This window comes from Candidatus Bathyarchaeota archaeon (assembly GCA_030739585.1).
Classification (GTDB): domain Archaea; phylum Thermoproteota; class Bathyarchaeia; order TCS64; family TCS64.
The window spans coordinates 1-57,671 of record JASLYX010000007.1; the positions used below are offsets into that span (position 1 = coordinate 1).

Here is a 57,671-nt window from a genome sequence, read left to right on the forward strand (position 1 = left end):
GATTATGGGTAATTCCGTAGTTGGTGAGGACCTCCCTGGGCTCGTTTAGAGCCTTCAGTGTGACTCTGATGTCCATGTGCTCCATGCCCGGTCGGAGATCTACTATCTTTACCATAGTATCATTTCCACGTAGGATGGAGGGAATAAAAAAGTTGATGGGCGTAACAAATGAGATTCATTCACCTTCACGCGCGATTAACGGTTTTTAAGCTCTGAACCGCATTTAACCTCTTTTTGTCCCATAATTATAGGACTAAACTACGGAATATTATAGTTAATACTAGAATTGTTAAATACATTAGTTGTGTCTTTAACATAACACAAGTAAAGAGAGATCGATATGAGTATAACTAAGTTAACAACGAAAGAGATAGCCGCTATTGCAGTGATGGGTGCTCTAGCCACCATTGCCACGAGCATGTTCGCGTACCCCATACCTGCTACCTCAGGGTACTTTAACTTCGGGGATGCCATCGTCATGACCACAGCCCTCATCTTTGGGCCTGTCGTTGGTGCCCTTGCAGGGGGGCTAGGTTCCGGCTTAGCAGACTTTTTGGGAGGCTGGTATAACTGGGTGATCTTCACTACTGTAATTAAAGGGGCAGAAGGGTATGTCGCTGGGAAAATAGCCGGGGACTCCAAGGATAGGACTCTCAACAAGACTATTATAGCATGGGTCGTGGGGGCCCTTGTTATGGTCACTGGTTACTTCATCGTCCAAGTATTCATGTACGGTTTCGGGGCAGCCTTATTAGAGGTCCCATTCAACCTAGTCCAGATGACTGTCGCGGGCGTAGTTGGAGTCCCAATCTCTATCGCAGTGAAAGATCGCCTGAGCCTCTAGTAACAAGCCACCATATTTTCTATATCTCAGGCGCGATGAAAATGGATGAATACCCGTTTTTTTATGCATTTTCCATCTATTCCAGACTACCCTAGTTGAGGTAGAAATGATATTACAAGATCAGCTAGAGTATTTGTAATCGGTCAAGGAGTTCGCTATATTACTATGGTTCTAGGTTAATCAGTATCCGAGGTTTTAGCTATCAGTGAGTCATATCTTCATGCGCGATGGCGTGATCCATCGCGCTCGCGATTCATATTCTTATCGTCTAAACTGAAATCTGCGTGAACGTATTCATGAAAGTAGAGGGTTCCTATTTTTTGACTCATAATTATGTGACAAAAAAGGGAGGTTTTGATTCATAAGAGACCAGAAAACGTCCAGTAGATTCTTCAAAATCAAATGAGGATTTATTCTCTAAAGCTATCTAAAAATTAAATCTTGTTTCACGTATTTTTGCTCATTTGAGCTGATGTTCTCGTTGGGCGCATCTGAATAATTTTCTGAGAAACCCTTTTAGAGAACTCCGTTTCACCTAGCCCCATGGGTTCTGCAATTATAGAGGAAGTTCTATCTCAATCCGGGTCGTCTAATACACGGGCTAGGAGTTCTAAGGTCTTTGACGGGGTAGAGAGAAGTGTACATCGAAGCCTTCTAAAGGGGATGGGACTGACTGACAGTGATATAGCTAAGCCCCTTATAGCCGTGGTGAACTCGTGGAATGAGATCGTCCCCGGCCATATACATCTGGCCAGCCTCGCTGAGCACGTAAAAAAGGGAATAATTGAGGCCGGCGGGACACCCCTCGAGTTCAACACCATTGGCGTCTGCGATGGCATTGCAATGGGCCATGAGGGTATGAGGATGAGCCTTCCTAGCCGAGAGATCATCGCTGACTCAGTGGAAATCATGGTGGAGAGCCATGGCTTTGACGCGATGGTCTGCTTGACCACCTGTGATAAGATCGACCCCGGGATGATGATGGCCGCAGCAAGGATTAATATCCCCACCATTTTTGTCCTCGGGGGCCCAATGGAACCGGGATGTCCCACGTGGGGCAAGTTTGAGGGGCAGACCATCACTGTTCAGGAAATGTTCAAAGTGCCTGCACTAGTGATGTCGGGAGAAATTTCCAAGGAGGAAGCTAAGTACCTGGAGGACATCTGCTGTTCTGGAGCAGGAGCATGCGGTGGCATGTTTACTGCCAATTCTATGCAGTGCCTCATCGAGGCCATTGGTATGACACTCCCCTACATGGCCTCGGCCCCCTCAATGGGAGCCCATAGAATTAGGCTCGCCCACGAATCTGGCAAGAGGATCATGAAACTCCTCGAGGACGGGCTGAAGCCTAGTGACATCCTCACAGAAGCTGCCTTCAAAAACGCAATAGCCGTGGATATGGCCATGGGTGGCTCCACTAATACTGTTCTCCACCTCACAGCTATTGCCCACGAGGTCGGGATAGAACTGGACTTGGACCTCTTCGACGAAATAAGCAGGGGCACTCCCCATCTTTGCAATATGGCCCCGGCTGGCCCTCATAAAATCTGTGATCTACACGATGCCGGTGGGATCCCTGCCGTTATCAAAGAGCTGAGGGAAAGAGTTGATAGGAACGCCATTACAGTTCAGGGCCCTCTGTCTGAGCGACTCGTGCAGGCCAAAACCATTAATTCCGCAATAATTCACTCTGTCACTGATCCCGTGCACCCTGAAGGGGGAATAGCAGTTCTCAAAGGCACTCTCGCCCCAGACGCTTCCGTTGCTAAAGTTGTGGCCATGAGCCCTAAAATGATGGAGTTCCAAGGGACCGCCAAGGTTTACGATAGGGAAGAAGACGCAGTGGAGGCGATCCACAGGAGGGATGTTGGTCCAGGGAGCGTCGTGGTAATCCGCTATGAAGGACCCAAAGGAGGCCCTGGAATGCGGGAAATGCTCGTCGCTACCAGCACCATTGTAGGATACGGCCTTGAGGAGAGCGTTGCACTACTCACAGATGGCCGATTCTCTGGGGCTACGGCTGGTCCGTGCATCGGTCACGTCTCCCCAGAGGCGTCTGCCGGGGGACCCATTGCGCTCGTCGAGGACGGAGACAGGATAACCATCAACGTCCCCCTGCGAAGGATAGATCTTAACGTCCCAGCGGATGAGCTGGAAGCCCGGAGGAAAAACTGGACGCCGAAACAACCCGTGGTGAAAAAAGGCTATCTCGCGAGATATGCGAAAATGGTCTCATCGGCAGATAAGGGAGCTATCCTTAGTTAGATGGCCTTTAAAATTAATTCTTTTCTCCTTGGATGATCTCAAATAGGATCAATGTAACAGAGAGATGCGACTGCTGCTAGACACATGAGGCGTTTAATGTCAGACATTTCAGGAAAGAGGAGCCTTCGGGGAGTAATTGCTGTATGTTTTACAATATTCTTCATCGATGCCGCGAACGGCTTCAATGTTCCTCTTTACCCTTTCTTCGCCCGGAGCCTCGGCGCTTCAATGGCGCTAATCGGGGCGCTGGCATCAACAACAGGACTCACCACGGTCCTGCTCTCGATCCCGTTAGGCTCAATATCCGACCGCCTAGGGAGGAAGAGACTTATGTTGTTTGGTATAGCATGCACAATAATTGCGCCTCTCCTTTATAGTCTCGCATTGGAGCCCCTCCACTTGCTCCCAGCAAGGGTGATACTGGGAATCGCGCGAGGCTCGACGTTCACCATAGGCTTTGTCTACGTCACTGAGATTGCCCCTCGGGGCAAGAGGGGCTTGGCTCAAGGGCTATACCTCACGTCGATGGGTTCCGGGTTCACCGTAGGCCCCCTGCTTGGGGGCATGGCCGCCAAGACGATTGGTTACTCCCAAGCGTTCTTCATTAGCGCAGGATTAGCAATATGTGGTTTCGTTGCTCTTCTCTTTGCCCCAGAAAAGAAAGGTGTTTCCGCGAACGAGACGGGTAACCTTTTCTCTGGATTCATGGGGCTTATTAGAAATCCCAGTCTCCTCGCTGCGGGGATCGCAAATTTCTTCAACTCCACAATATTCAACACAATTATGGTCTTTTTCCCCCTTTACGGAATATCTATCGGGCTTGATGAGTCCCAAGTAGGCATGGCACTCACAGTGCGGGGACTCGCTTCAACTGCTACAAGAATCCCGACGGGGTTGGCGATTTCACGGCTGGGGGCGCTAAGAATGATGACTCTGGGGCTAGGAGCTTCAGCACTCATGATCCTAGCCCTCCCAGAATTCAACACCTTGGTAATACTGAGCGCTCTTCTCGGGATGCAGGGGATAGCATATGGTATCTATCTAACATCAGCAAACACGTATGTCACAGAGGAGGCCCCCTCGGGTATGGCGGGAGCCTCAATGGGGGTCTTCTCGACATTCTCAAACATCAGTGGGATCGTCAGCCCAATAATATTGGGGTCAGTGGCCGAGGCTTTTGGGATTGGAGCTACCTTTAAGCTCTCCTTTATCCTATCTATGGTGGGGTTTGTTATACTAACCTTCTTCTCAAGGAGGAGAGCACGATCTCCTTAAAACCACTCAAGAAGGGATATTCGTCGGAGCTTTCGTTTATGAATTTCAAGTTAGGAAGGGAATTTGCGCTCCAGCTTGACGCCGAAGACCCCCTCTCAACATTCAAAGAGAGATTCTACCATCTCCCAGGGAAAATCTACATGGATGGCAATTCCTTAGGGCTCATTTCCAAAGATGCTGAGGCGAGTCTAATGTCGATCATTGATGAATGGAAGACCCTTGGGATCGGGGGCTGGGGCGGAGGTGAGATACCTTGGATTAATTACGCCAAGAGACTGGGAGAGATGCAGGCGACAATGGTTGGTGCAAATCCCGGAGAGATTGTTGTTTGTGGTGGGACAACGGTGAATCTTCACGCCTTGGTGGCCACATTCTACGAGCCTAAGGGTGAGAGGCGAAAGATCCTAGCGGACGAACTTAACTTTCCCAGCGACCTCTATGCTTTGGCCTCCCAGATCAAACTAAGAAGAGGTGACCCTTCCAAGGACCTTATACTTGTAGAGAGCCGAGATGGGCGGATCATTGAAGAAGATGATATAGTTGATGCGATGACTGATGAAGTCGCTCTTATTCTCTTACCCGGCGTCTATTATAAGAGCGGCCAGCTCCTTGACATGGAAAGGCTCACCAGGGAAGCTAATATTCGGGGAATACCCATTGGCTTTGACTGCAGCCATTCCGTCGGAGTAGTCCCGCATAAATTCAACGAGTGGGGTGTCGACTTTGCATTTTATTGTAACTACAAGTATATGAACGGAGGCCCTGGCTCCACTGGGAGTATATATGTTAACAGCCGCCATTTCGGAAAGACCCCGGGACTAGCGGGCTGGTTTGGGAACAACCAGGCTACCATGTTTAATATGTCTAACAAATTTGATCCCGCCGAGGACGCGAGCGCCTGGCAGATCGGGACCACAACAATGTTAAGCACTGCCCCCCTGATGGGTGCGATTAGTATGATCAACGAGGCGGGGATCAATAGAATACGAAGGAAATCCACGAAGATAACCTCCTACTTGATTCATCTAATTGACGAGACCCTTAGCCAGATTCCCTACGGCTTCTCCGTCGGGACACCTAGGAAACACGATAGGCGGGGCGGCCACGTCGGTGTGGAACACTCAGATGCGTGGAGGGTTTCAGAGGCCCTAAAGGCTCGAGGTGTGATACCAGACTTCAGACCTCCTAACGTGATACGGCTTGCCCCTATCCCACTATACACAAGCTATCTGGAGGTATGGAACGTGGTTCAGCATCTTAAGGACGTCATCGATAATGGAGAACAAGAAGCTTTCTCTCACGAAAAGAGCATGGTCACCTAAGAGAGGATTCTATGGTTTTAAGAGACCGGCGCTCCCAAACAATAATTTAAAAGACATTTATTCTAGTCATGAATTATTAACCTGATACTCATCAATATGATTCAAAACCCCCTTTTAGTCTCAAAAGTATGGGACAAAAATAACTCCAAGGGTCTTTTGAGAAATAGTTTTTATTTGGCACCTATAGATAAGACTGGCTGGGCTCATATTTGACCGAGAAAAACGCCTTCTCGATACTCTGCAGACCGGTTCGGAGGCTTCTTGAAAAAAAGGGATTCCAGAAGCCCACGGAGCCTCAAAAACTCCTAATTCCCAAGATCCTCAAGGGTGGTCATGTCCTCCTCATTAGCCCTACCGCTACAGGGAAAACCGAGGCGGCAATGCTCCCCGTCCTCCATAAATATCTGATGGCGGAGCGCAAGCCAGGCATCAGCATCATTTATGTCACCCCTCTCAGGGCCCTCAACAGGGACATATTAAACCGCATGACATACTGGTGCAGCAGTCTTGACATCCGCCTCGCGGTCCGTCATGGGGACACCTCCACTAGGGAACGGAATTACCAACGACAAAGTCCACCAGAGATGCTCATTACCACCCCTGAGACCCTCCAGGCCATCCTCAGTGGTCGCATCCTCAGGAAATACCTAAAAGCTGTCCGATGGGTTGTAATCGACGAAATCCACGAACTCGCCGATAATAAGCGGGGCAGCCAACTCAGTATCGCGCTGGAGCGCATCAGGGAGCTCGCCGATGAAGAATTCCAGATGATAGGCCTGAGTGCCACCATCGGGAGCCCAGACAAAGTGGCCCAGTTCCTTGTAGGCAACGACCGTGAGGTGGAGACCATCCAGGTCTCTGCGTTCAGAAATACCCAACTTGAGATTGTCTACCCCGAGCCTGGGCCAAAAGACTATGATCTTGCTAGAGACCTATTCACCCATCCCGAGGTCGCCGCCCGTTTAAAGATTATGAGGGACCTCATCGAAGGCCACGAAACTACGCTTGTATTCACAAACACCCGGAGCACCTCGGAGCTCATAACAAGCCGATTCAACGTCTGGGACATGGACTTCCCCCTCAGCATTCACCACGGCAGCCTTGCCAAAACTACTCGTATCGCAGCCGAGACAGGGCTCAGACAAGGGGATCTCAAGACTGTGGTCTGCACATCTAGCCTCGAGTTGGGCATTGACATAGGTCATATCGACCTCGTTATCCAGTACAACAGCCCCCGTCAGGTCACCCGCCTTCTCCAACGGGTCGGGCGGAGTGGCCACAGCATCGGAGATCTGGCCAAGGGCGTTATAATTGCTATGAACAGCGAGGACTGCCTCGAGTCCATGGTAATCTGCCGTAGGGGACTCCAGGAGATCATGGAGCCCCTAATTGTCCCCGATAAACCTTATGACGTTGTGGTAAACCAGATCGTTGCAGAGTTTATGTCTCGAAGCCGAATTTACTTCTTGCAAGCCAAGAATCTTTTCAGCAAGGCCTACCCATTCAAAGACATTACTGAAAAGGAGATCCAGTTCGTCGCCCAATACATGCACAACCGATTCCCCCGGATGGCATGGGTCAGCGAGGTGGATGAAGTTATAATCCGGCCCAAGGGTAAACGGAAGACAATTTACCGCTACTTTTTTGATAACCTCAGTATGATACCCGACGAGAAAACATACCTCGTAATCGACACCGCTGAAGAAGCTCCAGTTGGCATTCTCCAAGAAGCCTTCGTTGCAGAGTACGCTAAGCCCGGGGTGAAATTCGTGATCAGGGGGCGCCCCTGGAAGATACTTAACATTCAAAATGACAAGATCTACGTCCGTGCTGAAGAAGACCCTACTGGCGCCATCCCCAGCTGGGTAGGTGAAGAGATTCCTGTCCCCCTAGAAATAGCTCTAGAAGTGGGAAAGATTAAAGCAAGAGTCGAGGAGAGACTCCTCAGAGGCAGTTCTACAAAACAAATCGCAGATGAGCTAAATATAGAGTATCCAGCCAAATCAGATACCATAGAAAAGGCTATCTCAGAGATTGTTGAGCAGGTAGAACTTGACTACCCCGTTCCTACCAACAAAAGGATCGTTGTAGAGGACTGGGGGGACAATGTCATAGTTCACGCTAACTTCGGCACTCTCGTTAATAGGACACTTGCCCGGCTTCTCGGCCACATCATTTCTGAGAAGACGGGCTATCCTGTAGGAGTCCAGCAGGAGACCTACACTGTAGTCATCCAGACGGTAGGAGCCGTGGACTCAAACTACGTCGCGAAGATTCTCACCAGCCTGTATGAGGTCGACCTTGAGAAGATTATGAAGAACGCCGTAGCCAAGACAGGCGTCTTCAAGCGCCGCCTCATTAACGTCGCCCGGAAATCCGGCGCCCTTAGTAAGTACGCCAACTTTAGCAACATCACTCTAGACCGTCTCATGAAAAGCTTCGAGAGTACATGTATCTATGAGGAGGCTATGAAGGACACTGCGCGGAAGGATCTTGACCTCCAAGCCACTATCACGATCATCAATGAGATCGGTGAGGGGAAGATTGAGGTAGCTCTTATTGATAACGGGGGGCAGATAACTCCCATGGCCGAGATGGTTGTGGATGGAATGAGTATGAGGGCTGACATTGTGCCGCCAGACAAGATCACCCGAATTATAGTCGAGTCTGCCAAAGCACGTATCCTCAACGAGACGAGGACTTTCGCATGTCTCACCAAGAGGGACCATGTTAAGACCCACAGGATCAAAGAACTCCCGAAATCGATCGAGTGTCCACAATGTGGCTCCACTGAGCTCGGAGTTTTTGATCGGAATATCGACGAGGTCTATCAAGAACTCGGGAAAGATAAGTTCGTTGAAAAAAGAGCCGGGGAACGATGGTGGGAGAGGGGAAAAGACGCCTCCAAGCTTGTATCAATGTATGGTAGGAGGGGCGCGATAGTAGCTACTGCGAAACGGGTTGACTTATCCGAAGCTTGGGATCTCCTAGCCGAGATCGATGATGAATCCGATGAGTTCTACGAAAGAGTTGTTGATGCCGAAAGAAATGCCCTAAAGAGGGGCTTCCATTAGATATTACTGGAACCAAGGGTAAAGTCCCAAATCCCCCCGATTACATTAAGAGGATCAAAATCGGGAAGATCACCTGGTATATCTCCTTGGGAAATATTTTATCCGCATCAAAGGAGATTTGGCGAAATCACTGAAATTGAAGCCTCAACGCGCGACTATGAGGACAGGAGGGAACTCGGTGAATTGGCAGAAGGAAAAAAGCAGGATCCCTCTCAGATCACTCATCTATTTTGGACTATCCGAAATTAAGCAGATAGTCCAGAAAATAGGGAAACCTGTGATCCATTTTAAAGTGGTCATAGAGATGGTCCAAAGGCGGCTAGGGATCTAACACTCCTCTTTCTTGCGGTAACCCTCGGGCAACCTTCTAAACGGTTTGAGTCGGTGAGCCACCAGATATATTTCGGCGCTATGCTTCCTTGAGGCCTTTGGCTTCACAATTTTCACAAGTTCAAACATTTTCCTAACATCATTCACATACTTATCATGCTCTGATCCTTGAAACGTTTTTACCACAAGCCAGCCATCACCTCTGAGAAGCTCATTGGCGATAACAAGAACTATTCGAGCAAGATGGATCTGCCGAAAATGGTCCAGATCCCAATTTCCACTGACATCCGGAGCCATATCTGAGAGAATAACATCCACTCTACATTGAAAAAAATCATGGATTTCCTTGATAGTACCTTCGGAGGTAACATCTCCTACTAGACTGTTAACACCTAGAAGGCCACGATGATTGATCTCCTGGGGATCAACCCCCATTATCAAGCCTTTGTCCCCTATTGCTTCACTTGCAACCTGAAGCCATCCACCGGGTGCTGCACCTAAATCTAAGACATTTCTAGCATCTTTGAGGAATCCAAACCGCTCTTCAAGTTGGATCAGTTTGAAAGCCGCCCTCGAGAGATATCCCTCTTCTTTTGCCCTGAGGTGATAATATTCGTTCTTCCTCTCGCTAAGCCATCTCTTAGACATTAGTGCTCTAAACTCCCTTAACATTGAGCTCTAAAACGATTCTCTTCACTGCCTCCACAGACGCGTCAGTTTTCAATCCCCTGTTATTTGCATGACTAACTGCCGCCTTGAACCCGGCGTTTCTCAGCCCATCAATGACTGGATTAAGACGCCTTGATGCAACCCCTAAATTAGAACTCAACTCGTCTAAAACGAAAAAACCGGGAGGCATATCTATTTCTCCTCTGACCTTTCTGATTATATTTATGAGTCTCCTATTGCTGCCAATAAATGAATCCTTAGAACACTCGATCATATCCAAGCAGAAATCATCATCGGCAAGGTTCCCGAGCCAGAGAGGTCCCGCAGCTTTCATCTCTGATCCACAGACTTCGCAGATACGCATTCTGTCGTCTAGCCCGCTTTTCTCTGAGCGAATACTCTTACACGCAGAACAATTAAGGAGATATCCTATCTCCCTGAGGCTTTTATCCACTCTCATCTTCCCTCTATCCAAGAGCATATAGAGCCGGATATAATGGTCTGCGAAAAAACTGAAAACAGGTTTAGATGCTACTTCGTGAATTGCGGCACCTCTAATGAAGGACCCGATCAGAATCCTTAACGCTGATTCGTGACTGTATCCTGTCCTCAGTGATGTGCTCCCGTATTTACGGATGCACGCCCGCACATTGACACCACAGAGAGGAGCCATATCAGTCGCCGTTAAGGCTACCATTCCGTCTCTTTTGGTAGCCCGCGCAACTGTATCGATAAAAGGGGCAGGGGTACCGAAAGGGTCGATATCAGTGTAATCAAATCGAGCAAGGGGTCGGGCGTGCAGCGATAATAGGAGATTTGCCTCCATCCTTCTCACACGTACCCTTTCACTCATTCCGTTCAATCCGATATTTTTCTCGGTGAGTCTTACTGCATGGGGGCTCATATCCCCTAGCACAATTTCTCGTACTTTCGGCACTTCAAGGGCCATCCTGATTCCCCTAATTCCAGTCCCGCACATAGGTTCACATATCGTTAGTGGCCTTGACAAACGTCTCTGGAGAGCGCCAAGAGCCAGAATCGCAGAATCCCTGTTCATATTCATTATAGGGTTGTAAAAAACTGGCGCTCGAGACCGTGCCCTCTCGAGAGTTTCGCCCTCTGATGAGACGACTTTGTAGATAATTATCTGAGCCATCCCTTCGGAAATAAAAGTCTTGGAATATTCCATCTAGACTATCTAGAGAGAACCGAGTTATTACATTAAGCCATCAGAGCGTAAATTTCGGTAGAATTGGTAAATATATTTGAATATTTTGTACCAAAAAATCCATGACCTAAGTCGTTTATTTGATACATAGAAGAAAAAAGATTACCATATTCAGATTTCGTAGTGCGTGGGTGTTCCCTGTGGAAGTCAGGACAACCAGTTCCACTTGTCCTATTATATAACGTAGCCTCCCATCATGCTCTCTGATGCATATCCACCAGACCTTCTTACCACTTCCTGGAGCAACCTGAGCTGGCGTCAAATCCCCATTCTGGGTTGGGTGCCCCTCCTTGACTAGTTCAGATTTACTCCTTCCAGCCCGCCCTTTCCAGATAGTCTTCCCGGGCCAGCGGCTACGGCTCAAAGGAACGACCCTGATGGGTGAGTAATAGAGTTACCCGAGGATCTTTTTTCTAATCCTCCACGGAGACCAGCTGCATCTCGCAGAGCCTCCTGTAGAGCGGGCTGCCCTCTAGGAGCTCCTCGTGGGAGCCCTCGGCCTCTATCCTCCCCTCGTTCAATAAGAGAATCCTGTCGGCCTCCCTCACCGTGGAGACCCTATGGGTCACCAGAAGCACGGTCCTACTCGCCATCTCCTCCCTGATCGCGTCCTGTATCAGCGCCTCTGTATGGGGATCGACGCTGCTCGTCGCCTCGTCGAAGACCAATATCTTCGGATCGGAGAGCAGCGCCCTCCCGAGACAGACAAGTTGCCGCTCACCGTAGGAGAGGTTTGTCCCCCTCTCCTGGATCACTGTATCATAGCCCTCCGGGAGCCTCGAGATGGCATCGTGGATCCCAACAAGTCTCGCGATCCTCATCATCTCTTCGTCCGGGGCTTCGGAGCGCCCGAACTTTAGGTTGTACTCGAGGGTTCCCGAGAAGAGGTAGGGTTCCTGCAGGACGATGGATACGGTTCTCCTCAGGGACTCGAAGTCCGCCTCCTTAATGTCCACTCCGTCGATCTCTACGACCCCCTCGTCGGGATCGTAGAACCGCCCGAGGAGGTTGATGATCGACGACTTGCCGGCTCCTGTGGGCCCGAAGATAGCGAGGCTCTCCCCGGGGCAGGCCTCGAAGGATATGTCTCTGAGGACCGGGAAGTCCTCAACGTAGCTGAATGTGACCCCATCGAAGACGAGGCGCCCCTGGACATCATCCATTTCTACGGCGTCGGGGGCTTCCCGGATCTCTGGTTCAAGGTCGAGGATGGTGAATATTCTCTCGGCGCCGGCCAGCGCGCTCTGGATCTCGCCGTAGAACATCGCGAGGTTCTGGATAGGGTTGAAGAAAGATGCCGCGTACTCCGAGAATGCAATCAGCTCTCCCAGGGTGCGGGCGGCGAGCATCACCTCCTGCCCCCCCAGGTACCAGATCGCGGCGGTCATGATCGAGTTGAGGACCGTCACTGTCCCAGAGTACACCACGGAGACAGACTCGGCCCTGACCTGGGAGCGCATGTTCTGCTCGTTGACCTCGTCAAACTCCACTATGGATCGGGCCTCTTGGTTGAGGGCTTTGGTGACCCTCGCCCCGTACATCAGATCCTGGACCTTCCCGGTGAGGGAGGCCACGTTCCTCCTGGCGATTCCCCAGGCCGATTTGACCCAGCCCTGGAAGAGCCTGCTCATGAGTGCCACCACCGGGGCGATGAGGAGCGCGACCAGGGTGAGCCTCAGGTTCAGGAAGAACATCACCGCGAGGATCGCCACCGCCATCATCAGGTCGGCGAAGAGCCCCACCACCCCCGTCGACATCAGCTTCTTTAGGGACTCGGCGTCGTTCGTGACTCTCGAGACCAGCCGCCCGGTGTTTCCGTGCTCGAAGAACCTCTGAGAGAGAGCCCCGAGGTGCCCGAAAAAGTCAGCTCTGATATCGGCGATCACGATGAGCCCGAGCTTGTCGATATAATAGGTCTGAAGGGATGATGCGATCCACTGAGCCAAGGAGATCAACACGTAGAGGAATCCCGCGGAGAGAAGTATGTGGGGCGTCCCAGGATATGCGCCGCCGCCGAGGGCCGCGGCGAGGGCCTCCAGCAGCCCGGCGAGCCAGAGGCCGTCGGCGGTGGGGGTCCCGTTGATGTAGAAGTCGAGGGTGACCTTGTAGAGGTAGGGCCCCGCCAGCACGGTGGCCATCTTGAGGATTACGAGGATCATCTCGAGGGCAAATAGCCCCCTGTGCCTCAGCATGTACCCGAATATGAGACGTTTAATCAGCTCTAGGTCGGTGAACTTCCTTTCGGTGGACTCAAGGGAGCCCACGTCGTACCGGTCCACGTACTCGGCCATCAGGAGCCACCCCTCAAGTCGAGGGCCTGGGATTCGATGAGCTGCCTGTATATCGGGTTCGAGTGGAGGAGGTCGTCGTGGCTCCCCTCGGCGGCTATCCTCCCCCGGTCCATCACCACGACCCTGTCCGCAGCCTTGCAGGTGGAGGCCCTCTGGGTGATTATCAGGGCGGTGCGGCTCTCCAGGAGAGCGTCTATGGCCTTCCGGATGAGGGCCTCGGTCTCGGCGTCAACGTTGGAGGTCGAGTCGTCGAGGATCAATATACCGGGGTCCGTCAGAATCGTCCTCGCTATCGTCAACCTTTGCCTCTGCCCCCCGGAGAGGGTGAGCCCCCGTTCGCCCACCAGCGTCCCGTAGCCGTCGGGGAGGGACTCGATGAATTCGTGGATCTGCGCCGCCTTGGCGACCTCGACAACCTCTTGGTCGGTAGCGTCGGGCTTCCCGAACGCGAGGTTGGCCCTGAGGGTATCAGAGAAGATGAAGACGTCCTGGAGGACTATCCCGACCTGTTTCCGGAGGCTGCTCAGGGAGACGTCCCGGACGTCGTGGCCGTCGATCCTCACCAAGCCTGCGGTCACGTCGTAGAACCGGGGCACCAGCTCGGCGAGGGTGGTCTTCCCCGAGCCCACGAATCCCATTAGGGCTACTTTCTCGCCGGGCTGCACCTTCATTGAGATGTCTTGGAGGGTCTCCTCGGCCCCTTCGTAGGAGAAAGAGACGCCCCTGAACTCGACCTCCCCGGTCACCTGGGGAAGCTCGACAGGGTCTGGTGCCTCTGGTACGTCCTCGCCGATGTCTATCACTTCGAAGACCCGCCTGGCACTGGCTATCGCGTCCTGGTAGAACATGATGAGCCGGGCAAACATCCGCATGGGCCCCACGAGCTGGGTGAAGTAGGTCCCGAACAGGATCATGGCCCCGATGGTGAGGCGGCCGTCGATGACTCGCTGGCCCCCGTAGAAGATGACGAGGGCCATGCCCACGGCAATCATCGCGGCTGAGGAGGGCCGGTACATGGACTGTATCCGTGATGCCTTGAGGCTGGTCTCGACGTAGCCCCGGTTATCCTCCTCGAACCGCTCCATGAATGTGGCTTCCTGTCCGTAGCTCTTCACCAGCTTGTGCGCGACGATGCCCTCGACTAGAACGGAGCTCATCTCCCCGAACTGGTTCTTCGCCTTCGCAAGGTGGCCTCCGATTCGGCTCGAGTAGAGTCGGGTGGAGAGGAAGACGAGGGGCATGGGGAGGCTGCAGATGAGGGCGAGGCCAGGGTCCACGAGGTAGAGGATGTAGAGGGTGAACGTGAACTGTATGCCGTGCCTGAAGATCTCCCGCACCGTCTCCGAGTAGAAGAGGTCTATGGCCCCCATGTCGCTGGTGAGGCGGCTGATGATCTGGCCGGAAATGACCCTGTCGAGGTAGCTGAACGACTTGTGGATGAGGGCGTAGTAGAAGTCCCGGCGCATCACCCTGAGGATGTTCTGGGACAGCGAGGCCCTGAGGGTGATGTGGATGACGTGGAAGACCCCCCGCATCACGGCTAGGAGAACGATGATTCCGCAGAGCAGGACCAGGAGCTCGGTCTGCCCCTCGACTCCCGTCCATGCCTTGAGGAGCTCTAGGAACCAATGGGTCCCTCCAGGGACGGGGATCACTATGTAGTCGATGATGAGCATCACGATGAGAGGGGAGATCAGCGCGAAGAGGCCGTTCCTCCCAAAGGCTGTGAGGACTATTCCGAGGAAGATGTGGAGGAAGGGCCTCATGTAGCCCAACAGGCGTTTGGTGAGATCCCAGTTCGAGGGATCGTAGTCGATGGCCATGGTCGTCTTTGTCTCCTTTTCTGCGGGTACTACGTCGTTGATGCGTATAGGATAATCGGATCCATTCTGGGCGCGCGCCTCAGTACCCCAGCTTCTCCCCCACCAAGACCACGGTGAACGGCGTCCGCCTGGGCCTCCGGCGGATGATAGTGGTTATCCCGCAGATCCTCTCAGGCGCCACGCAGTCGCTGCACTCTCCCGTCTCGGAGCACGGAATTTTTGGGTGAAGCCTCCTCGCGTTCATGGGCGCCGCAATGTTGCTCGCCCTCCACAGCCCCTCCTCTAGATCCCCCGTGATCTTGTTCACCCCCGCTACCACGATCACCTTCTTAGGTCCGAAGATCATCGCGGCCACCCTCTGACCAGTCCCATCGATGTTAACCAGCTCCCCGGTCTCGGTGACCGCGTTGGTGCCTGTGATGAACACGTCCGAGTTGACGTGGGCGCGCCGGATCTCGATGACCTCCTCCGGGGACGCTCCCTCACGCCCCGCCTTCCAGTGATTTGCCACATCGACGCCCCGCGCTTCCAATGCGTCCACCAGCCCCATCTCCCTCAACGTCATCGAGCCCCCGAGACCCACAGACGACCTCTCAGGACCCGGGGAGAGCCTCCTCCGCCGTAGGATGGAACTATACATCGAACCCGTTTCGCTCAAGAGCACTCAAAGTGTTCTCCACACTGAGCCTCTCATGCCACTCCCTCGCCTCCATTAAACCAAACACCCCTTCCTGGAGTTACATCCGACGGTTTTAGAGTCCCGTTCATGGATGGGTGCCATTCCTTGACTAGTTCATGATTTCTGGTTACTAGGCTTCCGCTTCGTTTCAAAGCAGCCTTTCTTATTAGACCGCCTCGCTTCTCATTGAAGCAGTACGGACAACCAGTTCCACATGTTCTGTTATTGGGAGTAGCTTCCCATTCATGCCCTCGACTGCACCTCCACCAGACCTTCTTGCGACTTCCTGGAGTTAATCCTATCTGGTGTTGAATTCCCATTTTTGGTTGGGTACCATTCCTTGGCTAGCTCAGGGTGTTTAACAGCCAGATTGTGATCTGGGGAAATCTTCAACTCAGATAAATCACTGTGCTACCGCATAAAAAACCCGCCAATAAACTGCGAGATAAGGTCCACTCTGTTAGGGGACTCATGATTCTACAAGGATGCATATGAGGTTTTTCGTCATAGGTAAGGCGTTATAATATGTAAGTTCATTTCACCTGCGCGCATATAGAACAAGCTTCATAGAAACCATTTCACCATGCGCGCGTTTTAGACCTATAGGTTAATGGATATCAAACCACGTTGATACTATGAGGCTAATGGCAAATCTTCGTTTTTTTGGTGGCGTTAACGAAATCGGGGGTAATAAGATTTTACTCGAGGATGGGGACGCTCGAATTTTCCTTGATTTTGGTATGAGTTTTGGTCAGTCTGGTAAATATTTCAGCGAGTTTCTGAATGCTCGAAAATGCAATGGAATACAAGATTTTATTAAAACAGGACTATTGCCTGATTTAGAAGGGATATATAGACAGGATTATCTGCGTCACATGGGAAGGAAAAAAGAAGATCGTACCATTGATGCAGTTATTATCAGCCATGCTCACATGGACCACGTTTCTTATGTCCATCATATTAGAAGTGACATCGAGATCATCCTGAGTCCTGGAAGTCACGCGATTCTCTCCTCGCTGCAGGAATCAGGACGATCAGGTTGGCAAGATTATCTCACGGTTACTCCGAGTTTTATGATCAAAGAAAAGACAAGGGGTGATGGTTATACAAAGGTTACTTCGAGGGATGGAGTGATAAATAGGCCATTAAGAGTATTGGAGTCCGGTGAGAAACATCAAATTGGGGACCTTGAAATTATTCCTTATGCGGTCGATCATAGTCTACCTGGAGCCACGGCTTATCTAATACATACCTCAGAGGGTACAATACTATATACTGGCGACTTTAGGTTTCATGGATATTTTGGGCATAAGACTTCAGAGATGGTTGAAGCGGTATCGTCGGAACGGATTGACATAGTAATAACGGAGGGAACAAGGATAAATGAAGATACGGGCACCTCTGAACAGGACGTTTATGATCAGGCAAAAGAGATTATACGCGGCTCTAAAGGATTAGCTGTGCTTACCTTTCCACCGCGTGATTTGACAAGGCTCTTGACATTTTATCGTATTGCTAAAGAGGTCGGGCGGAGTTTAGTAATTGGGTTCAGGCAGGCGAATCTACTTGAATATTTCTCAAAGATTAGTGATGAATTTCCATCTGTTGATGACCCAAATATCCGCATTTTCGCTGATCGAAAGGGATGGGGAACTGTTGGACAGGATGACCTCCCGAGTAATATAGATGGCGTCACTATTCCTCAGAATATTTGTGATCAAGACTATGGAAAGTGGGAGAGAAAATATCTTGAGTACCCAAATACAGTCAATTTTCTTGATCTTAAGGACCAGTCCAAATACATGCTCTTCTGCAGTTATTTCCAGTTGAATGAGTTGATCGATATCAACCCAGTTCTAGGAAGTACGTATCTCCGGAGCATTACTGAACCTTTCAACGATGAAATGAAGCTTGACTCTGAACGAGTGTTTAATTGGTTAAATCTCTTCGACTTGAAGTTGTTTGGTATGGAAAAGAAGGATAAACTTCATGCATCTGGACATGCGTCAGGAACAGAGGTGTTTGATATGCTACGTATAATCCAGCCAAAGAGCGTAATCCCGATTCATACCGAGAACCCGAAGAAATTCCAAGAAAGCAAACATAACATAGTATTTGTTGAACAAGGAAAAGTTATCCAGATATGACTGAATGGTCTATTCTTTCATTTGTACTTTCTTGGTCTATTTATCGAGAGTGCATGAAGTCTAAAGTATATCTTTAATCAAATATGTGTTAATATCCAAGTGAATTTTTTGATTGATACAATATTATTAGATTGTTGGGGAACAATCATCCAGGCACCCCATTTAATGAAACAAGGAATAGTCACAACACATTTCCATAAAATATTAGCCGATCAAGGACACAAAGTTGAATATAATGCATTTAGGGCCGCATACAAAAGATCTGCAAAAGCACAAAATATTCTGGCAAACAATACATGGGAAGAGTTCGATCACGAAAAACGATTACTTGAGACTCTTAAGGGAATAAACTTTAAAGAAGCAAAACTGTCAAACATCGTGAAAGAACTTTGGAAAGAATATCTTACACTATGGCCGATCCATTCAAAACCCTATAAAGAAACAATGCCTCTTCTCAATATGCTTAAAGAAAGTTACAAAATTGGGCTTGTTACTAACTTTGTTGACGGGCCAACAGCGCGAAAAGTATTTGATAGGTATCAATTCGAAAGAATTTTTGATGTTATAGTAATTTCCGGGGAAGTTGGATACAGGAAGCCAAAACGACTTTTATTCGACCTTGCACTTTCCAAGCTACATTCGACCGTGGAAAAATCAATAATGGTAGGAGACACGGTAATAGCAGATGTGATTGGACCAAAGGAGATAGGAATGAATGCGATTCTACTTGATGAGGATGGCTCCAAGGTGAAAAGCCATTATTTAGCGGATACCGTAATTTCAAATATTTGGGAATTACCGAACGCACTCAAGCACATTTATCAGTGAATTCATTAGGACCCTATTGATTTAGAGACATCTAGGTCTACACATATTGTATTTATTAATTCCAATGCTGTGCCTCTGGATGCTAGAGATTGATAAGAAGAGTCTTAATCGCGCATGAGATAAGTTCAAGATATGATAGTATGACTATCAAAATACATGTAAAACTACTGAAAAAACAAAATAATATCGTGGAATAGTCAGACTATTACTACCGATCTGCAGCATTGTACGGTTTCTATACTTGAACTCAGTGGCTGCATAGTCCCACATAGTCCGGAACTATTTATTCGGACTGTTACGCGCGCGACGGGAAAGGACCAAGCCAACGAGCAGTGATTTTTTCCTTGGATCTACTTTGAATAATTCATGTAAGCTGCTTGACCCATCTTGAAAGCACTTAGATTGGTCTCAAGATATGTAGCCCTGATACTATTTCGCATCGCAGCGATCACGATTTCCTTATCAAAGGGCAGCTTTCCACTTTCAACAGTAGCCCCCAACATCACCATATTTGTAGAGATGGCATCGCCAGCTTTCTCTGCTATGGCTGTAGCATCAAACGTTATGATGTCCGATGTTACCTCCTTTAGGAGGGATAATAACGAATCCTCAGAGGGGTACTCCATCATCCCTGAGATTACTTCCACTGGGGGGAACTTTCGAAGGTTTACCAGAGCTAGCCCTCCATCCTTCAAGTATTGGACCCCCTGCCTGACTGCTTCACCTATCTCAAAGCCTAGGAGGACATCTGCCTCTCCAGGTCTAATCTGAGAGCTTTCGGCACCCTCTCCTATTTGAATGTGACCCATAACCGGTCCTCCTCTCTGTGCCATTCCATATGTCTCCCCTATCTTGACAGGGAGCCCGGCATCGATGGCGGATTGGGCGATGAGCCTGGACGCCAAAAGAGTACCCTGACCTCCGACACCGGCTATTACCAATCTGAAGACGCCCATCTAAGAACCCTCTGGGAGGATTGCATCGAATGGACATATCTGTGCACAGACGTCACAACCCGTACAGATTGACGAGTCTACCCAGGCCTTCTTATTCTCCGGTTTCCAGCCGAGGGCTGGACAGCCAAACTGGCTTGTGCAGATTGTGCAACCTGTGCATAGGTCTTCATCGACGTAGTATGGGACGGGCTTCTCAGGCCTCATTGCCCTTACCTCCTCCATGGAGCATGCTCTTCTAGCGATCACCATGGCGACTCCTTCTGCTTCTAGCATTCTCTCAAACGTCCCTTGAGCTGCCTCCAAGTCATAGGGGTCTACTATCTCAAGGAAGTCAACGCCAAGGCTCCTGGCGATATTTTCAATTGGGATTTTCTTAACAGGTTTTCCCATTGCCGTATTCCCGCTTTGGGGAGTAGGCTGGAAACCGGTCATGGCAACCGTTCCATTATCTGCAACAACTATCTTTATAGATGAACCATTAGCAACAGCGTTTACGAGGGAAGGTATTCCCGAGTGAAAGAAAGTGCCATCCCCTATCCAAGCTATGGTATCGATGCCTACCTTTTCCATCCCTTGGGAGACTCCGATACTTGCCCCCATACAGAAGTAGGTGTCCTCAAAGCTCATGGGGGGTGCATGGGAGAGGCCGTAGCAGCCTATATCACCATTTACTACCACATCCTTAAGATCGCCCTTTACCTTCTTTACTGCTTTCTTGAGGGCGTGGATCGATGCCCTGTGAGGACAACCGGAGCAGAGAGTCAACATTCGATCAAATAAAAGTTCGCCTGTCTTTTTCATAACTCCGGACCGATCAATTTCATCCACAGAGATTCCTAGGAGTCCCCCGAGTGCACTATCGAGAATCGAGGGGCTTAACTCACCACCTCTTGGGAGATTTCCTGTCTCTCGTCCAAGTATCGTTGTGTCCAAGGCCATATCTTTTGCGAGAGATTTGACATGCATCTCTACAAATGGATCAACCTCTTCCACAACTAGAACTGTCTTCACACCATTCAACAAACTCGCAAGTTTCCTCCGGGGAAGGGGATGCGGGGTTGCAAGCTTAAGATAAGCTATATCTGAGTCGACACCTAGATTTCTGATCGAATCTAGGACATATTTGAATGCAAAGCCTACGCCGATAACCCCTATTTTCTCGCCCCCGTTTAACTTCAACTGATTGAAATCCACTTCATCGAACTCTTCTTGAACACTATCCAGCTTATCTTGGCGCTCTGCATGTCTCCTAAACAGCTTCTCAAATCCCGCCACCCTGTAGCTAAATCCTTCCCAGTCGAACTCTGGAGTCCTTCCTAGCCTCTCGATGGAGCCCAAGTTGACATCGCTCCTCATATGGCTCAGCCGAGTAACTGTCCTAATCATGACCGGAAGTTTTACCCTTTCCGAAAGATCGAACGCGTAGCGTGTAAAATCCTTTGCTTCTTGGGGACTTGACGGCTCCAAGACGGGGACGCAGTTCTGCTTAGCTAGCCAGCGGTTATCTTGCTCGGTCCTGCTACTATGCTGGGATGGATCATCAGTTGAGACGAAGACGAACCCGCCGTTTACACCTCTTAGGCTAACGGGATTAAGAACATCAAGTGCAACGTTGAGCCCTACATGCTTCATAGAGACTAGGCATCTCTGACCGCACAATGATGCCCCATAAGCAACCTCGAAGGCTATCTTTTCATTAACAGACCACTCAAAATACAGACCTGCTGCAGTAGATACCCTACTCAGAGTATTGCCAATCTCTGAGGAGGGGGTGCCCGGATATGCTGTCGCCATTGTAGCACCTGCTTCTATTGCTCCTCTTGCAATTGCTTCATTCCCCATGAGGAGGACAGTCTTTCCTGGTTCATCGATTACTACGGGATGAGTGGACATTTCATTCCCTTATGCGTCTATGTGGCTCTAAAAAAAGGCTTCGTGCAAATTACAAGATACTTTGGAAAACCTTAAAGCTCTGCTGAGATTTGCTTAAGTTCTGGGTACCTTGACTAACGCCAGGGCATAAGGTAACCGTGCCGGGATTTCCTAGCCTGGTAAGGAGCAGGCCTGCTAAGTCTGTGACCGTAAGGTCGCGAGGGTTCAAATCCCTCTCCCGGCGCCAGATCATAACGCCAGCTGTGATCTTCACAAAAGATTCAAACAGTTTAATGAAAATCGAGTTTGTCAAAAAGAATATCAGTCTTCAAGAAACTCGCGAATCCAGGCACCCCCAATAATGCCTGGAACCCTTTGGAGAGCTGCCTTCGTCAAAATATACGCAGGGAATATGGATACGGCCGAGTGGATCATATTATACACAGCTGTGAGCAATAGCGAATAAATAACGACGTCCCCAGTCGTCTCGGCAGGGAACCTTATTGAGGCCAAAATGGGGGCAATGAAATCCACGTAATATGGTGCGATATACAAAAGCACTAGATAATTAAAGACAGACATAACAATCACCCGGAAGAGACTTCCGAAAAGAAGTCCTGTGACCAGGCTGTTGTCCATTGTGGTTTTGGCAGCCTTTTCGGAGACCCCTCTTGAGGCAACACTATTTTTTCTGGAAACTTTACGGTAAACCATAGAAGCTACCCAGAACCCAACCATCATCGAAGAGACTGCGGCGAACTTCATCGCTGGTCCAAGTGGGTCACCAGCCCGAAACCATAGCACAAGCCAGTAAATCACGGATGAAAGAAAGCCATAAACTGGCCCCATGAGCATTAGCGTCACCATAACAGGGACCTCTGAAAAATCAAATTTGAGATATGGGAGGAGTGGGAAAGGTATAGTAAGTTTAGTTAGGGTAATCGCCACAGCCATAGCACTAAAGATCGCTGTCACAGCAATTGCAGCGCTAGAGCTGCGTAGACTCCCCTCTTTGGTTTTCATGTCACTCAAAACAAATCCTCTTTAATTATCAGGTTAAAATCTCTAGGCTGATCTCATCTTCAATCAGTATCTACTAATAAAAAGGTTATTACTCATAAAAGCGTAAAATCTTATCTTAGGTCTGAATCTAAGATGACCTATGGGCCATTTTTTTCAAGGTTGAAAATGTGAGTATGTTTTATTTATCACTTATTTGACCAAGGCTTTTTTCATGATTTTATTGAGATTATGAAACTCACGGATTAAGTTTATGCCCTAATTTATCTCGATTTTGAGAACTCGAATCCACATGTAATTCTTATATCTATATATTCGCAATATGGCGCTATTCTAGGAGAAATCCTTGCACGCACTGCCGGACATTATCTAGTTTCTCAAAGTATAGGTCTTTTTTTCCGCACTAAATGTTATCATCATCAGACAGGCTCCTTTAGAGTTTTTTCATACAGAGGATAATACAAAAAATTCATAATGTCTGTACATATACGTCTTCAAAAAGTGACCAAAGGTGCGAGCGAGGAACTCGAATAAGGCTTTTTAAGGAAACTTTTAGAAACTCCAGCCTTTCAATATTCTTAGAACTGATCTCAAGGAGTTGTAAATGGGTATTCCAGTGATAACCGGGTAATATAGTGCAAAGACTGAGGCAACTATGAGGAAATATAAAATAATGTTTATTCTTTTTTTCTTCTTATTCCAAGCACTTACCATCCGCCCAGAGATCACTAGGCACAGAATAGGAACGTTTGGATAGTAATGGTACAAGAACAGAGACCTCGATATCAGGACAAACGGAAGCCATTGTAAAACAAACATGACCACTAGAAAAACTTGAGAGTAAAACCTCTCTTTCACCATCCTAAAAGTTTCGTCAATCATTACAACAAGCCCAATCCACCATACTGCAGGATTACCCATGGCCACAATAGTTGAGGCCCACGCGTTTCCTATTCTAGAAATATAGAGCCAGACGGGCCTAGACAAGAGTGGCCAGCTCCACCAGGGAGATGAGAAGTCATGCCCAACCTCCAAGCCAGAGTGGTAACTGAGCATGTAAAGCTGCCTTTCAAACACATCTTTCCACGAATGCCCCAAACTGATGTATGGCATATAGGTCAGGGAATAGACCAAAAGAAAAGTAGCAAACAATCCTAGAAGAATTAAAAAAACATTCCTATTAATCTCCCCTGCATGCTTTTTTCCATCCTCATGTCTGATGAAACCGAAGCGAATCAGTCCTAGAGTAAAAAACTGTGCTGTTAAGCCTAATGCTGCAGTCCACTTTGTGGCAAAACTCAAACTGGACAGGATTATTGCCGCAAAGAGGGGCCATAGTGAGGCGCCCCATCCCTCTTTAAGTACTTTTTTCAGGTACCTATAAAAAAATAGTAGTGATGCGATAGAGAAAAAGACAAGAAAGGTGTCAATTGTAGCCATCCTTCCCATTGTGAAACGCATGAAGTCGAACCCAAATAGTAGAGCAGAGAAAAGCCCTCCCAGCCATAACCCGCTGATCTCTTTACCCAAAAGGTAGATGACCGGTATCATTGCCGAGGAGAATAAGACTCCTGTGATTCGCCATCCAAATGGGTTATTGCCAAAAAGCGAGATCCCCGACGCGATGATAAGTTTGCCCAATGGGGGATGAGTGTCCTCATAAGGGTCCCGTCTGGAAAGATAATCCACTGCAGCCCTGACATAATAAACCTCATCAAAGATCGATTCGGACAGGTATGTTAGCGGAAATTGGACAAGGTTCTGTTCATCGGTCAAAGCTTCAAAAGAATCTGAGCAGTTATCTTCTCCCCTGACCATTGGGTCCCTGATGCGACCGTCTTCTCCCGTAATTATTATCTCCAAAATCTCGCCCTCTGATCGTTGGAAATTAATCCTCAAGAATCGCGTGAGACTATCCACACTGACCCGCCTCCATTGGTTATAACCCTCAATAGAGGCTTCAATACTTTTTTCCCAGGATCCGGGTGCTCCTGACGATATCTCTAGGTGTAGCTCATCGGTCTGAACCATAAATATGACTTCATGGACATCCATCTGAGATCGTAGATCAACTATTACTTGGGCAGTTTCAGAGGCCATCCATCCAGAGGATGGGATTTCATTGAGACCCAGTTTCCATGATGCCAACAAGAGGAATATCACAGATAAAGTGAGAACGACCGCTGTTTCTCTCTTAATAAGCATCATCATACGGGGCCTCTCACAATTTAGTGTAGTTCTTACATCATTTAGGCGGGCTTCGGATTATTTATCTAGTAGGAGCGGAGTGAAGTAGGGCTTTGGTCAAGATAGTGGCCACCCTTCCGTGTTATAATGACGTTGCTTTCCTAGAGAAAGCTTTGAATGCTTTAAAAAACAAACTCTTGAGCTATGAAGGAGATTTTGTGGTTGTAATTGCTGAGGATGGCTCAACTGATGGCTCAGCCGAGATAGCTAGGAGCTTGGCATTATCGGATTCCAATATTTTCCATTTACACAACAAAAGTAAACTCGGAAGAGGCCTAGCGTTGATGAATGCTTGGGAGAGATTCGACGGCCAGATCTACGCGTATATTGATTGTGATTTAGCTACAGATATGAGATCCTTTCCAAGGCTAATAAGATACATTGAGGAAGGTAATGATCTAGCCATAGGGTCTCGATATATCGAAGGCGCAGTTACTAAACGACCGTTTCTGCGGGGGTTCGCGAGTAAGGGGTACAACCTTATCATTCGGCTTTTGTTCAACAGCGGTATCTATGATCATCAGTGTGGGTTCAAGGCTTTCTCCAGAGACATGGTGATCCACATACTGAAAGAGAGCCGTGATAAACATTGGTTCTGGGATACCGAGGCAATTGTGCTTGCTAGGCGAGGTGGATTCAAGCTCATGGAGTTCCCGGTGATATGGAAGGAGAAAAAAAGAAGCCATACCCCCCTTAAACGATTACTAAAGGATGTCTTGATCCATGGGAAGGGTCTATTAAAACTACTTTTCCGATAATCAAAATGGTTTATCTCGGCCTAAACACGGTCTAGTTTATAATCTATAGTATAGATGGAATAATTATTTTTTAGGGGAAATCTATCTTGACTTTGATAAAAGCTGATAAAGTTCTCGTGAACGGAAAAATTCATAATTTTAGTGGGAGCTCCATCACAGCCCTCGCCATCTATGATTCACGTATTGCCCTTCTAGGCTCCGACAATGAGATACTAGAGTCTGCAGGTCCAAACACCGAGGTCATTAACCTAAGTGGACGTCTGGTAACCCCTGGTTTTATTGATACACATGTACATCCCGCTATGGCTGGGGCGACGATGACAGGGGACATCGACTTTAAGACACTGCAGCCTAAATCAATACTTGAATTCCAGGAGATCGTGAGAAAAAAAGTCTCTGAAACCCAAAAAGGGTGTTGGATTAAAGGCTGGGGATACGACGAAGAACGATTCACAGAGGCCAGACTCCCCAATCGCTGGGAGATAGACACTATTGCTCCTAATAACCCAGTTTTTCTGATCCAAACTTGTGGACACGTTGCAACAGCTAACTCCCGAGCTCTAGAAATTGGCAAGGTGTCCAAGGATATGGATGACCCGAAGCAAGGTATAATCGATAGAAACCACAACGGGGAACCCACAGGGGTCCTCAGGAATAGGGCTCAGCGTCTTATTAAGAAGCACCTTCCCAGAAATGGCCACCGGAGGATGAAAGAGGACTTAAGGATGGCTCTGGAAAGGCTAGCCTCCTATGGTGTGACGAGCATTCACGACGCCTGGGCAGGTCCCAGTCTAATCACGCTCTACCAGGAGCTTCTCTCTGAAGGAAGACTCCCCCTTAGGGTGGGTCTTATTCCTCCAATAGCCAACCAGTTTGAGGGAGACTATCTCTCGCAACTCACTTCTTTGGGGCTGAAAACAGGCTTTGGGAGCCATATGATCAGATTTGTGGGTGCGAAGGTAGCCCTAGACGGTATGCTTAGGAGCGGGACTGCGGCTCTCAGGGAAAACTATGTTGGAAAGAAGGGGGACATGGGGCTTCTCACCATTGACAAGGATGTTCTCCAGGATAAGGTACAAACTTGCCACGCTGCCGGTATCAGGGTTTGCATTCACGCAGAGGGGGATAGAGGCATCGACACAGCCCTTGATGTAATTGAGATGGCTAAAGCGGAGAATCCGGAAGTCAATCTCAGGCATCGAATTGAGCATTTCGGTCTCTGCTATGCTGAACAAATAAATAGAATGAATAAGCTTGGCGTCATTCCATCGGTCTCTATCAACTTTATCCGAGATATCGGTGAGGGCTATGAAAAAGTGCTGGGACCAAAGAGAATTGAGTGGGTATATCCCCTAAAAACACTGGAGGATTATGGCATTATAGGCTCGTGTAACTCCGATTGGCCTGTATCTGTGGGCAACCCAATGATAGGTATCCATTCAGCGGTCGCTAGGAAAACATGGAAAGAAAATGACCTCGGAGTGAGCCAGAAAGTAACTGTTGATGAGGCAGTGAAGGCTTACACCTGGAATGGAGCATATGCCTCCAACGAGGAGGAAATCAAGGGATCCATCGAGGTGGGAAAATTTGCAGACCTAGCAGTGATAGACCGGGACATCTTTACAGTTCCCGTTGATATTATCCTAGAGGCAAAGGTGGATATGACCCTCCTAGGGGGACAAATAGTCTACCAAAGAGCTATTTAATTCTTATATGTTAGCTTAAAAGCAATAAAGAAACACTATTTGCCTGTTTTGATTTAGACAGGAGTTCAGATTATGGATGTAATGGACGCTATCTTGAAGAGACGCAGCACTCGATCTTTCACAAACAAACCGGTCCCAAATGAGGTCGTGGAAAGGCTGCTGGAGGCAGCCCGTTGGGCCCCCTCTGGTGGGAATAGACAGAATTGGAGGTTTATTGAGATTAGGAATCCTAGAAGGCTCGATATGATCAAGATGTTTTCAGCAGGTCTTAAGGGCGACCCTACACTCATTATCGCGATCTGCGGTAAGATCTCTGAGCCCATGAACCTCCTCGACATCGGGATGGCATCAGAAAACATAATGCTTGAGGCAGTTGAGTTAGGGCTTGGGAGTTGCGCCATCGTCTCCTATAGTGAGGGTCCTGTGAAACAGTTTTTGGGGGTACCTGACGACTTGGAGTTGATCCTAGTTCTCTCTATAGGATATCCCGATAAGATTCCAAAACCACGACCAAAGAAGCCACTGAATGAAATCGCCTTTAGTGAAAAATTTGGGGAGGAATTTGGTTCGTGACAGACGAAAAGAGCGGGGAAGACTATATTTTCGAGCTTGCAGGATACCTTGTAACGTGTGCCGCGATGGCTTTGTCCGGTGATCGTGAGGGTTCCCCCAGTTACTCGGCAAACCGTTTCTTGATCGCGCTAAGGAAACTAGTCGATTCCGCGGTCTATGTGGAAGGCCTTAAAAATGATCCTTTCTTGCACAAGATAGTAGAGAAGCTAGACACTATCAAGCTTGAGTATGAGGAAATCCTAAGCCTCCAAATGGAGTTCGCCGTTGAGGCTGGAAAACGCCTAGACTGATTGAGGATATTTAAAAGAGGTCTGCAAAAAGCCTTTTTGCATTCTTACCCAATAGGAGCTCTCGGTAGACTGGGGCCAGAGTAAGGGTTCTTATCTCCTTCACCCCCAGTCCTGGGTGATTCTGAGGCGATTCAGAGCCGAAGCAGATACGTGTTGGCCCTATGTCTTTAACAAGACCCACCCCGCTTGTGATCCCGTTCCTGCCTCCAGTATCTATTATAATATTCCTGTGGACCTTTACCAGCTCCTTTATCCTAGGCCAAAAAGTATTGACCACCAGCCTTACCTCCGGGAACTTGTAGGCCAGCTGGTTAAGGCCATTGTAGAATGTCTCCCTTCCCATGCTCTCACTTTCCCCTGTTTCACTATTTGGGTTGTTGAAGAGGACAGGCAGTTTGTTTTCCATGCATGGGACCATGAGTTCCTCTAGTTTCGATCTACCTCTCCCGAATATATGGTGGAATTCGGGATCCAGCATTACGCCCTTTAGACCCATGCTGACTATCCTCGCGATCTCATCCCTTGCGTCATCTACGGTGGGGTTGATACAGCCGAAGCCTATGAGCTTGTCAGGATGATCTTGGACTACAGCAGAGATTTGATCATTGACCTCCTGAACCTTCATGGATGGGAATGGCATTACGATTGAAACGTCAATGCCATACTTTTCCATGTCTCTTAGGATCTCCTCTGGCTCCTGCTTGAAGTCCATTAAAGGGTGGTGACCAATATGGGTGTGAATGTCAACAATCATTTTGTCTAAATCCCCAAGAGATTCGCTGCAGAGTCTCCGAGGACCATAGCCTTCTGCTCTGGGGTGATGTCTGCAACGCGGACCGCATCTAACATGAGCTCCATATAGTCACCTGCTTTCTCAAACCTACTTCCATAGCCTCCGTTCGAGGAGTCTGAACCAAAAATTATCTTTTCAGGGCCGATGGTCTCTACCGCTTGCTTTATAGCGTATGGGTTTGAATAACAGGTTTCTAAGTAGATGTTGTCGTTCTTCTCTGCTATTTTGGTGCTGAGGAGTTCTGAGTCGAAGCAAGTCCCCCCGCCCATGTGTAATATGACTGTTGGCACATTAGGGAAGCTGTTGGCAATATCACCGATGATATAGGGATGGTTCCTAATGCTGTGATCCGAGTGTATGGCTACAAGCGAATTATAACTCTCTGCTATCTCCATCATAGGGTACATATACCGTGCAACAGTGTGTGTGTGCCCCACCTTCACCCCCTTCCACTTATGCTCCCCTAGATATTTCTCCACCAGCTCGAGGCCGACCTCTTCGTACCGTGGGTCGAAATTTACCAAGGGGATGAATCTATTTGGGTGCTCCCTGGCTGACTTTGCCACGAAAGCATTGTCCTCGGCATCACCGAAGACTCCGAAAACTACCGCCATTTCAACACCTGTAGCGTCCATGTCATCTATGAGAAGGGTGGCTGGTCCCACTGGGGTCCATCGCTGGGAAAGGTGACAATGAGCATCAATTACAACCATAAATTCATCTCTTCTTAACAAAAACCAGGTATTTATCGTTATTAAAATAAAGCGAAAATATCCGGAACATCTACCATTGTAAAAAATAAATTATTTAAGAGAAAAGGTTGAGATTTCACCCTAGGTCATAGAAACGCTAGTGAAAAGGATCTTAAACCAGCATTATCTCTCATAGAAAAGCAACAATCACCTGAGAATCATTAAATAAAATGTCGACTAGAACTATATCGACACGATATGAAAGTATACATTTCATTCGATATGGAAGGCGTCTCTGGGATAGCGGGAGGGGGAATGACTGGGCCAAATCCTAGCACACCCTCGGCCTATCCAAGGGGTCAGAGGTTCTCAACTGACGATGTTAAGGCGGCTATCGAGGGAATTCTTGAAGTCGACCCGGATGCGGAGATCTGGTTTAATGATGCTCATGGGAAATCGATGAACGTTTATTTCGAGGAGTTCCCCGAGAACGTCAAGATAGTTATTAACTCGGCGGAGCTCTTTGACGAGGCCCTAGGAATAGACGAGTCTTTCGATGCCCTCATCTGTATCGGCTCTCACGGCCACCTAATTCAGCAGGACGGTGTGCTTAGCCATATATGGGATGTTAGGGAGCTAGAGTATAATGGGAAGAGCATAACCGAAACAGGGCTAAATGCCTCTCTGGCGGGACATTATAAGGTGCCTCTCGTTATGATCTCTGGTGATGAAGATAGCATGGCGTACATATCTGAAAATATTGGGACAGGTTTCGCGACCGCCGCAGTAAAGAAAGGGATAGGAAGGTATGCTGCGGTTTCCGTCCATCCAAAGATGGCTCAAAAGCTCATTAAGGCAGCGGTTATCGACGGCCTAAAGAGGCGCGACGAGATAGCTCCATTCGAGTTTGAGAACCCTATCACGGTGGATATCACCTACAAGGATCATGGTGGGGCCTTTAACAACATGTTCTTCATGCCACAGGACGAGCGGATTTCAGGAGACAAAGTCAGGTTCATAGCTACAAACGCCAAAGAGGCATACTACGGCTTCCTTGCCAGGGACAAATTAAGCAAGAATAAATAGTCTAGCTATAATCTTTATTTTCTTTTTTCATATTTTTTTTGTACCCTAAAAAGGGATTTAAACTCAGAAATTTGATTATAATAGATCGACTTGGATTTTGATTTTCTCCTAGTAAAGGGCCATGTCATCGACGGAACTGGAAATTCCTGGTTTCGAGCGGATGTAGGTATCGCAGGGGACTGCATCAATTCTATTGGGAACCTGAACGGTTTTGGTGCAAAAAGAACCATTGACGCAGACGGGCTCATCGTTGCCCCAGGATTTATTGATATACATGGCCACTCCAGCTATTCGGTGCTTATTGACTCAAGGGTGGAAAGTAAAATCATGCAGGGTATCACCACTGAGGTTTCTGGAAACTGTGGAACGTCCCCTGCCCCAATGAGAGGAGCTGTTAGGGAATACCGGCAAAGGTTCATGGATGCTAGGCTACCTGAAGGTTTTGTCCTCAACTGGGAAACTATGGGAGAGTACCTCGACAAGATAGATGAGCAGGGTGTAGCATTCAATGTTGTACCTCTAGTTGGTCAGGGTAGTGTACGTCAGAATGTTATGGGATTTGAAGACCGAAAGCCAACAAAGGATGAGATGAAGGAGATGTGTATCCTAACGGATGAAGCCCTGAGAGGCGGGGCTTGGGGCATGTCCTCTGGCCTAGTCACTACTCCTAGTTGCTACGCAGATACTCAAGAACTCATTGAGCTTGCAAAGGTCGTTGCACGGCACAACTGCGTTTACTGTATCCATCTCAGGGGGGAGGGAGAGACCCTTTTTAATGCGCTTAATGAGGCCTTTGAGATTGGAAAGAAATCCGGGGTGTCTCTGGAAATTGTTCATTTCAAGGCCTCAGGAAGAGATAACTGGGGCAAAACTGAGGATGGTCTGAGAATGATCGAAGAGGCTCGTGCCAAAGGCCTAGATGTCACTATTGACCAGTATCCCTACATAGCCTCAAGCATCGGTCTTTCAGCCCTTTTGCCTCCTTGGGCTCACAAGGGGGGAAACGATAAGCTCTTGAATAGGCTAAAGGATCCCGAATTTAGGGAAAAGATCAAGAATGGGCCAGCCCGATTAACCAAGAATCTTGATAACGTCATGATCTCGTTTGCCAAGAATAATCCAGATTATGAGGGAATTAGAGTAACTGAGATCGCTAGGTTACAGGATAAGGATCCCTTAGACACTGTTTTTGATATATTATTGGCGGAGAACGCTCAAGTGGGGATGGTTGTCTTTGGTATGTCCGAGGAGGATGTTGAGCGGGTTATGCGTAGCCCTTATATGATGGTCTGCTCAGACGGCGTGGGCGTGTCACCAAGGGGTACCCACAAAAGAGGGAAGCCTCATCCCCGATACTATGGCGCCTTTCCCAGGGTTCTAGGCTACTATGTCCGGGAGAAGGGTATTCTAAGTCTCCAAGAGTCTATCAGGAAGATGACATCATTACCGGCCCAACGGATAGGTCTCAGGGACAGAGGTCTTCTGAGGGAAGGTTTCAAAGCTGATATTGTCATGTTCGACCCCGAGACTGTGAATGACCAGGCTACTTTCACAGATCCACATAGATTTCCAAAGGGGATAAACTATGTGATGATAAACGGGCGCCTTGTCGTCGATGGTGGGGAACAAACAAGAGAAATTCCCGGGAGAGTCTTACGCAAACAAGCCTAAGCATTTCGTTCGATCCAAAGTCCAATATTTTTTGTTGTTTTACAGTCAATAGGTCAATGGATTTGGGTTCTTGGAACCAATAGGCGGAAGTCAAATGGAGTCATTGTATTTGTTTGGTTTCACCGATATGAAATGACCTATTACAATTAAAATAAAAAAAGAAAGAAAATAGTTTAGTTTAAGGAGTTTTTTCTAGTGTGTAGACCCAGCCCGGATCAGTGATCCAAGCTATGCTATACTGGAACCCGGATACATAGTCGTGTGCTGCAAAGAAGGCTGGAGTATAGACTGTAAGCATGCCCGGAATGTCGTCTTCGAGGATTTTCTGGGCATCTATATACAGCGCTTCCTGAGCTGCAGCATCTGAAGTGGCTGTAGCTTCTGCGAGCAAATCGTCAACTTCTGAGCTTCGGTAACCAAATCTACCTGCATATCCTTGTGTTCCTGAGTAGACGTTCTGAATATAGTAAGCATCAGGTCCGTTTTCTGCGACCATGGTTCCAAAAGGCGTTCCTCCGCCGACCAAGTCTCCCCAGGTCGTAACCGTCGGAATCACCTTGAATTTGGGGTTGATGTCTGCAATGGATTGAGCTAATAGCTCACCTAGGACGCCACCAGTATCCGCAGCCCATGCTTGGTATGCATAAGTTATCTGGAAGCCTTCGTCCCAATACTTTCCACCGTATGCCAGTTTGAACTCCTCCTCTGCTTTCACAGGGTCGTACGTGTAAGGGAAGTTCTCATAGTATCCAGGCCATCCAGTATTAAGGACGCCCTTTGCAGGCTCAGCCCATCCGAGGTAGACCTCATTTACATAGGTCTCGTATGGAAGAGAATATGAGAACGCTTTCCTCATATGTACATCTGCGCTAAAGAAGTCTCCTGGTACCTGGTTGTCAGATGGTGCTTTTGTTTCATCAAAGTCATGACCAAAGTAGCAAACCTCTATGAATCCCTCTTGTCTGATGGGAGTTACATAGGTTTGTGATGTTGCTGGTAGGGCAATAACCTGTTCAGCTTGAACGGGAGAAGCTGGGGACATTACGTCAATGTCACCCTCCCGGAACATTAGATATTTAGTTGACCACTCTGAAATGGTGAGGCTTAATATAGTCTCCTCTGGAGCTGGACCCTGCCAGTAGTCATCGAACCGAGTAAGCTGAATCCGCTCACCTTTGGACCACTCCTCTACCATGAAAGGCCCTGAGCCAATAACCCCCTTACCTGCGATGACGCCTTCAACGTCCTCAAAGGCTGGGTCAAGTTCGATGGACCAGTCTCTAGTGTCTCCCAAATACCATGAACCTGCTTCAATGGCTGCTGCTTTTTGGATGATTCCCCTGCCTGGATATGCCACCGTGAATAAGAAAGGTCCATAGGTTCGGGAGAGCTTGAACACAACCGTTTTGTCGTCAGTTGCGTAGATGTGGTCTTCAAGGGCCTCGGTGGTGATAGGTTCACCATATTCGATTCCTAGAAGAGGTTCCACCAAAAGTGCTCCCCAACTCATTCCCTTTCCCATGCTCCGGCGGTATGTATAGACAACGTCATGTGCTGTAAGCGCTGATCCATCCCAGAATTTTATTCCATCCCTCAGTGTGAAGGTATAAGTCAAGCCATCTGCAGAGACATCAAGATCCTTGGCGAGACCACCCTCAAGTGAAGGCTCTGTTCCGCCTGGTAGGAACGCCATAAGAGTGTCGAACAATGCTAGGTCAATCCATCTTCCGACATTTCCTTCCGAGAGTCTCATAGGCTCGAGATGTGATGGAGCGCCCATAGCCATAATCAAAGTATCAGGATTCTTCACAATACCTTGGTAGCTGACAGGCTCCTCAGTGACGATTATAGTTCTTGCCACAGAGTCCTCTTTTGCATTAAGTTTGTTAGTGACAGTTAACACCACGCTATAGCTTCCAGGCTCGTCATAAGTATGGGTTGCAGTTTTACCTGAGGAAACAGATCCGTCACCGAAATCAAAGCTCCAACTTTTAACATTGGAACTGTATGACTGGATGGCGCCTCTCCTCAACCGGTAGTGATAAGATGCACCACCAGAAACCTCTACTTCCTCACCAACCTTCACAACACTTGCTGATGCACCAATGATGGCCACGGGAGGTAGATCAAGGCTGAGCTCTGTAACCTGAGGTCTGTTGATTTTGATAAAGACTGGAGCGGCTATAGTATTAGCCTTACCCCCCTCATCGTCCTCGGCATCAACGTAAATAACGTAGGAGCCGGGGACAGAGTAGGTGTGTTTGACATTTTTACCTAACGCTGTTGTTCCATCGCCAAAGTGCCAAAGATACTTTACTATTTCTCCATCCGGATCAATAGATCCTGCGGCGCTGAAAGAGACAGCTTCACCTAAATCAGCTGAAGTAGAGTAGCCTATTGAAGCGACCACTGGGACCTTATTGTCCGGTAAATCACTTTTTCCACTGGTTTTTGCACTAGGTCTTGCACCAGGTTTAGGTTTCGCTTTAGGAGCAGGTTTTGGATCGGCTTTTGCTTTGGTTTTTGGACTAGCTTCAGGAACGGGTACTGGAATGAATTTTGGACTAGTTTTAGGAGCAGGTCTTGGACTTGATTTAGCTTTAGGTCGTGGACTTGCTTTAGGAGTGGTTGTAGTAGCGGGTTTTTGAGAACTACTGAAGTAGATCAGACCCGCGATAACCACTACAAGTACAACGGCTGCAATAATTAAAGTTTGATTTTGCGAACTTGCTTTTCTTGATTGCATTTTTATTTATTCCTTTGTTGTATATACCCCGTTCTGATAGTTTTAAATAAGTTTATGTTTGAAAGTCTTCTTTTTTCATATTTTGTCTAAAAAAGGAACGATTTTCTCCCTTATTTGATTACAATTATTTCAAAGATTTCTATGAAATTGATCCAAAAATACATGAAAATGCGCTTCATTCATGCAATAAAATGGGAAGAGGTTTTCTACCTCATTTTTTTATTTCCTTTGAAACAGGCTTTTTGAATCTGCTCGGGTTGAAACTGTCGAGCAATGGGTCCCACTCATCATTCATAATATAGTTGGTGAGAATCCTGCCTGTATCAGGGGCCAAGATTACGCCATTGCCACTCATGCCCGTAGCAATTAGGAAACCTTCTACATCTGATTCACCGACTATGGGGAGTTTGTCAAGAGTCACCGATCTATAGCCCAGCCAGTCGTTCACGAGTTCAGCATCAAGAAGTTTAGGTACACTCTCTGCTAATCGGTCTGTGAGGAAGTCGAAAAAGTATTCCTCTGTACCCCCACTGAGGGATAGTTCATCAGGATCCCAGATCCCAGTCTCAATGGCTTTCCCATAGTCCATAGCCATATGGCTTTTGCAGACAAAAACTGCTCGACCCTCTGACCGTGCATACCAATTAGGATATTTGAGTATTGGGAACTCGTAGTCTAGTGGCTCAGTGGTCTTTAAGATAAACACTTCTGCCTTGGTATGAACCAAAGGTAGATCTATACCCGCCAGTGCACCTACCTTATTGGACCAAGGTCCAGCCGCACAGACCACGGTATCAAATTCGTAATCTCCTTTCGAAGACTGTATCCCAGTTACCACACCGTCTTTTGTCTGTATCCCATTCACATTTGCGTGCGTGATGAATTTAGCTCCTTGCTCCCTTGCCCATCGTGCATAGATAAGTGAGGCAGCCGTTGGGTTATTGTAACCATCATCTGGAGTCCAAGCTCCACCGAGTAGTCCCTCAGAGTTCAAGTCTGGGAGATATTTTACGAGTCCCTCTGGATCCTCGATAAACTTGGCGTTGAATCCAGCTAGCTGACTCGCCTCAACGTGCAGCTTCGCCCTTTTCATTTCTGCCTTAGTAGGGCTTACTACGAGTGTCCCCGATTTAATAAACTCGCTTTCCCCGTGGGTGTCATCATTCATTTTCTTATATGTATTTAGGCATGTGACTCTCTGCTTGAAGAACTCATAGGGCAGTGAGTCATCGATAAGGCATAAAGTCCCAGCGGATTTTGCTGTTGTACCCGAGCCAATCTGGTTCTTTTCGAAGACAATAACATCAACATCATCACATTTCGTGAGATGATAGGCGAGGGCAGTACCGATGATCCCAGCACCAATAATACCGATCCGTTTCAAATCATTTTCACCTTAGATTATACAGCATGGATAACCCATTCAAATTGTTAAAAGGTTTCTTAAAAAAAATAATGATTCGGTTTAAACTACTTCAAAGGAAAAATAATGTTCATAGAGAAGAAAAGGACCTTGCCTGTGCATGAAATTATAGCTCGCTTAAAATTATTCTAGGAAGTATGTTGGACTACTCGTTTTCTTCCAAGATCGGTAATACCCCATATACCCCACTTCGGACTGTTCATTTCTCCCTTTTTGATTAAAACAAACCTTACCCATTGAATTCTATTTTCCCATTTATTTGAAGTGGATACTCTTATTTTCAATTCTTCTTCTGAAATTTCGGGAAAACAATCAGTGATTAATGGATAATCATCCATGTTTCTAATTTTATTTGTTAATACTTCTATGGCTTTTTTATCTATATCAAATCCCCATATATAATCACTAATATTTTTATTTTTTAACTTATTATTGTTTTGTCTAAACCATGAATACATTCTTGTTATGAAATTTCCTGTTCCACAAGAAGGATCTAAAACATATTCTATATTGTCATCAACACACAAACTTATTATTAAATCAACAAGATACCTAGGCGTATAATATTTACCTAAAATATATTTCTCATTTTGTTCAGCCATAATCTTTTCCATTGATAATTAATACTTTATTATATATAAAAAAAGATAGATGAATTCAGGACACAATCTGGTTCAATACGCGTGGAGCAACAATGAATACTTTGGCTATCAGCGAATCCGGGAAAGCTGGAATCGAGCCTAAGGATCAATCATGAGCACAGCCGGAAAATGGTTTCAGTAAAAAGGTCAGAAAAACCATAATCGCGGAAATCCGCAGATATATCAAGAGCAGAAATTTCTCAGTCCCGGCTCCTGAGGAATAAAATTTTTTATTTTTTTCTAAGATGATTAAAATGGTTAATAATGAGGGGTCAGAAGAGTTCAAGATTCTTGAGGCTCAGATCTCAGAGCTAAAAGAAGTCGAGAATTGTATTTGAGGATTCAGGCAAAATCTCGAAGGTGAGGCTCGGAAAATCAGATTCGCAAACAAGATCTTGGAGGATCTATATTGTCCGAAGTGGTCGATATTTTTGGGCAGATTTTCGGGATGTTCTCCAATTTCATTATGAATCTCCTGAATGTCCTTGGAGGGAATCTGTCGCCCGTGACCAGAGAAGCGTTGACTGGTTTTTTTCTATTATGTCTGGCTCTTCGTCTGCTAAACGGGGGTCAACAAAAAATCAAACTGGTGGCGAGAAGGTTACAGCGAAAAGACGAGGATGACGACGAAGACGAGGAATATGAATATGTCAGAGTGAGGCGACAATGAGTTCTAATTTTCGATATATGTGTGGTAAATGTGGAACGGAGTTTATAGCCAGCTATCAGCCGTCAAAGAATCCCCGTTGTGTACTCTGTCGTCAAGACCCAGGAACGAAGAAACTCAAAGAACTCGAATCAGAAAAACGTCGTCATATGTTCCTGTTGGGTTAAAGGTGAAAATCCATGAGTGATTTTTACGATGATATTGAACGACGAGCACTAGAAGATGAGAAAATTACTCTCCAGAATCGGGCCAGATTTCAGGAAAAGAAAACCCAGTGGCTGACCACAATTTGTCCCGGTTGTTCGCGGAAAGTAGAATACGCTTTGAAAGAGGGAGTGGTCTTTGACGGAAATTTAAAATGCGGGCATTGTGGAAAATCTTTTCATCTGAGTCGATTGTCTGATTTCATGGGGGAGAAGTAATGATAAATCGAATATTATGATGTTAGAAAGAGATTATCAAGATTATAATAAGATTATAACGAGATTATAATGAGACAATAAGGGAAGTTTTATAAGGATACGGTTGTTCCCTTTCGAATAGGAGATTATAAAATAATGATCCCTGAAACTAGAAATAACCACTATCATCCCACGCATTTTTTTGCGTATGCGTCGAGCGCCCGGAAGGGCGTAGGCATTACAAGAGGAGGGGGTGGTTGAGCGGGAGGCGTGAGCTGGGATAGTGAGGTATTGGGATTGTTATCACACCGATAAATACTCTGAGAGAACAGACAGAAGGGGTTTTTCTTTGGGACGGTGTGTGATTCTTAGAAAGTGATTCAAACTTGAGAAGGACAGGGATGACGAAGATTTCACAGATGTTTCAATCGATGACCTATTTGTGAGCGGAGAGGCGATGTGAAGTGACAGACCAGATTTGGATGATGGGAGAGGAGCTTAAGGCGAGTGTTGAAATTTTCGATCTGATAGCTAAGAATAGAAACATGTTAGGTTGGGACAGGATTATCGCAATGGTTATATAAGAATTCATAAAATCTTTTGGAGGTAGCAATTATAAAAATCGAAATAGGTATGAGCTTCGTTCGGAGATCTCAGCCGTTGGGGTCTGTTTCAGAGATTCGCCTGAGGACTATATTCAAAACATGGTCGAATCTAGTGGAGGTCATATCTGTCTAATTCTGGTTCAGTTGCCGAATGATGACGCTTACCAAGAAGTTCATTATCCAATGGAGACGGCAGGCATCAATGAGGATTGGGAGCTTTGTCATGTGATAAGAGGGATTCATGGGTAGTGAGTCAGGTTAACGCCTCCTCTTTTCTTTTATTTTAAAAAAATAAATTTTTCTAATTCACAGAAAATAACCCTTTATTCATTTCTGAAAAAAGGGTACAATAGATGTAGAACGAAAAGACCTTATCTCTGAGAACTGGCGTGCCTTATCATTGACTGTAATGCTTTATATGCTTCTAGGAATGGACCCTCAAATTTAAGGGTCAGTCCATCAACCCTCTTTGAAAAGGGAGTCATTTCTGCTGCGTCTGCCATCCCTGTATGTTGGAACTCTATCTCAATCGTGGTAGGTTCCTTTATCTCGAATGGTTTGAAATCCTTAATCCGCTTCACAGCCCTATTTGCGCTTTCCTCTAGGAGTTTAGATGAAATTGTAGGGGGTAAGAGTATAGCGGATGTCCGCCCTAGGCCTTTTTTGACCTCCACTGTCTCAATGTCCCCAAAATGTGCTTTACTCTCCTCTACTGCTTTGTTACACCCGCTAAGGAAGGCTATTGGGACTCCAAAGTGTCCCGCAATTGCTGCGTTTATGCCGATTTCCCCCATAGGTACCCCATTTACCCGGAGGACATTTATGGGCGGCAGGAAGGTGTGCTCTATGACGCCCCGATGGGTCCCTCTCATCGGATGCAAACCAACGAGAAATATTGCATCACAGCTCTGATAGACCTCAGACATAACAGAGACGGGCCGACTCGCAGATCTCCCATTCAGGTACCTGATTTCCTCTTCAAGTTTTTCGAAAATCAGGTTTTGACCCCATCCCGCGTGGGAGTCAATAAGATAGACCTCATCTACCCCCGCCTTGACGGCTCCCCGAGCGACTGCATTAATATCGCCTGTGGAGAGGACTCTACTCTGCTCGTAGAACCGCTCGGATCTCCCTGTCTGCTCTGTCTCTAATACTACTCCCGTTACTCCCTCTAAGTCAAAATTTATGATTATCCGCAATTTGTTTCATTCCACGAATATATCAACACGGGGCATGTTTGCTATATCTAATTTCCGACCTAATTAAATGCAAATTCCAAGATATTCTTTAGCATATTTTAAACTAAAACAATGAAGGCTCAAATACCTTGGGATAATAAATATTGTTGGAGACCTATCTTGGTAATCATTGATGCTCATTGCCATCTATCCCCGAGAAGGAGTAAAGCATCCTCATTGGTCGAGAGCATGGATCCTGCAGGAATAGACATGGCCTGTGTCTTCGGAAACGACAATGAGTTCGTGGCCGAAGCTGCAAAAAACTTCCCGGACAGATTTATCCCCTTCGTCTACTTTGATCCCAGGTATGAGGAGATCGGCGTGGAGACAGTGGAAAAATATGCAATAGAGTATGGCTGGAAAGGAGTCAAAGTTGGACATCAGCATGCGGTTGCCCGCTTCATGTATCCAATGATGGAAAAGGCGGAGGAGCATAAAATGATAGTGGTGATTCACTCGGACCACAGCATAAGGAACCACCCTTACGTCATTGGGGATATCGCGAATAGCTTCCCTAAAGTCCCAACTGTTATTCTTCACATGGGTGGGGGTACATGCTTCGACTCAGAGCTTTTGAGTACAAAAATAGCCCAGAAAAACGAAAATATTTACTTGGAAACCTGCTACTCCAATCCCTTCGCCATCAAACAGGCTGTGGAAACGCTGGGCTCTGAACGAATCATGTTTGGTTCAGATGAATCCAACGGGGGATACGGGAGCAGATTTGAAAAGCCAGGTCAGTACCAGGACCTAATGCTCGATGCTGTCAGGGTTATAGGACTCCAAAAAGATCAGGAAGAAGCAGTTCTCGGAGGCACAGCGGCTAAGCTTCTCGGGATTGACAGGTAATGATAATTGATATCCACTCCCACCTAGGGCATCATCCGCTCCAGGACTTCAAGCAGGGACTAGAGGAGATCCTGAGAGACATGGAGACATATGGGATATCTAGAAGTTTCCTCCTCCCGTTTCCTTCTATGAAGATCAAAATTGTCAACGACACTGTGGCCTCCTCAGTGAAAGAACACCCTGAAAAACTAACTGGCTTCTCCGTTCTTAATCCGACGGCAGATGATGCCTTAGAGGAAGTTGAGAGAATTGTGAGTCTAGGATTAAAGGGGGTGATGCTAGATCCTGAGTTCCACAGCGTCTTCCGTCATCAGGCAAAGGTGGAAGAGCTCATGGTACCGTGTATGGACAATAATCTCCCAGTTCTATTCAATACACCAAACATCGAAGTGGGAGAAGGAGCAAGGATGGGCCGAGAGCCTTATTACAATGGACTTAAGAACCTTGCTTTCAAATTTCCCGATGTCAGGTTTGTAGTGAGTCCTTATTGGCCTCGGATAAAGGTACTAATGATAAAGTATTCCAACATATTCATCGATAGTGGAGGCAGGAATGGTATATCGGGGGCAGTCAGACTCATGACGGACATCGGACCCACCAGGGTCTGCTTTGGCTCTGAGTCACCCCAAAACCACCCAGGCCTTGGGGTTAAGGCTATCAGGACCATGAAGATGCCCCCAGTTTACAGAGACCTGTTGCTGGGTAGAAACGCGAAAAGAATCTTTGGAGACATTTTTTAATATAAATGAGGACCATGAGCCCTCCCTTGATATTTTCCAAGTTTGATCCTTAGATATCCTGATTAGATTTCAGTTCTACTATTTTAGCGTACATCTCTGGTCTTCGCTCCTTGACGTAGACTCTGCGTCTCCTCCAATTTTTGTCGTCCTCCAAGTCGATTGTGGCGGTTATTACGCATTCCTCGAATCCAGCTTGAGCCAGCACCTTTCCATTAGGGTTCACAATCATGCTGTTCCCAAAATACTCTTTTCCGCTCTCCTTACCCCCTCTATTTACGAAGACACCAAAAACTCCACTGTCATACGCCCTAGCCCTGTTCACCATAACCCATCTATCGGGATATTGGGCCTTATCCCTCGGGAAGATCACTGAGGGGACCACTACTATCTCTGCCCCTTTGAGAGATAGGACCCTAAATGGCTCCGGAAACTCTCGGTCATAGCAGATTAGTGTCCCTATCTTCCCAATTTCTGTCTGGTAGACGCTGTAGTCTGATCCAGGAGAGAAGTAGAATTTCTCCTCAGGTCTAGGAGGGACATGCGTTTTTCGATATTTCCCAATTATTAACCCATCGGGACCAATAAGAGGAGCCGTGTTGTAAAATTTTCCTGATGTCTGTTTCTCAAAAATGGGGGCAACAATGTATACATGGTATTTCTTTGCGATGTCCCCAATGGCCTTAGTGGTGGGCCCGGGGATGGTCTCAGCCATCTCAAAGAAATTAGGGTTTCGATCCTTAAAGATGTAGAACCCCATGGTAAATAGTTCAGGCAGCACCATGAGGTTCGCCCCTTTATCTACCGCTGTCTCGATTAGATCAATTGCCCTTTCGATATTTGCATCTTTATCAAACGGAGCGCAGTTCATCTGAATTGCAGCTAGTGTAAGATTACATTTATCCATTTTTGATATCCTGCAACTAGGATAACAAGGAAATATAAAAAAGCATAAGCGCACTCAGGTGTCTATGAGAGGATATTTTTTCCTCAAGCTCACTCTTGTCTCTGAAAATATAGATCCAAAAGCGTCTCTCGAGCACCAAGAAACCTCTCTTGATGCTCTTTGACTATTGAGGTGAGGTTGTCAAGGATATACTGTTCCGAAGTATCTGTACCCTCATTGTGATCGCAAAGTGCACCTACAATCCAATACTGAAACTCTGGGTGAGGCCAGTCAAGCGTAATCGATGATAGACCCTGCTCTCTGAATAAGGCTGTCATATGAGCCTCTGTGTACATTACAAAGCCCGGGTATACCCATTTGTCTCCTGTATAGTTGAATTTGCCTTTTGCATATGTGGCGACGAAAAGGGAAGTTGGGCTCATTACTTTCCTTGCTTCTGAAAGACATCTGCGGATATGATGCTGTGAGGCGTGGGAGAAAATGGAGTGTGCTAAAATATAATCAAATTTTCTTCCAAATACAGACAGGGTAAAGTTATCGTCGTTATTGAAGACCGGTTTTTTCACTTTGATTATATCCTCTCCAAGCTCATTTCTTATCCCCTCATCAATAAGCCATTGTTTAGGTTCAATGCCGTAATATCTCCCGGGCAGAAGGAAGGGAATAAAGAGTTTCCCCGCTCTGAGGGATCCACACCCGATATCAAGGAAATAGTGGTTCTCTCTGAGATTTAGGAAGGTGAGCAAGTTAAACTGGTTAGCACTAATTAAATCGTATTTAGCTAATGTCCCCACGAAGCCTTTGTAATCTTGTTCACATTCCCGGGTTCCTACGTTCATGAAAGTACTCCTGTTAACATAAATACAGCAACAATATAGTCTCTCGTTCAGTACTAAAATAAACTTAGGAGGGCTAGAGGAGGTCCTTGAAAATCCTCTCAGCATTGCCGCCGAGGATGAGCTTCCGCTGATATGGTGTAATCTTGGACCATTCCACGGTCTGCTTATGGTTCCCGGTATGGTATCTTGGAGAGCTGGATCCGAATAGAAGTCTTGTGGCACCGAGGCCGGCAACCAAGCTGGATATTCTCCCAGCTGATGCCCCAGCAGAGTCTACGTATAGATTTGAATGTTTCTTGCAGAGTTCTATAATTCCAGGCCAGAATAGGTCAACAATCGTCCTTACCTCAGGGAATCGGCTCATAAGTTCATCTAGGCCATTATACTGCTGAAGTGCGTTGTCATGGCTGTGTCCTACCCTAAGATTGGGTATGCATATGAGGATTGGGAACCCTTTCTCCACCGCCTTCTCAAAGATAGGGGGCAGCATCGGGTTTCCGGGAGTCAACGGTCGCTCCATGCTAAAGTGGAATTCAGGGTCCAACATCAGCCCCTTTAACCCCAGGCCTATAGCCCGGTCTATCTCAAGGAGGGCATCCGGATGTACAGGGTTCACGTTAAAGAAACCTACAAGCTTTTCAGGGTGATTCCTCACTGCCTGCTCAACTCGGTCATTTGCTTCCTTGAAGCGCATTTTAGGGGCAGAGCTAAGGAATGTTTTTTCAATTCCGTATTTTCTCATCTCCCCCAGGATTTCGTCAAGAGTCTGTTCAAACATAAACAACGGATGCTTCCCAAGCTGTGAATGTACGTCAATAATCATATTTTCACCTCAACGCCAAATAATTTAGCAGCATTTAGACCCATAAGTTTGTCCTCCTCTTCTTGAAGGAGGTTAAGGCATCGTATGGTATGCATATGGATCATCATTTCATATGCTTGTTTTTCGTAGCCACTTCCGTATCCTAATCCAGAATTAGACGAGTCCGAGCCGAACATGATCTGATCAGGGCCGAGGATCTCAACCGCCTTCTTTACTGGAAAGGGAGTAGAAAAACAGGTCTCAAGCCAAACGTTAGGATTCTTTTCAGCCATTTTAATCGAAAGCATTTCTGCAGCGGCTGATGTTCTGCCCCCCATATGGAGGATGACCGTTGGTACTTTAGGGAAGGAGTTTGCTAGGTCGCCAATGATATAGGGGTGTCCCCTTACACTATGGTCGGAGTGGATACCAACGACGGCCCCATATTCCTCAGCCTTCTCCATCATTGGATACATCCATCGGGCAACGGCAAATTTATGACCTATCTTGATGCCTTTGAAGGTCTCACTATCTTTTGCCATACAACGATCAATTTCATCAATGCCCTCCTGTTCGTATCTTGGATCAAAATAGATAAAGGGTACAATGCGTCCGGGGTAGTCCACAGCGGCCTGAAGATTAAAGTCATTGTTTTTTCTAAGCTCCTCGATATATTGACCGCCGCTCCCCATAGAGATTATAGTATCCACTCCTGCCGCGTCCATCTTGTCGATCATGGTCTCAACATAAGCTTTGACACCTCTGCGCTCGCCCCTGAGATGAGTGTGCGCGTCAATAACAATCGGATTTTTTCTATCGGTCAAATAGTCACCTGCCATAACATTCCTAAGTCTCTTAATAAAACCAAGCAAGTAAGGTTACATGGGACCAGGAAAATAAGTCCAATAACGTATAGGCGTAGATAGTTTGACGAATATTTATTCATATAAGGAGGGTATATATTCTATATGTCCAGAATTATTGTTGGATCGGGCGATTTCAAGTATGAGGTCATATCTCCTTTTGGAGAAAGCTCTGAGAAAGTTGAGATAGACCAAGTCAGTCATGTCTCCGTTGACTCTCATGATAATATCTATTTCTATCAAAGAACTGCTTGTCCAGTTGTAGTTCTTGATTATAAGGGGATAATTATTGATAATTGGGAAAATAACCATTTGGTGGACGGCCATGGAATCTTTATTACTTCTAATGATGAGATTTTTGTCTCCGCTAGAGGGGTGCATGAGGTTTTAAAATTTAATGCCGGTGGAGAGTTACTCTTACGAATAGGGGAACGAGGGAACCCCGGTTGGCAGACACCATTCAATCATCCTACGGATGTGGCAATCTCAAGGGATGGAGATATTTTTGTCACCGACGGCTATGGGAACGCATGTGTACATAGATTCACTCCGGATGGCGAGCATGTATTGACTTGGGGGGGTCCTGGAAAGGGACCGGGGGAGTTCCATACGCCTCACGGAGTCTGGGTCGACGACCTTGGGCGTGTGTATGTGGTTGACCGTGATAATAACCGGGTGCAGATATTTACCTTGGATGGGGAATACATTACTGAGTGGGGGGACTTTTTCCACCCTATGGATATCTACTTCGATTCTCTAAATAATATCTATGTCACTGACCAGACCCCGAGGTTTTCAGTTCTAAACACAGAGGGAGAGCTCCTTGCAAGGGGTTTTACGCCGGATGCAGGGCATGGCCTTTGGGGAGATTCATATGGTAATCTCTATCTTGCGGGACTTCAAATTGGCGTCGTAAAATTATCTAAACTTTAATTGGCTCTACGGCGTACGGAAACTGATACTCCGTTTTTTACGTTTCAATCTGAAACCCTTTACACCGTAGTGGCTTTATCTCCTCAAAGATATTTTGAAGTGTATCACATTCTCCCACGTCTCCTGTTAACAGAGAAAGCACACACGAGCTGGATTTTTCATATGTACGAACCTTTTACGAAAGGAAGCAGCGTCAAAACGCATATTTACAAGGTAAACGCAAAGAACAAATGGGTCTAAATGGAAATCACTAATATTTCTACCATTGCAGTGACTGTTCCCATTGAACCGCCAAAAAAAATACAGAGTATAAAAAACGGATTTGCCGAAAAAAAAGGATCTAGAAAGTCTCCTACCTGGTTAACCCCTGGAATTTTCCCTCATGGTGGAATCAATAGACACGACACAAGAACATTCAAGGATGGCATTGACCACATTGATTATGTCTTGGTAAAGATCGAGACGGATGAAGGGGTGACAGGCATCGGGGAAGCAGCAACAGATATCGGCTTCTTTGGTGAGACCCTTGAAGCGGTAAAATATGGCATTGACAGATATATTGCGCCTAGTCTCCTCGGAATGGATCCTCTCAATCGCGAATTGATCATGGCCAAAATGACCTTGGATGGCGAGCGTCAACTTCCATGCGCCAGATCGGGAATTGACCTAGCTCTACACGACCTTATGGGAAAGGCTTTGAATGTACCCGTAACCACTCTGCTCGGCGGCCGTCTCCGGAACAAGGTGTTAGCCGCTATAGAGGTGGGAGCCCCGACACCTGAGGACCTAGCTGAACTCTGTAATGAATATGTCAGACAAGGTGTTCGAGCATTCAAGCTTAAGATGCATGGATATCCTGATGAAGATCTTGCCAAAATTCAAGCGGTCCGTGAAGCTGTGGGCAACGAGATAACAATTAGGACTGACGCGAACCAAGGATACACTGTGAAAGAGGCGATTAAAATATGCCAGGGCGCGGAAAAATTAGATTTAGGCCTTGAGTTAATGGAGCAGCCTATTGCAGAATGGGACCTCGATGGGATGGCCATGATCAGGAACTCGACAAATGTGCTGATCGAGGCAGATGAGGGAGTATACAATAGGTACGACGTGATGCGATTCATCAAGAGAGGCGCAGCTGATTGTTTCCTTATAAAACCGGCTAAAGCTGGGGGGCTGTACAATGCCAAGAAGATTGTAGCAATAGCAGAGGCTGATGGTCTTCAATGCGTGATTGGTACTGGATGGGGACTTGGACTAAAAGTAGCTGCGAAATTGCACCTAGCGGCATCGTCCATTGTAAGGGAAGCAGCCGAATTCAGTGAGGTTTTCTTGCACGGCATGCTACTGGAGTCATCATACGAAGCATCCTTCATGCCTCCGTTGAAAGACGGCTATCTAGAGGTACCAACGGAACCCGGATTGGGTGTAAGACTAGATGAAAAAAAGATAACTAAGTATCTTTCAGATATCTAATGAAATGCAAGTTTTTTCAACTTGCGCACTAAATGAAAAAATAGGAGTATACCTAACGTCTAATATCACATTAGCCTTTCATGAAAAATCATTCATATATGAGCGCGGAAATATCTAATTCTCACTCCATCACAAAAATTAGCTAGACCCATTAATGCTCATTTTTTCTACTGGATAGTATACCAAGCCTTGGGCTTTCTAAGGATTAGATATAAAAAAAGGAAAAAATCATTTATGATTTTTATAGGTCTATCTATACTCAGTTCTGGCTGCAATTGCGAAGACTCTCCATTGGCCGGAGCCAATATGAGGGGCCTCCGCGTAGGTACTTAGTACAACTCCGTCTATTGGAGAGTTTATCTCCTCAACGACATCGCCGAAAAAGTTCTTGACTACGCCCACAACCTGTCCGGCCTTTACATCGTCTTTAACTGCTACAAGGGGGGAAAAGAATCCGCCTTTTCTGGTCATAATACCCCCTGAGGATGCTCGACCATCAGGCATATCAACTCTCTGGTATGAGACATACTGAATCTTTTCCACCACGATCTCCTCACCCGGGATCATCTTCAAATGCCTCATGCAGTTTAGGAGGCCATCCCTCATGGCGTCTCCGTTGTAACCGTTGCCAACTCCATTATCCCCGCCGTTAGACTCCATAGATACTGCTAGCGGACGCTCAACTGGCTCTCCCCTCGAATAGACAAGCATACACATCTCGTCTTTCTTGGTCACGCATGCCCTAGCAAGCTTATCTAAAGCAGAGCCTTCAGGGCTCTCCCGATAAAGAACCCTATCCCAGCCGTTCATCTGTTTGCATCCATGGTATCTGATGTGGACATCAGGATCGTATTTGACGGTCACCTGATTGATGTGGTAGGCCAATTGGTTTGTGTGTTTTCCGTATAGGTTTCCTGGATAAGCCCCGGGTAACCTTGCCCCCTGATCAATGTCTAAGGGGCTGTTCCTTGTGGCTCCTCCGAAAGGATTTCCCCTAAAAGCACTTATGTTAGTGGCAGGAAGGAGAACCATCGAACCATTCATCTCATCAAGTAGATCAGGAAGAACATTATTTGCGGCATCTAAGGACCCAAGGGCGCCTGGGTATTCATCCCCGTCCTCAAGGGCCCATACAAGCAGCTTGGGTCCAGGATTCTTTCCGTTGAGTATGATGACAGGCATCTCAACGGGTGCACCATCAGACAACTCACCTACTTTGATGTATCCCGTCCCTTTTTCGCCAGGTCCAGCTTTGGCTGAACCAAATTCTAAAGCTTCACCCATATACAATACAACCTATGATTAGGTGTTAAATAACCCAAGATTACCTTATAATTTTTCCTGCTTAATGAATATTTGAGGGATTTCTATAATCTCTTATTTTCATATTTCTAAATCCACATTTTTGTCTAATTAAACCGTATAATTCCAACAAATCTTATATCATAACTTTGGAAGATACTTGGTTGTTAATATGTTCAATATTAGACAAGTTCTCAAGAGCACTTATGCTCTCATTGTTCCCAATGACGCGTCCACTACCACAATCCCCGGATGGGATGGCGCCAAGGTACAAGTCCTTGCAGCCCCCGCGATGGGATGCGAATTTGTTGAATATCTAATCACGGTGAATAAGGAGAGTAAGGTCGCTGTACCCATCCAACCTCATCCGGAGTATGTGTTCTATATTCTAGAAGGTAATGGGGTTCTTGAGAAAGAAGGAAAAAAGTATCCGCTCGAGGTAGGGAGCTATGGCTATCTTCCCCCGAAGACCGCTTGGAAGATCAATGGAACCTCAGAGGAAGCCATGAAGTTCTTAATGGTGAAAAAAAGGTATGAACCTATCGGGCCGGAGCTCCCGGCATTTATCATTGGTCTTGACAGGGAGACCCCTGAAACCCCTAGGCAACCAGGGAGGGCAATGAAGAACTTCGTTCCATTTGGAGAGGATAAGCTCTACGATCTCTCCTGGTTCATCCTCTACTTCGGTCCTGGCACACGTATGAACCATGCAGAGAATCACCTCCATGAGCATGGTCTATACATGCTTACAGGAGAGTCATTATACCTCTTAGATGACACGTGGTACCAGACTGTCCCGGGTGACTTTATCTGGATGGCCCCTTTTGTCCCTCAGTCTTGTAAGTGGAGCGGAGAAGAGAGGGGTGCGTATCTCCTCTATTCGAACCGGAACAGAGACCCCAAGGTCTAGCCACCAAATCGGAGGGGTCGAGTGGTGTCAAAAGTTGATAAGGTCTTTAAGAATGGCAAGATTGTGACCCCTTACAGCATATTCAAGGGTGGGATAGCGGTAAAGGATGGGAAAATTGTTGCCATAGGATCGGATATGGTGATGCCAAAAGGTGAAATTGTGGTGGATCTAAGCGAAAAGGTAGTCCTACCGGGAATTATAGATAACCATGTGCACTTTGGATCTAGAATCGGTGACCTTGATAAGGAGGATTACCGGTCTGGAACTCAGGCTGCCGCGGCCAGTGGCATCACCACCATTGCAGATATGCCCACTGGAGTTCCAGGAGTACTTGACGTTGCGGGCTTGGAGAAAAAGAGGGAGATGGCTGAGAAGCATGCGTTTGTTGACTTCGCCCTTTACGGAGGCGCTGGATATGAGAATAACAATGCTTTACAGGGCATGGCAGACGCAGGCTGTGTGGCATTCAAGACCTACATGGTCGGCTCCAGTGGATATTCCTGTGGAAATGACCACGAGATATTAGAGTTGCTGAAGGCGGCATCAAAAACCGGCGTGGTTACAGGCTGGCATGCAGAGAACCCGCTGTTGATTAATCCACTTATAAAGAAACTTAAGGAGGAGGGGCGGGTTGATCCCATGGCACATGTAGAGTCAAGACCCAACTATACAGAATATGAGGCGATCTCTAAGCTGATTCTCTTTAACAAAATCGCGGGTGCAACACTACATATCATTCATCTGAGCACTAAGGAAGGATTAGCCATTATCAAAACCGCCAAGGCAGAAGGCATGAGGATTACTGCGGAGACCTGTCCTCACTATATGTTGACGACTTCCAAGTATATGGAGAAGGTGGGGCCTTTTGCAAAGATCATTCCCCCTCTTAGATCCGAGGAAGATAGGAAGGCTATGTGGAAAGGACTGGCTGATGGAACCATCGACTATATCTGCAGCGACCACGCTCCTCATCCTAAAAGTAACAAGATGGCTGGCTGGAAAAACATTTGGGACTCCGGTAACGGGAACCCTGGTACAGAAACACTCCTCCCAACTATGCTAGACCGGGTTAACAAAGGAGACTTGTCATTGCAACGGCTCGTGTATCACCTCTCGACAAGACCAGCCCAAGTATTTGGCATGTATCCTAAGAAGGGGAGCCTTATGGTTGGGGCCGACGCGGATATTACAGTGGTGGACTTGGATGCTGAATGGATTATAGATTCCGAAACAATGTACAGTAAATCCCGGGAGACCAGCATGTTTGCAGGATGGGAGATCAAAGGCAAGCCTGTGCAGACAATAGTCAGGGGCGTTACTGTGGCTCATAACAGTGTAGTTGTTGGGGAGGAAGGCTACGGCAAATTCCAGAAGAGACTCCCATGAGCCCTATTCACAGTACTATGGTTCATCGAGCTTTTTATTCCGCGTTGAATTAAAATAAGGACGAAAAAATAATTTACTCGCTATTTCAATTATCGGTACATTAGTCTTCTTTATTTTGAATTGACCACTAGTTTTATTACTTTTATAGCCTGAATGTTTGAGCATACTAAGGTGAAAAATATGAGGACCAGCGTAACTTTTGGAGACGTCACAGTTAATCCAGGTGAAATAGGCTTTGGCTCGCTCATGACTGTTGAACTCGCAGATTCAACACCTGTGAAGCTACCTATCATCGTCATGAATGGCGCTGAGGATGGACCCAAGTTCCTCTTCTCGGGAGCCGTTCATGGCGGCGAGCTCATTGGAGCGAACGTTGTAAGGCGAGTCATGAGGGAAGAGCTAAACCCCAAGAACCTGAGAGGGCTAGTTGTAGCCATCCCAGTTGGAAACCCCTTAGGTTTCATGTTTGGGGACAGGGCGAGTCCCCAAGATTTAGTGACAGGGCCACGATTTGGCTCTCCTGGAAACGAGAATGGGTCCATAACCCAGCGCTTCGGAGCGGCTGTATGGAATCAAGTTACCTCCAAGATGGATGTGAGAGTCGACATCCACGGCAATTACCCTCCATGTACCGCCTTTTGTCTCTGTAGCCTTCATGATGATCGGATCAAAGGCAAGAATACAGAAATAGCTGAAGCGACAGGACTGACCGTAGTTTACTCCCCGCCTAAGGGTACATTAGATGGCATGGGAGGGGCCCTAGACCCAAGCTATACACCTCCCCCCTCAGTAACTCTTGAACTTATAGACGCGAGAAGAGTCACCAATGTCTCGACGGATCTAGGCACTAGGGCAATCCTGAATGTGATGAAGCTCTGGGGGATGATAGATGGAGAGATCGAGAAGCAGCCCAAGCAATACGTCTGGGGCGGTGGCAGGGTAAAGAACGGCGGAACTATTCGAGCCTCAAGAGGGGGAATCATTCACTTTACAAGAACACCAGGCGAGTTCATCAAAGAAGGTGATGTTGTGGCGAAAATCTACAATCCCTGGGGAGACCTTGTGGAAAAGTTGAAATTTCCCTTCGACGGACATATCAGGTCATACACTTATCCCAGACATCAAGCCATAAACACGGGGGACACAATAGCCTACATCACCCACGATAAATAACGGGAAAAACCTCTTTCCCCTCTTTTTTACTTCAATATTTATAGGTTAGCCGGCTTTATAATCAGGGTAAAATCCGTGAATTGAATGGTGAGTGGTAAAAGTATCCGATGCGTGCTCACCGATAGAGAGCTCCAGGTTATCGTGATTCTAGGTGTGGTTAACTACATGGTTTTTCGAAACATTCATCACATTAACGTATGGCGTCTGACCCCCGCTCATGTTCCTAGACAGTTCTTCATATATTTGGAGCCAGGAAGCATAATAGCCATAATAGGATCATGTCTAGCGGGTCCTATAGCTGGAATGGCCTTTGGTTTGGTTGCCTGGAACCCTGTAATCATTCCAGAAGTCCTCATAGTAGTTAAAATAGCCCAGTTTGTATCGATAGGATACCTCCATAAGAAGATTCAGCCCCCATACAACATTTTCGCAATACCAGTGGGGACTATTATAACTCTCATTGTGCATCCAACAATCGTGGGATATGTACTATTCAAAAAACTATTCATCCACCTTTACTGGTTCCAGAACATCGCGTTCCAGACTGTCGTGGCATTCTTAGGGTATATAGTACTACGGCTGATGACTCCCAAATTGTTCTCTTGGGTCAATCCTAAACACGATTATACATTAAAAATTCCCTACTTGACAAAGAAATCCAAAAAAGACTAAGAACGAAAAGAAATTAGATTGAAATTTTACAAATACGAAGGTTTTAAATCTTATCTTTAAGCCATTAACCTTGATTCAAGGAGAAATAGGTTTGTCATCGACTATAAAAATTGGGGATATTGTTGCTGAACCCGGTACTAGGGCTAAAGGCTTCGTAAAAGTGGCTGAAACCTCTGGATTCAACATCGAACTCCCCGTGAACATTTTGAACGGAAAGCTACCCGGACCTACATTCGCTATTATTGCAGGAATCCATCCTGTAGAATATCCACCAATGGAGGGTGCCATCCGACTAGCTAATGAACTAGACCCAAGTAAAATGAGGGGTGCGTTGATAACTGTGCCCATCTTTAACATGCCTGGTTTCCAAGCAAAGGTCCCGGGCGCCCCACTTGAAAGGACCCAACTAACCATGGCTTTCCCCGGAAACCCTGAAGGGGGCATGAACGATAGGGCGGCACACTTTATCACTACTGAGATTCTTACAAAAGCCGACTACGCTATTGAGACCCATGGATGTAACTTCCAAGAGACCTGTCCAAATCATATCATTATGATTAGGACCGGAGACCAGAAATTTGACAGCGAAACAGCTATGCTCGCACGATGCTTCGATACAGAATATGTACGAAGAGCTCTAGAAACGCATATCCGCGACCTCCCAAAAAAAGGTTACAGTCTCATGACTCAATGTGCTAAGATGAATATTCCCTGTATCCTACCTGAAGTGGGAAGCGCCGGTGGGATCTCATCCACGACCGGCCAGATTAGAGAGGAAGACATCCAATGGTTCATGGACGGCGTTAAGAACTTTATGAGGAAAGTCAACATGATTGATGGTGAGTCCACCCTTTACGATCCTAATGCAGTCAGTCAGGTTCATCACTTCAGGAGCAAATCCGCTGGATGGTTCTATCCTATGGCCCCCAATGGGGCTAAAGTGACTATGGGGCAGGTTATTGGAGAGGTCAGAGACTACTTCGGAGCAGTCAAAGAGAGCATCAAGGCCCCGGCTGATGGTGTGATATCCCTTATCTGGACAAGACCAGCTGTTAATCAGGGAAGCATCCTTCTACAGATGTTTGAGATAGGCCCAAAGGTCAGCTCATTAATTCCATAATTTTTTTCTATTTTTTCTTATCAAATAAAACAATTTTATCAAGTTCCGCGTCGAAAGTTATATTTTAAGATAACTCCGTATAAATTGATACGTTATGATCGATATTGTAATTGAAGGTGGTACCATCGTCACTATGGATGACCAGAGAAAGATCATCCAAGATGGGAGTATAGCCATTGAAAAAGGTACCATCTTAGATGTTGGAACGAGGAATGAAATTTCAGCCAAGTACAACGCTAAACAGGTCTTGGACGCTAATAAACACGCAGTGCTCCCGGGTCTCATAGATACCCATGGTCACTCTGGCCATAGTATGATGAAAACAATAGCAGAAACTGGTTCAGGTTGGGGGCCCATGATTGAAGAAGTTTACCTCAGAGGTGTTAAAGAAGAATTTTGGTACATCGACTCCGTCCTAGCATCATTAGAGAGAATAAGATTTGGTGTTACAACGGGGGCTACATTCCTCGGTGGGGGCAGAGGAGCCTACCGGACTGACAACCCAAAATTCGCTGAGCTCCATATGGACGGTGCAAAAGAGGTAGGAATCAGAGAGATCCTCGGGCTTGGTCCCGTAGGGAGAGCACCTTATACTCCTAGAGAATTCCGGGATCTTGACGGAGAGAAAGAGATAACGCGCACCGTGGACTTCGATGGTATGATGGATACCTCAAGGAAAATTATAGAAAAGTATGGGGATTTCAACGATATCGTGACCGCCCGGATGACAGTTAGCAGTATTTCACCCAATCTCGACAGTCTATCGGTGGAGGATCAGGCTTTAGTGCGAAAGCAGGCTAAAGAAATTAGAGAACTAGCAGACGAATCTGGCCGTGGTATCATGGCTCACGGTGGCGGGGGAGTAATTAAATCTGCCAAGGAACTTGACCTCCTAGGGCCAGACGTCATGCTTGTCCACTGTGGGGGTCTCACCAAGGAGGATATCAACATTTTCGCGGAGACTGGGACGCATGTCTCCCATTGCCCAAGGGCTAGAGCAATAATGAGACGCAGATGTCCAGTACCTGAGTTACTAGACGCCGGAGTTAATGTTGCATTGGGCACTGATGGCACTGCCCCTGATAGAACCTTCGACACCTTCTCCGACATGCGCACTGCACAGACAATTCAGCGCCACTTTTTCCACGACTCGAGTTATATGCCACCAGGAAAGGTTCTGGGAATGGCCACTATAGACGCAGCAAATGCCCTTGGTATCGGGAATGAGATCGGAAGCCTTGAAGCCGGAAAACGTGCCGACGTTATATTATTGAATTTAAACAAGCCCCACCTGACGCCTCGGTTTATGATTCCCCAAAGAATCGTTTATGAGGCCTATGGTCACGACGTTGAAACCTCTATCATTGACGGGAAAATAGTGATGGAAAACCGAGTGATCAAGACGATAAACGAAGAAAAGGCTCTAGACCATGCTCAAAGGGTTGCTGATGAGGTTGTTGAGTTCAACAATCTTGAGAAATACATGGGGATTCCTGAGGGATTTTGGAGAAATAGCAAGTACGACTGACCTCCTCGTTTACCCAAATACCTTTTCTAGTATCACCAGTGCTGTTATGTCCCAATTTTTGCTTAAAATAATAGACGGGAATATTTTCTTGCAGTTTTTGGTCCCTATTCTATCAGTAGAGAAGTAGAAACTCTACCCTAGTAGCTCACTGTTAAATTGGTGCGGCCGCCGGGATTCGAACCCGGGTTTTCAGCTCTCCCCGATTGGACCATGGGGGGCTGAAGTCATACCAGGCTGGAATCCGCCACTAAAGTGTCCACGGCCGCCTGATTCGTCCAACCGCTAAGTACCCTGGATAAAATCACTCCCGGATTTAAACTTTATCAGAAAAGAGATTATTTCACAAAAAAAATTTTTTGCAATATATTTGATAGGTTATAACATTAAGCTTGAATTAGGGAAAAAAATTAACTGAACACTACAAATTACAAAAATTATAAATATGATGTTAATTAGAAAGGATTAACAACTTGGGACCTAGGGGCCTGTAGCTCAGCAAGGCAGAGCATCGGACTTTTAGGATGATATCGAAGAAATCCGGTGGTCAGGGGTTCAATTCCCCTCAGGCCCACTTGTTCAGAGGGTATAAGCGGAGATGAAGAGATGGAAACACGGGTGAGAGAGCTCAAATACCGGATGATGATCACAGACCTTCTCAAAGTTGCCAGTGAGACCCACACATACCAGGAACTCTCTGATATCCTAGGTCTCAGCCCTCCCATCCTAAGTAGATACATGCGCGGTCATGTACTCCCCAGCTTTAACCGGGCTCAAAGTCTCTATGACAAGCTCATAGAGATCGCAGACATTAAGGAGGAGCTCAAGAAAAAGATCATCTTTGACAAAGATGGATATTTCGACAACACTCCCCTCGTCACCGAGATTACTTGGCTCAAAATCATGTCTAACTATGCTCTTGAAAAATTTGCTGGGCGGAGGGTCACAAAGGTTCTTACCGCGGCCGTAGATGGTATCCCTATTTCCACACTTGTGGCTTATCTTTTAGAGGTAGACCTTCTAATTGCAAAGGGCACTAAAGAGGTTGGGATAAGCGACTTCATCGAAGAAACTTATATCCCAAAGGGCTCGGCCATAAGACAGAGCTTGTATATTCCCAAGAAATCAATCAAGAAGCGAGATAGTATTTTAATAATTGATGACGTGGTCAGGACAGGGGAGACTGTGAAAGCACTTGTGGATATGGTTGTTCGCCAGCGGTCTGACATCGCCGGAATTTATGTTCTAGTAACAGTAGGAGACAAATGGAAAGAGTACCTGAAGGACTGTATAAACAGGTACAGCTTTGAGACACTCATAGATCTCTAATTCATAGTTCACAAACACTTTTATCAAAGGATAAAGGAATTAGCAGGCGAATCTGATCATGTTTAACAAGATCATCATGGAGGATACCATCCGTATTGATCCCACCCAATTTGGGCTACCCCTTGAGAAAGCAGCCATCGAGGAATTGAGGGGCAAGTATGAAGGTCTCGTGGATGAGGAGTTGGGATATGTGATTATGGTTGTCAATCTAGATGTAAATTCTGTTGGGAGGATCATCCCTGGAGACGGTGGAACCCATCACCTGGTAACCTTTTCGATCCTGACATTCTTTCCTGAACTCCAGGAAGTAATGGAAGGAGAAGTGGTAGAAGTGGCTGACTTTGGAACATTCCTGAGGATCGGCCCAGTTGATGCACTTCTCCATGTGTCACAGCTCATGGATGATTTTATCTCATACGATGAAAAGCAGGGGGTTCTCCTCGGGAGAGAGAGCGGCCGTACCATTCAGCGTGGTGATCTTTTCAGAATAAAAATCGTAGCAGTCTCATTTCCTCGGGGCAGGAGTTCCGGAAAGATAGGGGTGACCGCTCGCCAGCCATTCCTTGGAAAGTTGGAGTGGATCAAGTTAGAAAGCATCGAATCTCAGTCCCAGCAGAAAGAGGTAATAGAGTCTTGAAACGTGCATGCAAGGTCTGTAAGATCATAACCGAGGACACACCATGCCCTA

The 57,671-nt window shown here is 46.8% G+C and carries 49 protein-coding genes and 3 tRNA genes (1 of these 52 running past the window's edge); 31 read left to right on the forward strand and 21 right to left on the reverse strand.

Annotation, left to right across the window (positions count from 1 at the left end; genetic code table 11):
- Positions 1-340 precede the first annotated feature (340 nt).
- From QGG23_06390 to QGG23_06415, 6 genes are all read left to right on the forward strand, one after another.
- Positions 341-844, forward strand: a complete 504-nt coding sequence (locus QGG23_06390; GenBank protein ID MDP6049053.1) for an ECF transporter S component — start codon at positions 341-343, stop codon at positions 842-844.
- 543 nt (positions 845-1,387) lie between these two features.
- On the forward strand, positions 1,388-3,109 hold the full coding sequence (gene ilvD, locus QGG23_06395) for a dihydroxy-acid dehydratase (protein ID MDP6049054.1): 1,722 nt from the start codon (positions 1,388-1,390) through the stop codon (positions 3,107-3,109).
- 96 nt (positions 3,110-3,205) lie between these two features.
- Positions 3,206-4,384 carry an MFS transporter gene (locus QGG23_06400; GenBank protein MDP6049055.1) on the forward strand — a complete coding sequence of 393 codons (1,179 nt, stop codon included), beginning with the start codon at positions 3,206-3,208 and terminating at the stop codon, positions 4,382-4,384.
- Positions 4,385-4,422: 38 nt separating this feature from the next.
- The gene (kynU, locus tag QGG23_06405) at positions 4,423-5,706 is read left to right on the forward strand and encodes a kynureninase (GenBank protein ID MDP6049056.1); all 1,284 of its coding nucleotides are present in this window, start codon (positions 4,423-4,425) and stop codon (positions 5,704-5,706) included.
- 209 nt (positions 5,707-5,915) lie between these two features.
- Positions 5,916-8,780 (forward strand): DEAD/DEAH box helicase, encoded by a 2,865-nt coding sequence (locus QGG23_06410; GenBank protein ID MDP6049057.1) that lies wholly within the window; start codon positions 5,916-5,918, stop codon positions 8,778-8,780.
- Between the two features lie 178 nt (positions 8,781-8,958).
- Entirely contained in the window at positions 8,959-9,111 is a 153-nt protein-coding gene (locus tag QGG23_06415; GenBank protein MDP6049058.1) for a hypothetical protein, read from the forward strand.
- On the opposite strand, the gene QGG23_06420 is transcribed toward QGG23_06415, so the two are convergent.
- From QGG23_06420 to QGG23_06440, 5 genes are all read right to left on the reverse strand, one after another.
- Positions 9,108-9,758 (reverse strand): RlmE family RNA methyltransferase, encoded by a 651-nt coding sequence (locus tag QGG23_06420; GenBank protein ID MDP6049059.1) that lies wholly within the window; start codon positions 9,756-9,758, stop codon positions 9,108-9,110. The two genes, QGG23_06415 and QGG23_06420, sit on opposite strands and share 4 nt — an antisense overlap.
- Before the next feature lie 7 nt (positions 9,759-9,765).
- On the reverse strand, positions 9,766-10,935 hold the full coding sequence (locus tag QGG23_06425) for a tRNA (guanine(10)-N(2))-dimethyltransferase (GenBank protein ID MDP6049060.1): 1,170 nt from the start codon (positions 10,933-10,935) through the stop codon (positions 9,766-9,768).
- Positions 10,936-11,420: 485 nt separating this feature from the next.
- Positions 11,421-13,298, reverse strand: a complete 1,878-nt coding sequence (locus QGG23_06430) for an ABC transporter ATP-binding protein (GenBank protein ID MDP6049061.1) — start codon at positions 13,296-13,298, stop codon at positions 11,421-11,423.
- Entirely contained in the window at positions 13,298-15,121 is a 1,824-nt protein-coding gene (locus tag QGG23_06435; GenBank protein ID MDP6049062.1) for an ABC transporter ATP-binding protein, read from the reverse strand. The genes QGG23_06430 and QGG23_06435 overlap by 1 nt, the downstream gene beginning before the upstream one ends.
- 79 nt (positions 15,122-15,200) lie before the next feature.
- The gene (locus tag QGG23_06440; protein MDP6049063.1) at positions 15,201-15,761 is read right to left on the reverse strand and encodes a lactate utilization protein; all 561 of its coding nucleotides are present in this window, start codon (positions 15,759-15,761) and stop codon (positions 15,201-15,203) included.
- 683 nt (positions 15,762-16,444) lie between these two features.
- Here QGG23_06440 and QGG23_06445 point away from each other — a divergent pair.
- Together QGG23_06445 and QGG23_06450 are read left to right on the forward strand one after the other, a co-directional pair.
- Positions 16,445-17,947, forward strand: a complete 1,503-nt coding sequence (locus QGG23_06445; GenBank protein ID MDP6049064.1) for an MBL fold metallo-hydrolase — start codon at positions 16,445-16,447, stop codon at positions 17,945-17,947.
- Between the two features lie 108 nt (positions 17,948-18,055).
- Entirely contained in the window at positions 18,056-18,775 is a 720-nt protein-coding gene (locus QGG23_06450; GenBank protein MDP6049065.1) for an HAD family hydrolase, read from the forward strand.
- 350 nt (positions 18,776-19,125) lie between these two features.
- On the opposite strand, the gene QGG23_06455 is transcribed toward QGG23_06450, so the two are convergent.
- Positions 19,126-19,731, reverse strand: a complete 606-nt coding sequence (locus tag QGG23_06455; protein ID MDP6049066.1) for an indolepyruvate oxidoreductase subunit beta — start codon at positions 19,729-19,731, stop codon at positions 19,126-19,128.
- The gene (gene iorA, locus QGG23_06460; protein MDP6049067.1) at positions 19,732-21,624 is read right to left on the reverse strand and encodes an indolepyruvate ferredoxin oxidoreductase subunit alpha; all 1,893 of its coding nucleotides are present in this window, start codon (positions 21,622-21,624) and stop codon (positions 19,732-19,734) included. It abuts the gene before it with no gap.
- 139 nt (positions 21,625-21,763) lie between these two features.
- Between iorA and QGG23_06465 the strand changes: the two genes are divergently transcribed.
- Positions 21,764-21,850: transfer RNA gene (locus tag QGG23_06465), tRNA-Ser, on the forward strand.
- Positions 21,851-21,924: 74 nt separating this feature from the next.
- Here QGG23_06465 and QGG23_06470 read toward each other — a convergent pair.
- Together QGG23_06470 and QGG23_06475 are read right to left on the reverse strand one after the other, a co-directional pair.
- Positions 21,925-22,626, reverse strand: a complete 702-nt coding sequence (locus QGG23_06470; GenBank protein MDP6049068.1) for an ECF transporter S component — start codon at positions 22,624-22,626, stop codon at positions 21,925-21,927.
- A gap of 549 nt (positions 22,627-23,175) precedes the next feature.
- Positions 23,176-24,834, reverse strand: coding sequence for a glycosyltransferase family 39 protein (locus QGG23_06475; GenBank protein MDP6049069.1), 1,659 nt, complete (start codon positions 24,832-24,834; stop codon positions 23,176-23,178).
- A gap of 89 nt (positions 24,835-24,923) precedes the next feature.
- Here QGG23_06475 and QGG23_06480 point away from each other — a divergent pair, with 89 nt between their 5' ends.
- The 4 genes from QGG23_06480 (at position 24,924) to QGG23_06495 (ending at position 28,197) form a co-directional block, all read left to right on the forward strand.
- The gene (locus tag QGG23_06480; protein MDP6049070.1) at positions 24,924-25,628 is read left to right on the forward strand and encodes a glycosyltransferase; all 705 of its coding nucleotides are present in this window, start codon (positions 24,924-24,926) and stop codon (positions 25,626-25,628) included.
- Positions 25,629-25,714: 86 nt separating this feature from the next.
- A complete protein-coding gene (locus tag QGG23_06485) occupies positions 25,715-27,334 on the forward strand; it encodes an amidohydrolase (GenBank protein ID MDP6049071.1) in 1,620 nt (539 codons plus the stop codon).
- A 72-nt stretch (positions 27,335-27,406) separates the two neighbouring features.
- The gene (locus QGG23_06490; GenBank protein MDP6049072.1) at positions 27,407-27,907 is read left to right on the forward strand and encodes a nitroreductase; all 501 of its coding nucleotides are present in this window, start codon (positions 27,407-27,409) and stop codon (positions 27,905-27,907) included.
- Positions 27,904-28,197 carry a hypothetical protein gene (locus QGG23_06495; protein MDP6049073.1) on the forward strand — a complete coding sequence of 98 codons (294 nt, stop codon included), beginning with the start codon at positions 27,904-27,906 and terminating at the stop codon, positions 28,195-28,197. The genes QGG23_06490 and QGG23_06495 overlap by 4 nt, the downstream gene beginning before the upstream one ends.
- Before the next feature lie 10 nt (positions 28,198-28,207).
- Here QGG23_06495 and QGG23_06500 read toward each other — a convergent pair whose 3' ends face one another.
- Positions 28,208-28,951, reverse strand: coding sequence for an amidohydrolase family protein (locus QGG23_06500; GenBank protein ID MDP6049074.1), 744 nt, complete (start codon positions 28,949-28,951; stop codon positions 28,208-28,210).
- Between the two features lie 5 nt (positions 28,952-28,956).
- The gene (locus QGG23_06505; protein ID MDP6049075.1) at positions 28,957-29,703 is read right to left on the reverse strand and encodes an amidohydrolase family protein; all 747 of its coding nucleotides are present in this window, start codon (positions 29,701-29,703) and stop codon (positions 28,957-28,959) included.
- A gap of 237 nt (positions 29,704-29,940) precedes the next feature.
- Between QGG23_06505 and QGG23_06510 the strand changes: the two genes are divergently transcribed.
- Positions 29,941-30,768: a M55 family metallopeptidase gene (locus tag QGG23_06510; GenBank protein MDP6049076.1), complete on the forward strand. Its 828-nt coding sequence runs from the start codon at positions 29,941-29,943 to the stop codon at positions 30,766-30,768.
- A 90-nt stretch (positions 30,769-30,858) separates the two neighbouring features.
- Entirely contained in the window at positions 30,859-32,439 is a 1,581-nt protein-coding gene (locus QGG23_06515) for a D-aminoacylase (protein ID MDP6049077.1), read from the forward strand.
- A 178-nt stretch (positions 32,440-32,617) separates the two neighbouring features.
- Here QGG23_06515 and QGG23_06520 read toward each other — a convergent pair whose 3' ends face one another.
- A complete protein-coding gene (locus QGG23_06520) occupies positions 32,618-34,849 on the reverse strand; it encodes an ABC transporter substrate-binding protein (protein MDP6049078.1) in 2,232 nt (743 codons plus the stop codon).
- A 10-nt stretch (positions 34,850-34,859) separates the two neighbouring features.
- Between QGG23_06520 and QGG23_06525 the strand changes: the two genes are divergently transcribed.
- Positions 34,860-35,087: a hypothetical protein gene (locus QGG23_06525; GenBank protein ID MDP6049079.1), complete on the forward strand. Its 228-nt coding sequence runs from the start codon at positions 34,860-34,862 to the stop codon at positions 35,085-35,087.
- Positions 35,088-35,396: 309 nt separating this feature from the next.
- On the opposite strand, the gene QGG23_06530 is transcribed toward QGG23_06525, so the two are convergent.
- A complete protein-coding gene (locus QGG23_06530; GenBank protein ID MDP6049080.1) occupies positions 35,397-36,569 on the reverse strand; it encodes an FAD-dependent oxidoreductase in 1,173 nt (390 codons plus the stop codon).
- Between the two features lie 167 nt (positions 36,570-36,736).
- A complete protein-coding gene (locus QGG23_06535; GenBank protein MDP6049081.1) occupies positions 36,737-37,222 on the reverse strand; it encodes a winged helix-turn-helix domain-containing protein in 486 nt (161 codons plus the stop codon).
- Between the two features lie 436 nt (positions 37,223-37,658).
- On the opposite strand from QGG23_06535, the gene QGG23_06540 reads away from it, so the two are divergent.
- Positions 37,659-37,919: a hypothetical protein gene (locus QGG23_06540; GenBank protein MDP6049082.1), complete on the forward strand. Its 261-nt coding sequence runs from the start codon at positions 37,659-37,661 to the stop codon at positions 37,917-37,919.
- Between the two features lie 1,374 nt (positions 37,920-39,293).
- On the opposite strand, the gene QGG23_06545 is transcribed toward QGG23_06540, so the two are convergent.
- On the reverse strand, positions 39,294-40,121 hold the full coding sequence (locus tag QGG23_06545; GenBank protein ID MDP6049083.1) for a M55 family metallopeptidase: 828 nt from the start codon (positions 40,119-40,121) through the stop codon (positions 39,294-39,296).
- Between the two features lie 159 nt (positions 40,122-40,280).
- Between QGG23_06545 and QGG23_06550 the strand changes: the two genes are divergently transcribed.
- Complete coding sequence (locus QGG23_06550) at positions 40,281-41,009, forward strand: amidohydrolase family protein (GenBank protein ID MDP6049084.1); 729 nt, start codon at positions 40,281-40,283, stop codon at positions 41,007-41,009.
- Positions 41,009-41,749 (forward strand): amidohydrolase family protein, encoded by a 741-nt coding sequence (locus tag QGG23_06555; protein ID MDP6049085.1) that lies wholly within the window; start codon positions 41,009-41,011, stop codon positions 41,747-41,749. Before QGG23_06550 ends, QGG23_06555 begins: the two co-directional genes overlap by 1 nt.
- Positions 41,750-41,798: 49 nt before the next feature.
- On the opposite strand, the gene QGG23_06560 is transcribed toward QGG23_06555, so the two are convergent.
- The 4 genes from QGG23_06560 to QGG23_06575 all read right to left on the reverse strand — a co-directional run bounded on the left by QGG23_06560 (position 41,799) and on the right by QGG23_06575 (position 45,118).
- On the reverse strand, positions 41,799-42,653 hold the full coding sequence (locus QGG23_06560; protein MDP6049086.1) for a carbon-nitrogen hydrolase family protein: 855 nt from the start codon (positions 42,651-42,653) through the stop codon (positions 41,799-41,801).
- Positions 42,654-42,742: 89 nt separating this feature from the next.
- A complete protein-coding gene (locus tag QGG23_06565) occupies positions 42,743-43,492 on the reverse strand; it encodes a class I SAM-dependent methyltransferase (GenBank protein ID MDP6049087.1) in 750 nt (249 codons plus the stop codon).
- 73 nt (positions 43,493-43,565) lie between these two features.
- Positions 43,566-44,315, reverse strand: coding sequence for an amidohydrolase family protein (locus QGG23_06570; protein MDP6049088.1), 750 nt, complete (start codon positions 44,313-44,315; stop codon positions 43,566-43,568).
- A complete protein-coding gene (locus QGG23_06575; protein MDP6049089.1) occupies positions 44,312-45,118 on the reverse strand; it encodes an amidohydrolase family protein in 807 nt (268 codons plus the stop codon). The genes QGG23_06570 and QGG23_06575 overlap by 4 nt, the downstream gene beginning before the upstream one ends.
- 144 nt (positions 45,119-45,262) lie before the next feature.
- On the opposite strand from QGG23_06575, the gene QGG23_06580 reads away from it, so the two are divergent.
- Together QGG23_06580 and QGG23_06585 are read left to right on the forward strand one after the other, a co-directional pair.
- The gene (locus QGG23_06580; GenBank protein ID MDP6049090.1) at positions 45,263-46,090 is read left to right on the forward strand and encodes a 6-bladed beta-propeller; all 828 of its coding nucleotides are present in this window, start codon (positions 45,263-45,265) and stop codon (positions 46,088-46,090) included.
- Between the two features lie 240 nt (positions 46,091-46,330).
- Positions 46,331-47,566, forward strand: coding sequence for an enolase C-terminal domain-like protein (locus QGG23_06585; GenBank protein MDP6049091.1), 1,236 nt, complete (start codon positions 46,331-46,333; stop codon positions 47,564-47,566).
- Between the two features lie 249 nt (positions 47,567-47,815).
- Here the strand turns inward: QGG23_06585 and QGG23_06590 are convergent, their stop codons facing one another.
- Positions 47,816-48,850 (reverse strand): hypothetical protein, encoded by a 1,035-nt coding sequence (locus QGG23_06590; GenBank protein ID MDP6049092.1) that lies wholly within the window; start codon positions 48,848-48,850, stop codon positions 47,816-47,818.
- 190 nt (positions 48,851-49,040) lie between these two features.
- Here QGG23_06590 and allE point away from each other — a divergent pair, with 190 nt between their 5' ends.
- The 6 genes from allE to QGG23_06620 all read left to right on the forward strand — a co-directional run bounded on the left by allE (position 49,041) and on the right by QGG23_06620 (position 55,657).
- Positions 49,041-49,778 (forward strand): (S)-ureidoglycine aminohydrolase, encoded by a 738-nt coding sequence (allE, locus tag QGG23_06595; protein ID MDP6049093.1) that lies wholly within the window; start codon positions 49,041-49,043, stop codon positions 49,776-49,778.
- A gap of 24 nt (positions 49,779-49,802) precedes the next feature.
- Positions 49,803-51,164: a dihydroorotase gene (gene pyrC / locus QGG23_06600; protein MDP6049094.1), complete on the forward strand. Its 1,362-nt coding sequence runs from the start codon at positions 49,803-49,805 to the stop codon at positions 51,162-51,164.
- 180 nt (positions 51,165-51,344) lie between these two features.
- The gene (locus QGG23_06605; protein MDP6049095.1) at positions 51,345-52,337 is read left to right on the forward strand and encodes a succinylglutamate desuccinylase/aspartoacylase family protein; all 993 of its coding nucleotides are present in this window, start codon (positions 51,345-51,347) and stop codon (positions 52,335-52,337) included.
- A gap of 84 nt (positions 52,338-52,421) precedes the next feature.
- Positions 52,422-53,009: a hypothetical protein gene (locus tag QGG23_06610; protein MDP6049096.1), complete on the forward strand. Its 588-nt coding sequence runs from the start codon at positions 52,422-52,424 to the stop codon at positions 53,007-53,009.
- 91 nt (positions 53,010-53,100) lie between these two features.
- Positions 53,101-54,129, forward strand: a complete 1,029-nt coding sequence (locus QGG23_06615) for a succinylglutamate desuccinylase/aspartoacylase family protein (GenBank protein MDP6049097.1) — start codon at positions 53,101-53,103, stop codon at positions 54,127-54,129.
- 94 nt (positions 54,130-54,223) lie between these two features.
- Positions 54,224-55,657 carry an amidohydrolase family protein gene (locus tag QGG23_06620; protein ID MDP6049098.1) on the forward strand — a complete coding sequence of 478 codons (1,434 nt, stop codon included), beginning with the start codon at positions 54,224-54,226 and terminating at the stop codon, positions 55,655-55,657.
- A gap of 157 nt (positions 55,658-55,814) precedes the next feature.
- Here QGG23_06620 and QGG23_06625 read toward each other — a convergent pair.
- A tRNA-Gly gene (locus QGG23_06625) sits at positions 55,815-55,923 on the reverse strand.
- Between the two features lie 215 nt (positions 55,924-56,138).
- Between QGG23_06625 and QGG23_06630 the strand changes: the two genes are divergently transcribed.
- From QGG23_06630 to spt4, 4 genes are all read left to right on the forward strand, one after another.
- Positions 56,139-56,228, forward strand: a tRNA-Lys gene (locus QGG23_06630).
- A 32-nt stretch (positions 56,229-56,260) separates the two neighbouring features.
- Positions 56,261-56,983 carry a phosphoribosyltransferase family protein gene (locus tag QGG23_06635; protein ID MDP6049099.1) on the forward strand — a complete coding sequence of 241 codons (723 nt, stop codon included), beginning with the start codon at positions 56,261-56,263 and terminating at the stop codon, positions 56,981-56,983.
- A gap of 58 nt (positions 56,984-57,041) precedes the next feature.
- Complete coding sequence (locus tag QGG23_06640) at positions 57,042-57,620, forward strand: DNA-directed RNA polymerase (GenBank protein MDP6049100.1); 579 nt, start codon at positions 57,042-57,044, stop codon at positions 57,618-57,620.
- Positions 57,560-57,671, forward strand: partial view of a transcription elongation factor subunit Spt4 gene (spt4, locus tag QGG23_06645; protein ID MDP6049101.1) — the 5' end (the start) only. Its footprint extends 128 nt past the window's final position; only the first 112 of its 240 coding nucleotides appear in the window; its start codon is at positions 57,560-57,562; its stop codon lies beyond the right edge, outside the window. Before QGG23_06640 ends, spt4 begins: the two co-directional genes overlap by 61 nt.

Bases quoted from the DNA above. Each gene is read 5' to 3' on its own strand.
- QGG23_06635 (MDP6049099.1), top strand. From the start codon at position 56,261: ATGGAAACACGGGTGAGAGAGCTCAAATACCGGATGATGATCACAGAC.
- QGG23_06585 (MDP6049091.1), top strand. From the start codon at position 46,331: ATGGAAATCACTAATATTTCTACCATTGCAGTGACTGTTCCCATTGAA.
- QGG23_06640 (MDP6049100.1), top strand. From the start codon at position 57,042: ATGTTTAACAAGATCATCATGGAGGATACCATCCGTATTGATCCCACC.
- QGG23_06470 (MDP6049068.1), bottom strand. From the start codon at position 22,626: ATGAAAACCAAAGAGGGGAGTCTACGCAGCTCTAGCGCTGCAATTGCT.
- QGG23_06420 (MDP6049059.1), bottom strand. From the start codon at position 9,758: ATGTCTAAGAGATGGCTTAGCGAGAGGAAGAACGAATATTATCACCTC.
- QGG23_06475 (MDP6049069.1), bottom strand. From the start codon at position 24,834: ATGATGATGCTTATTAAGAGAGAAACAGCGGTCGTTCTCACTTTATCT.
- QGG23_06560 (MDP6049086.1), bottom strand. From the start codon at position 42,653: ATGGATAAATGTAATCTTACACTAGCTGCAATTCAGATGAACTGCGCT.
- QGG23_06610 (MDP6049096.1), top strand. From the start codon at position 52,422: ATGGTGAGTGGTAAAAGTATCCGATGCGTGCTCACCGATAGAGAGCTC.
- QGG23_06500 (MDP6049074.1), bottom strand. From the start codon at position 28,951: ATGATTGTTGACATTCACACCCATATTGGTCACCACCCTTTAATGGAC.
- QGG23_06620 (MDP6049098.1), top strand. From the start codon at position 54,224: ATGATCGATATTGTAATTGAAGGTGGTACCATCGTCACTATGGATGAC.
- ilvD (MDP6049054.1), top strand. From the start codon at position 1,388: ATGGGTTCTGCAATTATAGAGGAAGTTCTATCTCAATCCGGGTCGTCT.
- QGG23_06425 (MDP6049060.1), bottom strand. From the start codon at position 10,935: ATGGCTCAGATAATTATCTACAAAGTCGTCTCATCAGAGGGCGAAACT.
- QGG23_06555 (MDP6049085.1), top strand. From the start codon at position 41,009: ATGATAATTGATATCCACTCCCACCTAGGGCATCATCCGCTCCAGGAC.
- QGG23_06580 (MDP6049090.1), top strand. From the start codon at position 45,263: ATGTCCAGAATTATTGTTGGATCGGGCGATTTCAAGTATGAGGTCATA.
- QGG23_06490 (MDP6049072.1), top strand. From the start codon at position 27,407: ATGGATGTAATGGACGCTATCTTGAAGAGACGCAGCACTCGATCTTTC.
- QGG23_06510 (MDP6049076.1), top strand. From the start codon at position 29,941: ATGAAAGTATACATTTCATTCGATATGGAAGGCGTCTCTGGGATAGCG.
- QGG23_06570 (MDP6049088.1), bottom strand. From the start codon at position 44,315: ATGATTATTGACGTACATTCACAGCTTGGGAAGCATCCGTTGTTTATG.
- QGG23_06445 (MDP6049064.1), top strand. From the start codon at position 16,445: ATGGCAAATCTTCGTTTTTTTGGTGGCGTTAACGAAATCGGGGGTAAT.
- allE (MDP6049093.1), top strand. From the start codon at position 49,041: ATGTTCAATATTAGACAAGTTCTCAAGAGCACTTATGCTCTCATTGTT.
- QGG23_06565 (MDP6049087.1), bottom strand. From the start codon at position 43,492: ATGAACGTAGGAACCCGGGAATGTGAACAAGATTACAAAGGCTTCGTG.
- QGG23_06400 (MDP6049055.1), top strand. From the start codon at position 3,206: ATGTCAGACATTTCAGGAAAGAGGAGCCTTCGGGGAGTAATTGCTGTA.
- QGG23_06430 (MDP6049061.1), bottom strand. From the start codon at position 13,298: ATGGCCGAGTACGTGGACCGGTACGACGTGGGCTCCCTTGAGTCCACC.
- QGG23_06390 (MDP6049053.1), top strand. From the start codon at position 341: ATGAGTATAACTAAGTTAACAACGAAAGAGATAGCCGCTATTGCAGTG.
- kynU (MDP6049056.1), top strand. From the start codon at position 4,423: ATGAATTTCAAGTTAGGAAGGGAATTTGCGCTCCAGCTTGACGCCGAA.
- QGG23_06505 (MDP6049075.1), bottom strand. From the start codon at position 29,703: ATGGTTGTAATTGATGCTCATTGTCACCTTTCCCAGCGATGGACCCCA.
- QGG23_06590 (MDP6049092.1), bottom strand. From the start codon at position 48,850: ATGGGTGAAGCTTTAGAATTTGGTTCAGCCAAAGCTGGACCTGGCGAA.
- iorA (MDP6049067.1), bottom strand. From the start codon at position 21,624: ATGTCCACTCATCCCGTAGTAATCGATGAACCAGGAAAGACTGTCCTC.
- QGG23_06435 (MDP6049062.1), bottom strand. From the start codon at position 15,121: ATGGCCATCGACTACGATCCCTCGAACTGGGATCTCACCAAACGCCTG.
- QGG23_06455 (MDP6049066.1), bottom strand. From the start codon at position 19,731: ATGGGCGTCTTCAGATTGGTAATAGCCGGTGTCGGAGGTCAGGGTACT.
- QGG23_06535 (MDP6049081.1), bottom strand. From the start codon at position 37,222: ATGGAAAAGATTATGGCTGAACAAAATGAGAAATATATTTTAGGTAAA.
- QGG23_06440 (MDP6049063.1), bottom strand. From the start codon at position 15,761: ATGTATAGTTCCATCCTACGGCGGAGGAGGCTCTCCCCGGGTCCTGAG.
- QGG23_06605 (MDP6049095.1), top strand. From the start codon at position 51,345: ATGAGGACCAGCGTAACTTTTGGAGACGTCACAGTTAATCCAGGTGAA.